This window comes from Nocardiopsis sp. KDC1DS13DA1 (assembly GCF_055632325.1).
The window spans coordinates 1-57671 of record NZ_JBVMUY010000022.1 but is presented as its reverse complement, the minus strand read 5'-3'; the positions used below and the strand labels follow the sequence as shown (position 1 = coordinate 57671).

Here is a 57671-nt window from a genome sequence, read left to right as displayed (position 1 = left end):
GATCGGCGAGCTGCACGGTGAGCGGAGCGGTGGCGCTGTCGCCCCCGGTGAAGATGAGCGCGACGAGCAGGTCGTTCCACACCCACAGGAACTGGAAGATCCCCAGTGACACCAGGGCCGGGGTGAGCAGTGGCAGGACGATCCGCAGGAAGATCCTGCCGTGTCCGGCTCCGTCCACCCGGGCCGCGTCGAACAGGGAGCGCGGCAGCTGCGCGATGAAGTTGTGCAGCAGGAAGATCCCCAGCGGCAGACCGAAGATCGTGTGCGCCACCCACACGTTGGTGAACGCCATCGCCCCGGTGAGTTCCCAGGCGGGCAGGATCTGCACCCCTGCCACGCTCACGCCCTGGGAGAAGAACCGCAGGAGCGGTACCAGGGACATCTGGAGCGGGACGATCTGGAGGGCGAAGATCCCCAGGTACACCCAGTCGCGGCCGCGGAAGTCGATCCAGGCGAGCGCGTAGGCGGCGAGCGCGGCCAGGCCCAGGACGAACACCGTCGAGGGCAGGGTGATGACGACGGAGTTGACCAGGTGGCTGGCGAGCCGTCCGTCACCGGCGGAACCGAACAGGACGTCCCGGTAGTTGTCCAGGGTCACCTCCGGGGAGGCCGGGAACGTCCACCATCCGGTGGTCCGGATCTGTTCGGCGGGCCGGAACGAGGAGACGAACAGCCCGGCGGTCGGTACGGTCCAGAGCACGGCGATCACCACCGCCGCGGCGCTGGCCGCCGTTCCGCTCAGTCGGGCGCGTACGCGGGCGGCGGGGCCCTCGCCCCGCGGGGAGGCGGTGCGCTCGGGGGCTTGGTCCGTCGCGCTCCGGGCGGTGGGGGTCGTGGCCTGGGTCATGCGAGCTCCCTCGCCTTGCGCGTGCGTCGGATCTGCACGATCACCAGCGGGATGACCAGGAGGAAGAGGAACACCGCCAGAGCGGAGCCCTGACCGACCTGCCCCTGCTGGAAGGCCTGGCTGTACATCTCGTTGGCGATCACGCTGGTGCCGTAGTTGCCGCCCGTCATGGTGCGGACGATGTCGAAGATCTTCAGGGTCTGCACCGTGATGGTGACGAGCACGACCAGCAGTGTCGGCCACACGCTCGGCAGGGTGATCCGGGTGAACAGCTGCCAGGGGCCCGCGCCGTCGATCCGGGCCGCCTCGACCATCTCCGCCGGGATCGCCTTGATGGCGGCGGACAGGACCACCATGGCGAAGCCCGCCTGGACCCAGATCAGGACCATGATGAGGAGGAAGGTGTTGACCGGCTGTTCCAGCAGCCACAGGCGCGGCTCTCCGCCGAACCACACGATGATCTGGTTGAACAGCCCGTACTGTTCCTGGTCGGCGGGACGGTAGGCGAAGACGAACCGCCAGATGATGCTGGCGCCCACGAAGGAGATCGCCATCGGCATGAAGACGAGGGACTTGGCGACGGGCTCGAACCGTGAGCGGTCGACCAGGACCGCGTAGACGAGACCGATGCCGGTGGCCAGGACGGGGGCGAACAGCACCCAGAGCAGGGTGTTGCGCAGGACGAGCAGGATCTCCGGACGCTGGAACATCCAGACGTAGTTGGCCAGCCCGACGAACTCCGTCCCGGAGCGGTCGTGGAGGGACAGCACGGTGGTGCGCAGCACCGGGTAGACCAGTCCGCCGATGAGCAGGATCAGCGCAGGGGCGAGGAAGGCGGCGGCCTGCCAGCGGTCGCGTCTGGTGCGGGGTACGTCGAGGAGGACGAGCGCCAGGCCGATGACGCCGAGGAAGGCGGCGATCCCGATGAGCATCCACACGATCTTGGGTAGCTCGTCGAGGAACGAGAACTCCATGAAGCCTCTTGTCGGTGCCGGGGCCCGGGATCCGGGCGGCGCCGGATCCCGGGTGGGGGCGGGGAAGTACGGGGGAAACGGCCGGGAGGGCCGTGCCGAGGCGTTCTACCAGGCGGACTCCACGGACTCCAGGACGTCGGTGGTGGGGGTCCCGGTGACCCAGTCGACCATGCCGCTCCAGAACACGTCGGTGCCGACGGCCGAGGGCATGGAGTCGCTCGCGTCGAAGTAGAACACCGTGTCGGGGTCGGTCAGCACCTCCTGGGTGAACTGGTCGGTCGGATCGGTCAGGGTGGAGGGGTCCAGGTCGCGGTGGGCGGACACCCAGGCACCCTCGGAGGCCCGGCTGTCGGCGTAACCGGCCGTGGACAGGTACTCGTGGACGGCGTTGACCTCGGGGCGGTCGCTGAAGGGGACGGCGAACTCGCCGCCTCCCATGACGGGCACCTCGGCGCCCTCCTCGATCGGGGGCAGCACGAACCCGTAGACGTCCCCGTCCTCGGCGATCTCCACGTCCTCGGGGAAGTTGGCGGCGTAGAAGGAGCCCATCAGGTAGAGGCCGCAGCCCTCGTCGAGCAGCGGAAGCCCGGCCTCCTGGAAGGAGGTGACCGCGATGCTGTCCGGTCCGCCGAAGGTGGCGTTGACGTACTCCTCGTTGAGGAGGATGTCGCCGGTCAGGTCGAAGGCCTCCTCGATCTCGGAGGCGTCGAACGGGATGTCGTGGGAGATCCAGTCCTCGTAGACGTCGCCGCCGGAGGTGCGCAGCAGCACGTTCTCGATCCAGTCGGTGCCGGGCCAGCCGGTGGCGTCGCCGGACTCGAAGCCCGCACACCACGGCCTGGTGCCGGAGGCGGAGATGTCCTCGGTGAGGTCCATCATCTCGTCCCAGGTCCGGGGGACCTCGTAGCCGTTCTCGCTGAAGAAGGCGGGGGAGTACCAGACCATCGACTTCATGTTGGCGCCGTAGGGCGAGCCGTACAGCTCTCCGTCGACCGTGGCGTAGCCCCGCCAGTCCTCGCCCCAGCCGTCCTCGACGTTGGCGCGGACGCCGTCGGAGACGGGGAGGGCGTGACCGTCCTCGACGACGCGCTGGAGCAGGCCGGGCTGGGGGATGAGCGCGAGGTCGGGGGCGTTGCCGCCGTCCAGGCGGATGGGCAGCTGGGCCTCGAACTCGCCGCTGCCCTCGTAGTCGATGGCGATCCCGGTGCAGGCGGAGAACTCCTCCCAGGAGCGCCTCATGCGCTCGGCCTCCTCGTCCCTGATGGAGGCGTAGATGGTGACCGTGCCGCCGATGTCGGTCCACTCCTCGTAGGGAGCACAGTCCATACCCGAGGTGTCGGCGGTCCCGTCGCCGCCGCCCTCGCCGCTCAGGTAGCCGCAACCCGAGGCCAGAAGGACCGCGCAGCCCGCCGCCGCGAGCGCGTGGTGCCTCGGTGTTCTGCTCCGTGTGTGTCGCATGGCAGCCCTTCCGTCGTCCGTCCAGGGGATCCGGTGGCGGACGACCGCATCGGTGTGGCGTAGGTCATCTCATGACGATGAAAGTCCTGTCCTTCTGACATGTCCATACCTGTCGCAATTAGTTGCGTAACAATACGAAAACTTGCGACCTGGTCTTGCTGGATTCGGCGTGGTGGCCAGGCCGTAGATTGGGCGCATGTCTGACGCATCCCACCGCCCTGAGCTGGGCACACACGGCGAACCCGACCTGCACGTCGCGCTGGTCGGTTACGGGAAGGGCGGCGAGGTCTTCCACGCGCCGATCATCGACGCGGTTCCGGGGCTGCGCCTGTCCGCCGTGGTCACCAAGGACCCCGAACGCCGTGCGGCGGCCGAGGCCCGCTACCCGGGCGTCACCGTCTACCCGACCGCCGCCGACCTGTGGGCGGACGCGGGCCGGTACGAGGTCGCGGTCGTGACCACCCCCAACCACACCCACGCCCGGCTGGCGAGGGCGGCCCTGGAGGCGGGGCTGGCGGTGGTCGTCGACAAGCCGTTCGCGCTCACCGCGGGCGAGGCACGGGACCTGACCGATCTGGCGGAGCGGCTCGGTCAGGTGCTCACCGTGTACCAGAACCGGCGTTGGGACGCGGACTTCCTGACGCTCTGGCACCTGGTGGAGGAGGGCGCGCTGGGGCGGGTGCACCGGTTCGAGTCGAGGTTCGAGCGCTGGCGTCCCGAAGCCAGGGGGACGTGGCGCGACAGCGGGTCGGTCGCCGACGGAGCCGGGATCCTGTACGACCTCGGGCCGCACCTGATCGACCAGGCGGTCAACCTGTTCGGCCCGGTCGCCTCGGTCTACGCGGAGGTCGACGCCCTGCGTGGCGGGAGCGGGGCGGACGACGACGTGTTCCTCGCCCTCACGCACGGTCGGGGTACCCGTTCCCATCTGTGGATGAGCGCGCTCGCCGCCCAGAACGGGCCGCGCTTCCGGGTGCTCGGTGACGAGGCGGCGTTCACCAGCCACGGTATGGACCGCCAGGAGGAGCGGCTGGGGGCGGGCGAGCGCCCGGACGCGCCGGACTGGGGTGTGCTGCCCGAGGAGGCGTGGGGGATCCTCGGAGCGGGCGGGTGGTCCCGGCGGGTGCCCAGCGCGAAGGGTGCCTACCCGGAGTTCTACGCGGCGGTGCGGGACGCGGTCGGCGAGGGCGAGCCGCTCCCGGTCGACCCGCACGAGGTGATCCACGGCCTGGAGGTCATCGAGGCGGCCCGGCGCAGCGCCGAGACGGGATCGGTCGTGCCGCTGCGGACGCGGTGAGCCGCGGGACGTTCCGGGCGGGGTGCCGTGCACCGGGGTGGCGGGGCGGGGACGGGGGCGGCGGTCGCGGCCTCCGCCGCGCTCGGGGTCAGGTGTCGGCGGGGGTGGTGCCGAGGGCGGTGCGCGTGAAGTCGACGAGGAACTCGCGCAGGCGCTCCTGTTCGGTGTCGCCGGCCGCGTCGGCCCCCAGGACGAGCCGGGCGATCTGCGGCGCGATCTGCGGCCAGACCGCCAGGCCGATCAAGGTGAGCAGCAGTTGGCGGGTGTCGGACACCTCCGTGTCGGCGCTCAGGGCCTCGGAGAGGGAGGCGGCCTTGGCGTCGTAGAGTTCGGCCCGCTCCTCCTCGGCGGGTAGCCGGGCGTTTCCGTAGTGCAGGGACTCCCACAGGAGGAGCCGTAGCAGGTCGGGACGGGCGCGGTGGTAGTCGAAGATACGGGCGACGTAGGCGGCGGGGTCCTGGTCGTCGGTGACGGTCACGGCCTTGGAGAGTTCGTTGAGGGCCTCCACGACCACGTAGCGGAAGAGCTGTTCCTTGTCGCCGAAGTGGGCGTAGATGCGCTGCTTGTTGACCCCGGCGCGTTCGGCGATGCGATCCACGCGCGCACCGGCGATGCCGTGCTCGGCGAACTCGTGCCGCGCGGCCTGGAGGAGGAGGGCGCGGGTGGTCTCGGTGCGTGTGGCGTTGCGCATGGTGACAGGTTAGGCCAACCGGTCGGTTGCCGGAATCGGGGATCGGCGCGTGCGCGGCAGCGGACTCCTGGCGCTGTACGCCTTCGCGCCGTTCCCGGGCGCCGGGCCCGGACCCCGGATCGCCGCGCTCCTGGCGGGTGCGGGGTTCACGGTCGTCGCGCTGGGCGCGGGAGCGCTCCTGGCACGCGGCGCCCCGCCGGCGGCCGACGCCCGAGGTGAGGCCCCGAACGGCGGTCTTTGGCCCTATGTTGGAGGGAAGGTTACCCCAGCGTTTCGTGCGAAGGAGCAGTGCCGTGGCCCAGGTCCTCGTGGTGGCGGACGACCTCACCGGAGCCAACGCCACCGGTGCCCGCTTCGCGCGTACCGGGATGCGCGTGGCCACGGTGACACCCGAGCACGTGAGCCGGGTGGAGGGCGACTACGACGTGGTCGTGGCCAACCTGGACAGCCGTCACGTGCCCGCCGAGCAGTCCGCGGACCTGGTGACCGACGTGGTCGAGGCGGTGTGGCCGGTGGGGCTGGTGGTCAAGCGGACCGACAGCACGCTGCGCGGCAACGTCGGTGCCGAACTGGAGGCCACCTACGACGCCGTGCGTGAGCGGGTGCCCGCCGGAACCCGGGTGCGGGTCCTGTTCACCCCGGCCTTCCCCGGCTCCGGCCGGATCACGGAGGACGGTGTCCAGCTGCTCAACGGCCAACCGCTGGAGCGCACCGACCTCGCCCTGGACCCGCTCAACCCGATGACCACCAGTGTGGTGTCCGACATCCTCGCCGCCCAGACCGACCTGGCGGTGCGGCACGTGCCCGTCCGGCAGATCACGCAGACGATGCTCACCGCCGAGCTCCTCGCGGGCGACGAACCCGTGGTGGTCTGCGACGCGAGCACCGAACAGCACCTGACCGACATCGCCGAGGCCGCCGCCGAGGCGCACCACAGCGAGGGCGTCGTGTGGGTGTCGGCCGACCCGGGACCCACGGGGGCACTGCTGGCCTACGCGCTGCGGCTGCGCGGACAGGCGGGTTCGCGCGGGCCGCTGCTCGGGGTGGCGGGCAGCACGACCGACCTGACGCGCCGCCAGCTCGCCACGGTCGCCCGAACCGGTGCGGTGCGGTTCGTCGACCTGGACGCGGTCGCTCTCAGCGACCCCGAGGGCGACCACGCCGAGGCGGTCGCGGAGGAGCTGGCCGAGCAGCTGTCCTCCTCCGGTTTCCCCGAGCTGTGCGTGCTGCGCGTGGTGACGACCGCCGAGAGCGTACGGGAGCTGCCGATCCAGGACCGGGCGGAGCTGCCCGGGCGGGTCGCGCGGCTGGTGGCCGAGGTCATCCACGACATCGCGGACACCACGGGCGCCCAGGCCCTGCCCAGCGGGCTGTACCTGACCGGGGGCGACCTGACCGCCAGCCTGCTCGACGAGCTGGACGTGCACGCGGTGGACGTGGGCGGTGAGGTGGTTCCGCTGGCGGTGCACGGCCACCTCAGCGGCGGGCCGCTGGACGGGACGCCGCTGGTGGCCAAGGGGGGACTGGTGGGTGATGACATCACCCTGGTCGAGTGCCTGGCCAAGCTGCGCAGAGCCGTCCAGACGCGCCTGCACCAGGTGCACTCGGAGGTGTCGGAGCACGTCGTCCCGATGCTCACGAGGGACCCGGCCTGACGTGCCGGTGGGGTCCACGCCGTCCGCGTGGCTTCGGGTCCCGCCGCCGAGTTCTCCTTCGGTGAATCGTGACCGCGTCCGTCACGCGCGGAACGCCGGCGGACATGTTCCGGATCCTTTCTGCCTTTTCGGCCGCGTCTTTTTTCGGTTCACGGTTCCACATTGGTGCATGTTCCCGATGTGCGGTGGTGGAGTGCGGATCCGCTCCGGGCCCGGCCGCGGTGAAGGCGGTTCGCGCGGCGGCGTCGGCGTGCCGTGGGCGGGAGGGGAGGTTGTGAGGCGGTGCTAGGGTGATCCTCGCATGACAGCAGAAATCAGGCGTCAGGCGCAAAAAGAACTTTCATGTGTGGGGCCTCCGTGCTCTGCCCGCAACGGGGGCGCATCCCCGAAAAAAAGAAAACCAAAAAAGAAGAAAGAATTCCTATCGTGCATATTCCCCTCGCGCGTCTCGGTAGGCGCACGGCGGTCGCGCTCTCCCTCACCGCGGCCGCGTTGTTCGCGGCGATCACCCCCGCCTCGGCCCACAGCTCGTCCGACCTCGGCTCGATCGCCTACTCCAGTGACGGTTGCGGCTGGAGCAGCGGCGGATACACCGTGCTGGACTCCCAACCCGTCCGCACCGCCGCCGGAACCACCGTCGGCAGGGTGTACCTGCTGTGGAACGGCACGCCGGGCGAGAACTGCGTGGTCACCCTGAAGGGCTCCGGCACCCACGGATCCCCGCACTACACCCAGGCCATCCTCGACGTGCAGGGCCAGGGCACCTACACCGACGCGGGCTACTACTCGCACTTCGCCGCGGTGGCCGCCCCGGCTCGTGACAGGTGCGTGTCCTTCGTCGGCAGCATCCAGCACCCCACCGGTGGTTTCGCCGGCGGCGGACGCGAGGCCTACGGGTTCTGCGGCGGATGACCCGCGCACCACACCACCGGCACGCCTTGCGAGAACGAACGGGCACCTGCGTGAGGACCCCCCTCAAGCGAGGCGCCAGGCACATCGCCGTGGCTCTGCCCTGGCCCTCGCGGCCCTGACGGCCGCCGTCGCCCCCGCGTCGGCGCACACCTCGTCCGACCTGGGCGGCATCGCCGCCTCGTCGGCCGGGTGCAAGTGGTCCAGCGGCGGCTACAACGGCGCCAGGGTCGGCACGGTGTACCTGCTGCGGAGCGACACCCACGCCCAGAACCGCGTGGTGACCATCAAGAGCTCCGCCCACGTGACGCCCACGCGGACCGAGGCGATCCTCCGCGTCCGGACCTCCACCGGAGGGGTCGCCTACTACAACGACTACTCCCACGACGCGACCATCGCGCACAGCGCCGGCGGCAGGTGCCTCGCCTTCTACGGGACCGTGGTGACCACGGGCGGGGACCGGGGCCACGGCGGCCGGGACGCCTGGGGCGACTGCGGCTGATTCCGCATGCGGGCCCGGGGGCCGATCCCGGGCCCGACCGGTGGGCACGGTCCCGTCGGCGGGGCCCGGGAGGCTCGCACGCGCCCCCCGGGCCCGCCGTCCCGGAACTCGGGTTCACGCTCCGGGCAGTTCCGCGCCCAGGTGGTCCACCGCCAGCTTCTCCAGCAGTTCGGCGAGTACCTCCGGAGCCTCCAACGGCCCCATGTGCCCGATCCCGGGCACCTCCACCACGGGCCCCTCCGCGCCCGGGACGAGACCGACCATGTGGTGCGCGTGCCACGGCGGCGTGAACTTGTCCTCGCCCCCGGCCACGACGACGGTCGGCGCGGTGATCGCGCGGGCGGACTCCTCCAGCTCCAGGGTGGCCAGCACCGCGCCCCACCGGCCGCGCGCCACGGGCTCGCACGCGTGCACCATGCGGGCGGTGAGCCGCCTGGCCCGGCGGTCCGCCTTCCTCCCGAGGACCAGGTAGGCCAGCGCGGCCGCCGTGGCCGGGCTGGCCGGACCCATGGGCAGGGTGGTGCGCAGGAACGCCTGGGCACCCAGGTCGCTGAGCACACCGGGCAGCGGGAAGGCCGTGGAGTGCCTGACCAGCTCCGTGCACCCGGTGTTGGTGAGCAGGACGGCGGCCGCGCGGTCCGCGAACACCGGGCGCGGCCCGGCGGCCATGACGGTCATCCCGCCGATGCTGTGCCCGGCCACCACCGCCTTCCGCCCCTCGGGGACGGTCGCCTCCAGGACGGCGCACAGGTCGTCGGCGAGTTGGTCCGTGCCGTATCCGGCCTTCGTGAGGGGGGTCTGGCTGCGCCCGTGTCCGCGCTGGTCGTACAGCACCACGCGCAGACCGGAGTCGAGCGCGCGCACCACCGGCCCCCAGGACGCCACGGACGTGGCCCAGCAGTGGGCGAGGACCACGGTCGGGCCCTCCTCGGGGCCGCGCACCTCGACGTGCAGTCGGGTGTGGTCGGCGGAGCGCACGGTGAGTTCCCGGGCCTGGCCCAGGTGTCGGGTCGCCATCGGGGTACACCTCTCGGTCGGGGGTCGGGGGTCGGGGAGGGGAAAGGGGTATCGGGTCAGTCGTCGATGGTGACGTCCGGGACCGCGAAGGGCGGCCTGCCCGCTCCGCTGATCGGGTGCCCGCCCCACAGGTTGGGCCCGTCCAGGTCGCCGGTGCCCTCGAATCCGTCCGGGGTCCGGACCCGGACGGTGCGCACCCCGCTCTCGAAGGCCGCGGTCACGCCCGGGTGGGCGGCCAACCGCCCCTTCCACCGGTAGTCGCCGGTCAGCGGGGAGAAATGGCCCGCCAGGTGGGCGTCGACCTCGACGGCGGACCCACCGCTTCCGTCGCCGTCGTCCGGTAGGACGATGGACACCGGCCCCCGGTACTCCTCTTCCTCGTCACCGAAGCCGCTCATCCTCGCCTCCTCACGCCGGAACGGGGGCCGTGCGGGACCGGCGGGCGCGGTCCAGCCGCAGATCGTAGTTGTGCGGGTCGAACCACCGCGTCCGCAGCGCGTAGCTCCAGGTGAAGGACGGCCACAGGGTCGTGTTGCGGCCCTCCTCGTTGAGGTACCAGCTGTCACAGCCGCCGGACACCCACACGGTGCCCTCCATCGCCTTGGCGAGCATGTCGTTGTAGGCGCGCTGGGCCTCGGGGCGGGGCTCCAGCCGGTCGATCCGGTTGCGGCACACGTACTTGAGCGCCTGCATCGTGTACCGGATCTGGGCCTCGATCATGAACACCTGCGAGGTGTGCCCGAGGCCGGTGTTGGGCCCGGCGAGCACGAACGCGTTGGGGAACCCGGAGACGGTGGTGCCGCGGAACGCCTGGGCCGTGGTGCCCCAGCGCTCGGCGAGGGACACCCCGTCGGAGTCGAACATCCGCTGGGCGATCGGCGGGTCGGTGACGTGGAAACCCGTGCCGAGGATGATCGTGTCGACCTCGTGCTCGGTCTCGCGGCCGGACGCGTCGCGGGTGACGACCGCGTTCGACCTCACCTCGACGATCCCGTCGGTCACGACGTCCACGTTGGGCCGGGCCAGCGCGGGGTAGTAGTCGTTGGACATCAGGATGCGCTTGCAGCCCGCCCGGAAGTCCGGCGTGAGCTTGGCGCGCAGCCCCGGGTCCTTGACGGAGCGGTTGATGTTGGCCCGGCCGAGCCGTTCCACGACCCCGAGCAGCCGGGGGTTCTTGGCGAAGCCGAACACGTAGTTCTCCCGGCCCCAGTAGATGGCCTTGCGCGCGACCTGCTGGGTGACCGGGAGGTTGCGGTACAGCCAGCTCTCGACCTTGGTGATGTCGCGGTCGTGGCGGAACATCACCCACGGGGCGGTCCGCTGGAAGAGGGAGAGCGAACCGACCTTCGGCTGGATCCGCGGGACGAACTGGATCGCCGACGCCCCGGTGCCGATCACGGCCACCCGGCGGCCGGTCAGGTCGAGGTCGTGGTCCCACTCCGCCGAGTGGAAGAGGGCGCCCTCGAACGAGTCCAGGCCCTTGATGTCGGGGTAGGACGGGTCGGCGAGCGGTCCGGCGGCGCTGACGAGGAACTGCGCGGTCACGGTGCCGCCGGTCGTCTCGATCCGCCACCGGTTGCGCCGCGGCTCCCAGTGCGCGGCCGTCACGTCGTGCCCGTAGCGGACGTGGCGGTCGACGCCGTACTCGCCCGCGACCCGCTTCAGGTACTCCCAGATCTCCGGCTGCGGGGAGAACGAACGGCTCCACCCGGGGTTGGGCGCGAAGGAGAAGGAGTACAGGTGCGAGGGGACGTCGCAGGCGGCACCGGGATAGGAGTTGTCCCGCCACGTGCCGCCGACGTCGTCGGCGCGTTCCAGGACCACGAAGTCGGTCAGACCCGCCTGCCTGAGGCGGACGGCCATGCCGATCCCGGCGAAGCCGGTCCCGATGACGGCCACCCGGAAGTGCGGTGGTTCTTCGGTCACGTTCAGGTCCCTTCGTGCGAACCGGACCGGCCCTGCTGCCGGGTCGGGGAGTCGAGCCCCCCGGGAGCGTGGCGCGTTTCGCCCCCGGGGGAGTGCGGGCCCCGGGGACGCGGCGCGGTTCGCCCCCGGGGAGTGCGGCTCCCGGGGACGCGGCGCGGTTCGCCCCCGGGAGGTGGGAGCCGGAGCCGGAGGGCGTGGCGCGTTTCGCCCTCCGGCCCCGGCGTTCGTGGGCCCGGTCAGCGACCGAGCAGTCCGGCCTTCCTCCAGAAGTGCCTTCCGAGGCCGGAGATGGCGCCGGCGGTGGTCAGGGTCCCGACGACCTTCCGGGCCGCCCAGGTCTTGGTGTCGATCCAGTTCGGGTTGGCCCTGGCGACCCGGTAGGCCTCCTTGGGGTCCAGCCCGACCTGCTCGTAGACCTTCGGGTTGATCAGCCGCGTGGCGGAGTAGTAGGTGACCAGGCCGAGGATGAGGCGGCTGTAGGCCCTGTTGACGGGACCGCGCTGCGCCCAGTCGCGGGCGAACTCCTCGCGGGCGTAGCGCATGTGCCGCGCCTCCTCCACCACGTGGATCCGGGAGACGGAGCGCACCAGGGGCAGGACCTGCTCGTCCGGGACGGCCTCACGCTGGAGCTGGTCGAGGACCTCCTCGACGAACAGCGCGCCCGCGAAGATCAGCGGCCCGTGTGCGATCGCCTTGAACACCCTTCCCAGGTGGTAGGCGACCGGGTCGAGCCGGTGGGTGTGCCAGCCGAGCTTGCCCACCATCCTGGCGAACATGACGGTGTGGCGGCACTCGTCGGCGATCTCGGTGTAGGCGTACTGGACGTGGTTGGTGGTCGGGTCGTTGCGGTAGGCGTGCCGTACCAGCATCTGCATGAGGATGGTCTCGAACCAGATGCCGATGGTGGCGACGGAGGCGATCTCCAGCCGGCTGAGCTCCTTGCGCTTCTCGTCGCTGAGCTGGTCCCACAGCGGCGTCCCGTAGAGGGAGATGCGCTCGGGGCGGATGGCCCACATGTCGGGGTCGACGGGGGCGTCCCAGTCGATCTCGACGAGCGGGTCGAACGAGGCCTTGGCCGAACCGCGCAGCAGGCGCTTGGCGATGTCCTCGCGGTCGGTGAGCTTCGGCTTGACGGGTGTTGGTGTGGTCATCTCGTTCCTCCTCAGGACGCGTTCGGCCGGGGGCTGGCGCCGCGGTGCCGGGTGTGGATTCCCTGGGCGATCTCCGCGTCCGCGAAGGCGCCGTCCGCGAGGAGCAGGCCCAACTGGAGCGACACGACCTGTTCGGTCGTACCAGGGAAGTGCCGGGTCAGGTGCAGCGCGACCGTGCCGAGGCCGGTGGAGGCCACGTCTCGCGGGGCCCGCCTGGCTCCGGCGGCCCGGATCACCGACATGACGGTGTCCCGTTCCCGTTCGGCGGGGACGAGGCCGTCCAGTGCGACACCGGTGGACCGGGAGCTGTCGTGGATGGGTGTGTCGACGTAGCCGGGGTAGACGGTGCTGACCCCCACGTGGGTGCCGTACTCCGCCCGGAGGCAGTCGGCGTAGGCGGCGAGTGCCCGCTTGGAGACCGTGTAGGCCCCGGCGAAGGGCAGTTGGAGGTTGGCCAGCAGGGACGAGGTGAGCACGACCCGCCCCCTGTTCTCCACCAGGGCCGGCATGGCGGCGGAGGTGACCCGCCAGGCGCCGAGCAGGTTGACCTCCAGGGCCTGGTGCACGTGGACGTCGGGGGCCCCGCCGATGTCGACCGCCGGACCGACACCCGCGTAGTGGATCAGCAGGTCGAGCCGTCCGCCGAGCTGTTCGACGGCTTCGGCGACCGAGGAGCGGACCTGTTCGTCGTCGGTGATGTCGCAGCCGATGACTCCGGGGGCGGGCTTGCGGTCGAGGCCGACGACGTTCACCCCGAGGTGACGGAGGACGGCCACGGTGGCGCTGCCGAACGCTCCGGAGGCGCCGGTGACGATGGCGTTCTGTCCGGGGAGCCGTCGCAGATGGCGCGGCAGGGGGGTCGTCATGTGATCTCCTCCACAGTCATTGCCGGAACGTTACAACGGGCATTGTCACAATGCAATGGGGTGAGACGGGAAATTTACTTGCGAGTAGCTTCGGGGTGGAGCGGGAGGATCCACGGGGTCGGACGGGCTCCGGTCCGGTGGCGCGGGGGTGCCCGCCCCTCCGGGGCCGTCGTGTCCGGGCGGAACGAGGGCCCGGGACCACGCTGCTCGCCGGGGAACGGGATTTCTCGGATTCTCCGGACACGGACCCCTACCCTCGGTTACGGTTGCTGTCCGAGCGAGCCAACAGCACGGTCGGTGAAGGGGGTGGTCGCATGACGGCGCAGCGCACCAAGCGGAAGCGGGGGGAGGCCGACGCCGGACCCGACCGGGTCCACCACCGGGTGGTGGACCTGCGCACCGACGCCCTCCGCACGCCCACCAGCGGCCTGTGCCGCGGGCACGGGACCGCCGTGGTGGAGGATCCGGCCCCGGCCGGGACGGCCCGTGGCGGGGTGGCCGGAGACCGGGGCACGCGGGTGTCGAAGCCGCGGGGAGCCGGACGTGAGCCCCGCACCACCGGTCCCGGCCGCCGGGCCCGGGCGGGGCGGGCCGGTGGCGCGCGGTCGGGTCAGCGGAAGGGAACGGGAGACCGTCGTCAGGAGACCCGGCTCACGTTCTGGTGACGCCGTCACGGACCTTCCGGACGGAAACGTTCGTGATGCTGATATCCGGCTATGGAGTCAGCGACGGTCTCTACGCTTGACCCATGGCCGAATACCGCATTGACGAACTCGCCCGGCTCGCCGACACGACGGTGCGCAACGTCCGGGTCTACCAGGACCGGGGGTTGCTCGCACCACCCCGCAAACAGGGGCGCGTGGGTATCTACTCGGAGGCGCATCTGGCCCGCCTGCGGCTGATCGGCCAGCTGCTGCGGCGCGGGTACACGTTCGCCAACATCGGCGAGATGTTCGCGGTCTGGGAGCGCGGCGGCAGCCTCTCCGACATCCTCGGCTTCGAGTCGGCCGTCGGGGACGCCTGGAGCGACGAGATCGCCGACTACGTCACCGTGGGAGAGCTGCGCGACCTCTTCGGCAAGGGTGTGACGCCCAGAACGATAAAGCGGGCCGTCGACCTGCGGGTGATCGAGCGCGACGGCCTGCGCTTCCGGGCCCCGAGCCCGCGCCTGCTGCACGCCGGGGCCGAGCTGGTCCGGATGGGGATGAGCGTGGACTCGGTGCTTGACATAGCGGAGAACCTGCGTGCCAAGGTCGGCGACGTCGCCGACCACATGGTCCGCCTGGTCGCCGAGCACATACTGGCCGAGTACGCGCCGCTGACGGTGATACAGACCGGCAGCGAGGAGGTCACGGAGATCGCCGAGCTGATCCGCCGACTGCGCCCGCTCGCCCAGCAGGCCGTGGACGCGGTCCTGGCCCAGGAGATGGCGGAGAAGATGAACGACGTGATGGGCGAGCACTTCGCCCTGGCGATGGAACACCTGCGCGGCGAGCCGAGCACCCACCCCAAGGAGGACGGCCCCGCGGGGCCCGCCTGAGCGGGGCCCGCGGGGACGGCCGGAGGGCGGAGCCGCCCCTCAGGCGCCGCCCTCGCCCTCGGGGCCGACACCCTCCAGGGGAGCGCTCCGGTCGGGCGCCGAACCGCCGCCCCCGTCCGCCACCGACAGCGGCAGCGGGGTGGTGTAGCGCAGCTCGGCGAAGGCGCCGGCCGGGACCGCGGGCGCGTGCGGGAACACCGGCCGCAGCCGCCGGTACGTCGCCCCCTGCTCGGGCCGGGAGTCCTCCTCGCCCCGGTTCGGCCACAGCGACATGGCGCGCTCGGCCTGGGCGGTGATGGTCAGCGACGGGTTCACCCCGAGGTTGGCGGTGACCGCCGCGCCGTCCACGACGTGGATCCCCGGGTGGCCGTACAGCCGGTGGTAGGGGTCGATCACGCCGGTGTCCGGGCCGTCCCCGATCGGGCAGCCGCCCAGGAAGTGCGCGGTCATCGGGATGTTGGCCACGTCGCCGATGGTGCCGCCCGCGTAGCCGTCGATCCGCTCGGCGAGCCGGGAGGCCGCCTCCTCGCCCTCCGGGATCCAGGTCGGGTTCGGCTCCCCGTGGCCCTGCCGCGAGGTCAGCTTCTTCGCGCCGCCGAACAGGCCGCGCCTGACCGAGGTCGTGAGCGAGTTGTCCAGGGACTGCATGACCAGGCCGATGATGATCCGTTCCGACCAGCGCCGGTTGGAGAGGCTGCGCGCGAAGACGTAGGGGTGGCGCGCGGCCCGGCCCAGGAAGCGCAGCCAGCGCGGCAGCCGTCCGCCGCCCGGCACCTGGATCGTGGTGAGCAGGCCCATCGCGTTGGAGCCCCTGCCGTAGCGGACCGGTTCGATGTGGGTGTTCTCGTTGGGGTGGATGGAGGAGGTGATCGCCACCCCCCGGGTCAGGTCCTCGGGCGGCGGCACGTGGCGGCTCATCGCGCCCACGAGTGCCTCGGAGTTGGTCCGGGTCAGGGTTCCGAGCCTGGCGGACAGGCGGGGCAGCAGGCCGGAGTCGCGCATCCGGTGCAGGAGGGTCTGCGTGTTGTACGTCCCCGCGGCCACCACGACCTGTCCGGCGGTGAACGTGCGGGCGTTCTCCCTCCGGCGCGGGGCGTCGGTGCGGACGGTGTCGACGGCGAAGCCGCCGCCGGGCAGCTCCCGCAGGCGCTCGACGGTGGTCAGCGGGTGGACCTCGGCGCCCGCGCGTTCGGCGAAGTACAGGTAGTTCTCGGTGAGCGTGTTCTTCGCGCCGTGGCGGCAGCCGGTCATGCACTCGCCGCACTCCCTGCACGCCCGCCGTTCGGGGCCCGCGCCGCCGAAGTAGGGGTCGCCGACGGACTCGCCGGGCGCGGCCTTGTTGCCGTCGCCGTCCTCACCGTCGCCGAAGCACACGCCGACGGGGGTCAGCCGGAAGGTGTGGCCCACGCCCATCTCCTCGGCGACCGCCCTCAGGTGGACGTCGGAGGGGGTGACGGTGGGGTTGGTGCGCACCCCGAGCATGCGCCGGGCCTGGTCGTAGAAGGGTGCGAGCTCCGACTTCCAGTCGGTGATGTGCCGCCACTGCGGGTCCTCGAAGAACGCGTCCATCGGGTGGTAGAGCGTGTTCGCGTAGTTGAGCGAACCGCCGCCGACCCCGGCCCCGGCGAGGATCATGACGTCGCGCAGCAGGTGGATGCGCTGGATGCCGTACATGCCCAGCTGTGGTGCCCAGAGGAAGTTGCGCACGTCCCAGGAGGACGACGGCAGGGTCTTGGGGGTGAAACGGCGTCCGGCCTCCAGAACGCCGACGCGGTACCCCTTCTCGGTGAGGCGGAGGGCGCTCACCGAACCACCGAAACCGGAACCGACCACGACGACGTCGTAGTCGTGCTGGTCCGTGGTGTTCTCGGGGGGCTGTGCGGGCGGTGGTGCGTTGCGCTCTGCGGACACTGAGGCCTCTTTCGGTTCGGGTGTCGCGATCCCGTAGTGCGCCGGATACGAGTCTGCAACATCGAATACGCCATCTGGAAATGTGACATTTTCTATTGTAACGTTCGTCACTACCGCCGAGTAGGGTGTGTTCCATGTAACACGCGAGGCGCGCGTCGGCGCAACACACGTTCCCCCTCGCCGTCCCTCCGGGCGGCGAAAACCTGGAGGTTGCAGATGCCCAAGCCTTCCGATGAGGCGCTCCAGGCGTCTCAGGACGCGCCTGAGCAGCACGGAGGCGGCGGAGGTACGCGGTGGCGGAGGTTCGCCCTCATCGCCGTGCCCGGTCTGACGGCCGCCGCCGTCCTCGGCGGGATGACGACGCAGGGGCTCCTGGCGGCCTCGTTCGCCGTCTCCGGTGACAGCTTCAAGATGTCCGCGGACCAGCTCAACGGACAGGGCTTCGCCCAGTACGGTGACGTCGCCGAGTCCGTCGACGGCTCCGGCCGCGCCGTCGGCCTGTCCACGGTCAACACCGCCACGCTGGACAACCTGTGCATGTCCTCCCTGTGGGACCTGGGCATCGGCGAGGCCACCCTGGTGATCACCGCCGGTGAGACGGACCCGGTCGAGGGCACCGACCTGGTGCTGGACCTCGAACAGCTGCGCGGCGACGCCGAGTTCGACCAGATCGAGATCGGCCGCGACGCCAGCACGCTGGACAAGGCCGACGGCGGCCAGGGGCCGGCGGGCGGGTTCGGCCTCCAGGCGGACGAGATCCGGGTGGCGGACGTGGAGCTGACGACCTGGGCCGTCACCTCCGGCTCCCTGCGGCTGAGCGGCCTCAACCTGACGGTCCTCCCGGGCAACCACGAGTGCTTCTGATCCCATGGCCCACGCACTCGACGCGCTCGGCACGTTCCGGGGACGCTTCCGCTCGTGGCGGCGTACCCGGCCCTTCTGGGGCGGCCTGCTGCTCGTCGCCGCGGGTGTGGAGCTCCTGGTCGCACCCGCCGCGCAGAGCCTGATCCTGCCGATCGACCTGATCATCTACGCCGGTATCGCCGGTGTGTCGGGCACCCTCATCGGTGTCCTGCTGATCGCGATCGGGGTGCTCGGCTGGCTCCAGCCGGCGCAGCACACCTTCTTCGGGCTGGTCGGGCTCCTGCTGGCGCTCGTGTCCTTCGTGACGTCCAACTTCGGTGGGTTCGTCATCGGGATGCTGCTCGGCATCGTCGGCGCCTCGCTCGTCTTCGCGTGGGCCCCACGCGTGCGGCGGCGACCACGCGGTCGCCGCCGCACGCGGCCTCGCCGCGGTGCCGGCACGGTCGCCGGGGACACCGGCGAGGAGGAGGGCGGTGAGCAGAGCGGTGCCGACGGGGTCGGCTCACCGGACGGGACCCGGCCCCTGGCCGTCCTCGCGCTGCCGCTCGCGTTCGCCCTGACCGTCACGGCCGCCCAGGCGCCCGCCGACTGGCCCTGGGACTGGTTCTTCCCGCCGGGGGACGGGGAGGAGCAACCCTCCGACCCTCCCTCCGACGGGGCCTCTCCCACAGGCGACCCCTCCGACGACCCCTCCGACGACCCCTCGGCCGACCCGACGGCCGAACCCACCGACGGCGATCCCGACGGGACACCGCGTGAACCCGGCGACGGCGAGGATCCGGCCGACCCCGGGGCCGAGGACGGGGAGGGCGAGGACACGGAGGGCGGGGAGGACGCCGACCCGTCCGACTGCCCGATGGTGACCGGTGGGACCGGCGTGGCCGAGACCGAGGAGGAACTCCTGTCGGCCGTCCGCGCCTGCCAGGCGGCCGAGGAGGAGGGCGACCTGCCGCCCGTGGCGGTCGACCAGGCCTACGACTGCTTCTCCGGTGCGACCAGTACCGGCGGCCTGAACGCGGACCGCCTCACGATGAGCGGGGCCAGGTACGACGGTGTCGTGGAGTGCCCCACCGCGGACGGCCCCCGCCGCTACCTCCGACTCGCCATGAGCCGGGCGGACCTGCGCGGCGCCGAGCTGTGGTTCGAGGACGCCGGGTCCCGGATGAGCCTCGGACTGCCCACCCTGATCATGGACGGCGCTGTGGAGCTGCACGTCACCCGCATGCACGTGCGCATCCTGGGTATCCCGCTCACCTTCACCCCGGACTTCCCGCCCCCGCTGCTGCTCCCGTACATGATCGTCACCGACGTCGACGTCGCCAACCCGATGGCCAGTACCGACCTCATGACCATCCCCGGCTTCGACGGCCGCTACGGCGGGACCTGAGGACCCGACACGACGGGGGCGCCGCACCCGGCGCCCCCGTCACCCTGTCATCCCGTCACCAGGAGTCGGAGATCAGGCGGCTGGGCCGGCCCACGTGCGACACGTACAGCGCGTCCCGGGCCCGCGTCGCGGCGACGAACAGCAGCGTCCGCTCCCGCTGGAAGGTGTGCTCCAGAGCGACCTGGTCGCCGTCGGCCGCCTCGATGGCCGCCTTCGGGGGCAGCAGGTGGTCGCTCACCCCCACCAGGGCCACACAGCGGAACTCCTGTCCCTTGAGTCGGTGCATCGTGCCGACCCGCACCGCCTCCCCGCCGTCGGGACCCTCCAACGGCGCGGTGCGCACGTCGCGCGCCTCCAACTCCTTGGCGACGCCGCGCGCCACCCAGTGGTTGCGTCCGGCCACGGCGATCTCGCTCGGGTTGACCCCCGCCTCCAACCACACCCGGACCCACTCGCCGAGCGCGCTGAGCTCCTCGGCGCGGTCGGCGCACCCGCGCACCACCGGGGCCGGGCCGCGCAGGAGGGAACGGTAGCCCGCGAGGGTGTCGGCGTCGTCGTCCATCCCGAGGGCGGCGCGGCGCCCCAGGATCGGCATGCTCCAGTCGAGGATCTCCTGTGTCACCCGGTAGCTGACCCGGAGCCGGTGGCCGCGCCCGCGCACGTTGATGCCGAGGGAGGCCAGGGAGACCCGGTTGTCGGAGACCCGCTGGTGCGGGTCGGCGACGATGAACAGGTCGTCCGGGCCCTCGGGTACGGCGGCGCGGAGCATCCGCCACTGTGCGGGGTGCAGGTCCTGGGCCTCGTCGACCACGGCGTGCCGGAACATCGGTGCGCTCCGTTCCAGCAGCCGCGCCGCCTCGGCCGCCAGCTGGGGGTGGGACCACAGGCCCTCCACCCGCATGGCCCCGACGTAGCGGCGGACGGTCTCCCACACCTGGCGGCGGTGCTCGGGCGCCAGGTGCTGGACCCGTCCGCTGCGCTCACAGCGGATGTACTGCGGCAGCAGCTCCAGGTTCTGGGCGAGGATGACCTGCTCCCACTCGTCGACGAGGAAGCGGCCGGAGAAGGGCAGCCCGTCGGCGACCGCCACCGCGCGCCAGCGCTGGGCCAGCTCGTCCCCGCTGAGGAGCCGGGGCGCCACGCTGGAGTGCGCCTGGACCACGGACCGGGCGAGGCTGTCGATGGTGGCCACCCGAACGCGGGAGCGGGTGCCGGGGTCGGGCAGCAGCTGGTCGAGGCGCTCGGAGAGGGTCTGGGCGAGCGACCGGTTGTAGGTGGTGAGCAGGACCGACTCGCGGGGGTCCTCGGGGCGTGCGGCGGCGTCGCGCAGGGCCAGGTGGGCGGCCCGGTGCAGGGCAAGGACCGTCTTGCCGGTCCCGGGGCCGCCGGTGACCTGGGTGGACCCGTTGAAGTGCGCCTCGGCGAGCTGGTGCTGGTCGGGGTGCAGGGTGATCTGCCACTGGTCGAAGGGCGCACGCAGGGCCCCGGACAGTTCGGGCGGGCCCGCCGGTGTGGGGTCGACGCTCCCGGGAGCGGCGACGGTGGGGGTGCCGGGGCGCAGTCCGCGGGCGAGGCGGAGCGCCTCGTCGTGGGGGCGCACGGCGATGAGGCGGTACTGGGGAGTGTCGTCCTCCGGCTGGTCGGAGGGGCCGCTCTCCTCGGCCTCGGGGTTGGGCAGGACGACGCCGGACCAGTCGGGGGCGATGCTGACGACCCGGACGCGCGGGTCGGCGGCGCCCTCGACGGACTCCAGCGCCGGATGGTCACCTGCCTGGTAGGCACGCATCGCGGTCAGCGCGAGGAGCTGGACGTCGGGCGTGAGGCGGGAGAAGTCGCTGAGGAACGTCGGGGCGATCGCAAGGGCGGACACGTCGTGGTTTCCTCCGGTCTTCGACCAGGTGGTGTCGGGCGGTACTGGGTGGTCGGAGCGGATGGTGTCGGGTGGGCGCCGGCGTCCGGACCGCCGTCGCTCTACGTGAATGATGCTCGCGGCCGAATTCCGGCAAACGCCGCTCGGAAGGCGATTCTCGGCATGTTCACGGTGTCGGTGCTCTGTCATGTTCGTGCAGGTCACAGTGGTTTTTGCGGAAGCCAGTTCGATCTGTTCGAGAAGCTTTCTCCGGGGCTGCCGCGGCCGGTGTCCTGACCTGCGGTTCTTCGTGTGCTCTGTGGGTCCGTAACCGCCTTATTGTGCTGTCCGAAATTCGGTCTCGGATGGATCGAGTCCTGTTCCGGGCGGGATGGGTGGGGAGGATGACGTGTTCCCGGTCAGGGGTCGAGGGACGACCGAAAACGGGAACCCGCTGTGACGGTCCGCGGGTCCGACGGCGTCCGGGGCGCACGGCGGGGGAGGAGCCCAGCGGCGGGGCGCACCGGCCGACGGGGTGGCCGGATCCGGACACCCCCTGTCCGCGCACGCCCCCACGCGGGATCGTGTACGGCACGGAGCACGCGGACCACGCGTGGTTCAGGACCCTGCCGGGGTCCGTCCTACCCCGGCAGGGTCCTCAACCACCCTGGAGAACCGGTTCCCGGTTCCTGCCGGGCGCACCCATGATGGCCCACAGGAACGACAAAGCGACCTTCGGTGCCCGGACCCGTACCGCCCGACGGTTCCGGTGCCGGCACTCCGCCGGTACGCCATGATGGGGTGCGCACACGCGTCGGAAGAGGAAGGCGGCCGGGGTGGCTGTGTGGATCGTGGCGATCGGGGCCGGCCTGCCCGCCCTGGCACTGGCGCCGTTCGCGTGGACGTACCTGGCCAGCGCAGGTCGGCGCAGGAGCCCGCAGACCGTGCCGTACCGGCCCGTCGCCGTCGTCCTGGGCGCCGCCGTCTGGAACGACGGCCCCTCGCCCCTGCTCGCTCGCAGGCTCGACATCGCCGTGCGCCTGTTCGAGGAGGGCCGGGTCGGGCGGATCGTCGTCTCCGGTGACAACCGCGAGGTCTCCCGCCGCGAGACCGACGCCATGACCGGGTACCTGGTCGCCCACGGCGTCCCGGCCGACCGGATCGACGCCGACCGCTACGGGTACCGGACCTGGGACACCTGTGTGCGGGTGCGCGACCTGTTCGGGGTCGAGGCGGCCACGATGGTCACCCAGGCCTTCCACCTGCCCCGCACCGTCGCGCTCGCCCGCGCGGCGGGGATCGACGCCGTCGGCGTCGGCGACCCCAGCCTGGGAGCCCGCCGGCGATCCACGGTCGTCGGCTACGCGCGGGAGGTCGGTGCGGCGGTCAAGGCCCTGCGCGACGCCGTCCGCCGCCCCGCCCCGGCACACGCGCAGCCCTGACGGTCGTCCGTCGGCCGCGGCCCTTCCGGTCCGCGCGGCGGCCGCTCCGCGTTTCCCACCTTCCAACTGGTTGTTTGTAGGCTCCTGGGCAGGAAGGAGGTGGGTGCCGCCTCCCCGCCGAGGACAGGCGGTCCACACCCACGAACACCATGAACGCGACCACGGGTAACAGCTCACACGACGGAGCTCGGGAGGTGGACTGGGCCGCCCTGGCCCCCGAGGGGGGCGAGCGCGTCCCCGAACTCCTGGCGGCCCTCGCGGGCAGCGACACGGCGCTCTCGGAGCTCCACGACATCATCCGCTTCCCCGCGCCCGGCCACCGCGCCGCTCCCCGGGCCGTCGACTTCCTGGTCGACGTCGCCTGCTCACCGGAGACCGCGATCACCGACCGCTGGCGTCCGCTCAGCCTCCTCCTGGAGCTGGTGAGCGCACACGCGGAGGACCGCTTCCCGCAGCCCCGCGACCTCCAGCAGTGGCGGGACGAGGTCGCCTGGCTGACCTCCAATGACGCGGAGAAGGTGCGCGAGCAGTACCGGACCTGGATGGAGGAGGCGCCGGACGAACAGCAGTACCGGCGCATGCGCAACCGGCTGGCCGTCATGGAGGAGCCCGACGGAGCCGCGATCCTCCGGGCCGAACTGGACACCCACGAGGCGATCCGCGCGCGCGTCCCCGACCTGGTCACCCTCCTGCGGGGCGGCGGTAACCGGGGCGGCCTGGACCGGGCGGGGGAGTGGGTCAGCTACGTGCTCGCCTTCCTGCACGAGGACGCCGAGTTCATCTCGTCCGAGATCACCGGGGCCTCCCAGTTCCTGCTCGCCAAGGACCTGCGCGGCGCGCTCCCGACGCCCACCTCGTACAGCGAGCTCCGGAACGGCATCGACAACGGGGAGCCGTTGGCCGCCGAACTCTTCGCCCTCGGCCTGCTCGCCAGCCCCGAGGACATCGACACCACCATCGCGCTCGCCCACGAGATGGCCGGAGGCAACCTCTACAACGCCTTCGCCGCCTCGGTGGCGATGGTGCTCATCCACGGTGAGAACACCCCGCGTGAGGGACTGCGCCGGATCGGTCGCGGCGGCGGCACCCACATCGGCTACGAGGGACTGTTCAACGAGTCCTGGCCGCACTGCGGTACGCGGTCCCCGCAGGTCCTCGGGTTCCTGGCGCTCGGCCGTGCCGGTGACCGCGCCCGCCGGCTGCGACTGGACATGCTGCCGGGGCTGGTCAAGGGCGAGCCCGCCTCACGCGCCCTGGTCACCGGCGTCGGCCTGGAGACGGTGCTCGGCCCCCGGTCCCGGGAGTACTCGGTCGAGGAGCACGCCAGTGCCGACTACGACGAGGAGACGCTCAAGGTCCTGTGGGCGATCGCCGAACTGCCGGCCTCCGCCTGGGAGGACGCGGAGTTCACCGACACCCTGCGCGCCTGGGCGCTGCCGGAGGACCCCGCCGAGTTCCGCGAACTCGTCGGCGCGGAGCCCGAGCCCGCCGAGCCGCGGCCCGCCGAGACCCCCGAGGCGGGGCTCCGGAACCAGGCACCCGAACGCGGGGGGCTGCTGGGACGCCTCTTCGGGGGGCGTTAGGGCGGGTTCCGTGGATGCTGCCCGTCGCGCAGCAGGGCACGTGTCCGCGGGGCACGCGCTCAGGGGGCGGTGACGGCCAAGGCATCGTCCACTCCGGACTCGTACTCGCCCAGGAACACGGGATCGGGACGGAACACCATCGTGAGGAACGCGGCCGCGGTCGCGGGGACCTCCCGGACCCAGCCGTAGACGGTGGCGGTGGTCCGCTCGCGCAGGCTGGAGTCGGCCACCCCCACCGCGTCGATCCCCGCCGTCCGGCACAGGCCCAGGGCGCGCGGCAGGTGGAAGTCCTGGGTGACGACCGTGGCCTCCTCCACCCCGAACACCTCGCTGGCCCTGGCGCAGGAGTCCCAGGTGGAGAAGCCCGCGTAGTCGGTGACGACGCGGTCCCCGGGGACCCCGGCGGCCACCAGGTAGTCGCGCATGGTGTCGGGCTCGTTGTAGTGCTCGACGCTGTTGTCGCCGCTGACCAGGATCGCCCGGACACGGCCGTCGAAGTAGAGGTCGGCGGCGGTGTCCAGGCGGCGGGCGAGCAGCAGGGTCGGGTACCCGTCCGGACGCACCCCCGCGCCGAGCACGAGGGCCACCGGGCGGTCGGGCACGGTCGCGGCGGAGTGGCGGTCGTCCGCGGTGGACGCGAGCGACCACGCGAACGGCGCGCAGCCCACCAGCACGGCGGCCACGGCCAGCACCCCGAGGACCCGCCGCCAGGGGCGTCCGCCGGGCTCCTCGGCGTCGGCTCCGTCGCGGTCGTCCCGGCCCACGGGTCCCCCGTGGGCGTCGCGGTCGTCGGCGGGCTCGGCAGGTGTGGAGTCAGAGGTCGTCACACCCGGGAAGACGATCAGGCGGGCGGTCGGGTTCCGGATTCGCTCCGTGTTCACGTTCCCGCCCTTCGTGAGCGCGGACCGAACCGGCCACGGGCCCCGCACGGCGGTGGTTTAGGGTCGTCGGATGTCTGAGAAACCGCGACACGAACTCTCCCCGCGACTGCGGGCGCTGTCCGACCTCACCCCCGGCGCCATGCGCGAGGGCGCGGGCATGCACGAGTACGACGGCGTCGTCGCCGACCTCTCCCCCGAGGGCGTCCGCGCGGGCCTGGCCACACTCGGCGGAGCCCGTCTCGACGACCCCCACGACGAGGCCCACCTGGCCGCGTTCGAGGACGGGCTCCGCGTGGAGTTGGGCGAACTCGAACTGCACCGTGCCAACCCGATCCACCACCTCGGTGAACTCGACGTGTCCTGCTACGACCGGGACTACGCCCCGGAGGAGGAGCGCGACCGCGCCAGAACGGCCCACCTGGAGCAGTGGCCCAGCACCGTGGACCACGCGATCGAGGCCCTGGACCGCCTCTCCGCCCCCGTCGCCAGGTCGCTCCTGGGCGCGGTCAGGGGTGCGGCGGAGGGGCTGCCCGACAGCGTTCCGGACGAGGTCCGCCGGACCGCCCTGGCCGCCCACGCCCGCCTGGTCGCCCACGTGGAGGAGGCCGCCGCCTCGGGGCCCGCGAGCGCCGCGCTGGGCGCGGAGAACCTGAGCAGGCTGATGGGTGTCTCCGAGGCCGCCACCGTCGACCTCGCCGACCTGGCGGCCCGGGCCGACGCCGAACGCGACCGCCTGCGCGAGCGGCTGGCCGAGGCCACCGGGCGCCTGGCGCCCGGGCGCGACCCGATGGAGGCCAGCAGGGAACTGACGCGCCGACACCCGGACGCCGAGGGGGTCCTCGACGCCGCGCGGCGCTGGACCCGGCTCGCCCTGGACTTCACCGCGGAGCGCGGTCTGGCCCCGTACGGCGACGGAGAGTGCAGCGTGGACGTCTCCCCGCCGTCCCAGCGGTGGGCCACCGCGATGATGGCCTGGTCGGGGCCGTGGGAGGCGGACACCCCGTCCTTCTACTACATCACCCCGCCCGACGCCTCCTGGTCGCCGGAGGAGGCCGCGGAGTGGCTGGAGATGTTCAGCCACACCACGCTCCCCGCCGTCAGCGTCCACGAGGTGGCGCCCGGCCACTACTCCCACGGCCGTGCGCTGCGCCGGGCGCCCAGCGAGGTCCGCCGGGCCCTGCACTCGATGACCTTCGCGGAGGGCTGGGCGCACTACGCCGAGGAGATGTGCCTGGAGGAGGGCTTCGGCGCCTACGCGGCCGAGCGCCTCGGCGACCCGGAGTGGACCGCGACCCACTACGAGGCCGGTGTGTGGCTGGAGGCCCTGATCCGGGTGACCCGTCTCTCCGTCGCCATCGGCGTGCACACCGGAGGGATGACCGTGGAGGAGGCGGCCGCCCGCTTCTCCGCGGACACGCCGCTCCAGGGGCCCGCCGCCCTGTCCGAGGCCAACCGGGCCACCTTCGACCCCACCTACGGTCGCTACACCTGGGGCAAGCTGGAGATCCTCGCGCTCCGGGACAGGGCACGGGAGCGCTGGGGCGACGGCTTCTCCCCCGCCCGGTTCCACCGGGCCATGCTCGACCTGGGCTCGCCCCCGCTCGGCCTCCTCGACACGGCCCTGGAGGGCTAGGCTGTGTCCGCCCTGGTCCTGCGCTGCGCTTCGGACCGGGCTCGGGCGCTCCGGGAGGCGGTGTGCTTCCTCCTCGGCGTCGCCTGTCGCTCGTTCCTCGCTCGCGGCTCGCCGCGTCGTGCGGCACCCCGCCGACGCCCGAACGGTGACCCCCTGGGGTGACTGTTCGCAGGGCGGGACCTCGATGGCGTCACACGGCCTGGTCGGGTACCCCCAGCTCGGCCAGGGCGGCGCGGACACGGCCCCCGCCCGTCGACAGCGCCCGCGCCGCCCGCGCCGGATCCACGTCCGCCAGCAGCGACACCAGCGTCACGCGGGTGTCGCCGTCCGCGGAGGTCAACGCGTCCGCGCACACCCGCTCGTCCAGCCCGGTCGCCTGCGACAGGATGGTCACCACGCGTCCCCGCAGCTTGCTGTTGGTCGCGTCGACACCGACCATGAGGTTCGAGTAGGTCCGTCCCATCCGCACCATGACGGCGGTCGAGAACGCGTTCAGCGCCAGCTTCTGCGCCGTACCCGCCTTCATCCGGGTGGACCCGGCGATCACCTCGGCCCCGGTGTCCATCCCCACGTGCACGTCCACACGGACGGCCAGCGGCGCATCCGGGTTCGCGCTGATCAGCACCGTCGCCGCCGAGCGCTCCCGGGCCGCCTCCAGCGCGCCGCCCACGTACGGGGTGCGTCCGCTCGCCGTCAGGCCCACCGCGAGGGACCCGGGCGTCACACCGGCCGCGTCGATGCGCCCGGACTCCCAGTCGTCCTCGACCCCCTCCACCGCGTGCGCCAGCGCGCCGCCGCCCCCCGCGTGGTGGGCGATCACCCACTCGGCGGGAACGCCGTAGGTGGGCGGCAGTTCGGCGGCGTCCTGGGCCGCGATCCGCCCCGAGGTCCCGGCGCCGAAGTAGTGGACGGCCGCGCCGGACTCCAACGCCGCCACCCCCAGGTCGACGGCGCGCGCCAGTTCCGGCAGGGCCGCGGCGACCACGGACGGCACCGTCATGTCCTCCGCGTTGATCTGCCGCAGGACGTCCAGCGACGGAAGCAGGTCGATGTCGTGGGTTCCCGAGTTGCGGGCCTCGGTGGGCGACCGGACGATCACGGTGTCGCCGCCCTCCGGGGGGCGGACGGTGTGGTGCGCCCTGGGGTCGTCGTCCGTACCGCTGTACACAGCGCTCTCCTGTTCGGTCCGCACCGGCAGCCGTTCCCTTCCGTCGGTGGTCGCCCCCCGCGCCGTGACCGTGGTGCGGGGGCGGGTCGGATCACTCGTCGCCCGCGCCTGTGGCGTCGGGGGCCGCATCGCTCCTGCGGCGTCGGCGGTCGTCGTTGATGCGCAGTCCCCGGACGGCCTCGTAGGTCGTCTCCAGGGCGGTGCGGCTCTCCGTGTAGCGGCTCTGCGCCAGCCCCACGAAGAGGCAGTCCACGACCGTGAGCTGGGCGAGTCTGCTCGCGGTCGCCCCCGACCGGAACGTGGTCTCGCGCGCCGCGGTGGTGAGCACGTGGTCGGCGAAGCCGACGGGGGAACGGGGGAAGTTGGTGATGGCCACCGTCCGGGCTCCGCGCCGCCCGGCCTCGGCCAGGGCCTGCACGGTGTCGATCGTCGTGCCGCTGTGGGAGATGCCGATCGCCACGTCGCGCCCGTCCAGCAGCGCCGCGCTGGTCAGCATGACGTGCGCGTCCGCCCACGCGAAGGACGTCATCCCGATCCGGTGCAGCTTCTGCTGGAGGTCGGCGCCGACGAAGGCGCTCGCGCCGACCCCGTACACGTCGATCCGGCGGGCCGCGGCCATGGCGTCGATGACCGACCGCAGCACGTCGACGTCGAGGGCGGCGCCGGTCTCCTCGACGGCGCGCGCGTCGGTGTAGGCGATCTTCTGGACCACGGTGACCAGGGTGTCGTCCGGGTTGATGTCGCTGGCCATCTCGGGTGCCCCGGAACGGGCGCCGCGCGCCTGCCCGGCCTCCGTGGCCAGGGCCAGACGCAGCTCGCGGTAGCCGCTGAAGTCGATGGTCCGGCAGAAGCGGATCACGGTGGCCTCGGAGGTGGCGCAGTCCTTGGCCAGTTGGGTGATGGACGACGCCGCCGCCCGCTCGGGGTCGTCGATGATCCGTTGCGCGACCCGGCGCTCGGCCGGGGCGAGCGACGGGATCAGCGATCGGATCCGCAGGACCGTGGTGGGAACGGCGGAGGCGTTCCCGGCGGCCTGGTCGCCGGAAGACTTCGGGATTTGCGCCATGGAGGAAAGTTTCTTTCGGTCGTGGTGCAGAGTCAACGCGCGCGGGGGAAAAAGCGGGAGAATCAAGGATGACAAGGCCCGCCCCCGGCGGCAAGTGTCGGGGTGGAGATTGCGAAATCCCAGTTCAGGGGGCACTCTGGGGGCGGGGTGCCACGGTCTACCCGCTCACGTCGGCGCCGCCTGGCAGGGGGGATGGTGCTGTGTCGCCACGCGACCCGGCGGTACGCCGGTACGCCACGACCGTCGGCACCCGACCCGAGGAACCGCCTCCGGCCGAACCTCCGCCCGCGGGCCTGCGCGTCACGGTTCTCGGCCGCCTCGGCGTCGAGGTCGACGGGACCGCGCTCCCGCTGCGCGGCGGCAAGCGCCGGGCACTCCTGGCGGCCCTGTTCCTCGGCGCGGGGCGCACGCTGGCCGTCGGGGACCTCGTCGAACGCGTGTGGGGGGTGCCCCCGGACCAGGCCAACCGCAGTGCCCTCCAGGTGCACGTGGCGCGTGCCCGCGCCCTGTTCGACGCCCACTGCGGCAGCCCGCTCATCCTGGGTGGTGACGGCGGTTACCGGATCGAGTTCGACGAGGCCGAGTCGGACCTGCTCACCTTCCGCTCCCTGGTCCGCCGTGCCGACGCCGCCGACGACCGGGAGGCCCGTGCCGACCTGCTGGGCGACGCCTTGGGGTTGTGGCGCGGCCCCGTTCTGTACGACGTCGCCAGCCCCGTCCTGCACGCCCGCGACGTCGCGCCGCTGAACGAGGAACTGCTGCGCGTCGCCGAGGCGGGGTTCGGGGCCGCCCTGGACCGCGGTGACCACGAGGAGGCCGCGCGCCGGGCGGCCCCCGTCGTCGCCGACCACCCCGAGCGCGAACCCCTGGCCCGCATCCAGATGGTCGCCCTCTACCGGGCGGGGCGCTCCAGCGAGGCGCTGCGCGTGTACGCGCGTACCCGTGCCGTCCTCGCCGAGCGCCTCGGGGCGGATCCGGGCCGGGAGCTCCGGGAAACCTTCCACGGCATTCTGCGGGGCGACCTCGACCGGGTGCCGCGCGTCCCGCGCCCCCGCGCCCTGGACGGGTCGGACGCGGTGGGGCGGGAGGGCTCCGCCCGGCCGGGGAGGGGAGCCGATCCCTCCGAACCCGGGATCGTCCCCGCCGAACTGCCTGCTGCGGTCACGCCCCTGGTGGGAAGGGACCGCGCGCTGGCCGAACTCGACCGCCTGGTCGACCCCTGCGGCCTGACCCCCGGAAGCGTGCTCGTGCGCGGACCGGCGGGAGCGGGGAGCAGTGCCCTCGCCGTGCGCTGGGCGCACGGCGCCGCGGCGCACTTCCCGGACGGCCAGCTCTACGTCGACCTGCGCGGTGAGGACGGGCGGCCGCGTGATCCGGTCGAGGTGCTGCGCCGTCTGCTGCGTTCCCTGACCGGGGGGGCTGAGGATCCGGCCGGCCTGGGCGCGGACGAGGTGGCGGCGCGGGCGCGGACGCTCACCGCCCGTCGGCGCGTGCTGTTCGTCCTGGACAACGCCGCCTCAGCACGGCAGGTGCGCCCGCTGCTGCCCGGGGGGACGGGGTGCGCGGCGGTGGTCGCCAGCAGGCACTGGCTGACCGACCTGCTGGTTCGGGACGGGTTGCGGGTGCTGCCCGTGGGGGGTCTGGAACAGGAGAAGGCGGTCGAGCTCCTGGAGTCCCTGGTGGCCCCCGGCCGTCGCTCCCGGGCGGGACTGGCGCGGCTCGCCCGCCTCGCCGGAGGTCTGCCGTTGCCGCTGCGCATGGCGGTCGCGTGGCTGGACATCCGGCCGGACCGGTCGGTGGACGACCTCGTACGGGTGGCGGAGGAGGTGGACCCGGCGCACGGCGGGACCCCCGCGGCCAGGATGGCCGCGGTGTTGCGCGCCGGGCCCGAGGAGGGCCGCCTCGGCCGCGGGGAAGTACCGGCCGGACCCGGCCCACCGCACACGAGTCTCGGGCCCTGGCCTTACGCTCCGCTTTCGTCCTGATGAGCACGGTCGAGCGTGCGGGAGAAGTGCATCTCCGTGAGGCGTGAGAAACCCAAGGGGTGGTTGTGATCTCGGTTTGATCCGTTCCCGGGGGTCCTCACGGGGCATGTGAGTCGCTAGTGTCAATCACATGACACAGAACAACGATCCCAACGTCGACCCGGCGGGGAACACACAGCACTTCCGCCGTTTCGTCGACGAGAACCCCGTGACCGACGAGCCCGCGCGCCGTCCGGTCGTTCCGCTCGTCCTGGCCGGTGTCGGCGTGGTCCTCGCCGTCGCCGTGGCCGTCGTCGTCTTCCTCGCCCTGACCTAGGCGCCCTGCTTCCGGGTCCGTCGTCCCGCCCGGTACCGGGCAGGGCCGGGGGCGCCCCGGGCGGCCGTTCCACCGGTTCGCGGTCGCCCTGAGGTCCTGCTAAGGTTGTCGTTGTCGCCAGGGAGCCCGGCCACCGGACGCCCTGGAGCGCGACGAGCGTCATTAGCTCAGTTGGCAGAGCAGCTGACTCTTAATCAGCGGGTCCGGGGTTCGAGTCCCTGATGACGCACGCCAGGACGGCCCCGTCCGTGAGGGTTCACCCCGCGGACGGGGCCGTTCGCTTTCTCCGCACTTCGCCCGGGTGGCGTGCCCCACATGAAACCGCTGGTGGTCCGGGGCGCTTCGGAGATCCGGTAGAGTTGAATCCGTTGCCGCGGAGGGCTGGGAGGCCCCCGGGACGACGAGCGTCGTTAGCTCAGTTGGCAGAGCAGCTGACTCTTAATCAGCGGGTCCGGGGTTCGAGTCCCTGACGACGCACCAGCAAGGCCCCGGTCGACCGACCGGGGCCTTCGTGCTGTTCAGGATGTGATTCCGCCCACGGCCGCCGTTCGCCCGGCCCGGTCCTCTCCGACGGCGCTCCAGAACACCAGCGGGCCCGGGAAGGGCCGACGGTTCAACGGTTTCCCGGTGCGCCGCCGCCTCGGCGAACGGCGTTGCGTGCCCCTCGGGCCGTGCCGCCGGGTTCTGTCGTGGGTGTGGTTTATCTTTGCCATACCTTCACCGCGTGGAAATTTCTCCATCACGACCTGCGATAACCACGAAGAGTAGTTGCTTTTTCGCTATTCGTTGTTTTCTTTAAGTCGGATTGACATCTCCCTGGTCGGTGGGGAACTCTTACGAATCCCGCCCCCCTTTCGCGGGACCATCCCTGAGTACATCCGGAGTACCCTCATGCCTTCCCTCACCCCCGCCGTCCGCGCCGCCCTGGTGTCCGCGACAGCCGTCGGCGCCGCGTTCGGCCTCAGCGGTTGCGGTGCGCTGATCTCCGCCCTCGCCGGAGGCAACACCCTGGAACTCGCCGTCGGCGACTGCTTCGTCGAGGATGAGATGTTCGGCGTGGGCACCGACTCCGAGGTGAGCGACGTCCCGCTGGTCGACTGCGCCGAGGAGCACGACGCCGAGATCTACCACCTGTACGACCTTCAGGGGGACAGCTTCCCTGGCGAGGACGCGGCCCAGACGGACGCCGAGGAGGTCTGCACGGGCCAGGCCTTCACCGACTTCGTCGGCGTCGAGTACATGGAGTCCGAGATCTACGTCAGTTACCTGGTCCCGACCCAGCAGTCCTGGGATGCCGCCGACGACCGCGAGATCGTCTGCTACGTCATCACCGACGAGCTGGTCACCGGCACCCTTCAGGGCGCCAACCGCTAGTCGTCCGGGGTACACCACCTCTCGCCCCCTGTCCTCGGGGAGGGGCCGTGGGCGTCCCATGGGCACGGGGCCCGGATCCGGCCCGTCCCTCCGGTTGACCGCTCCGCCGCGGCCCTCGTGTACCGCGTGTCACCTTCCGAGTGCTTTCCGGAATAGTCCGGACGAGCCGAAACCTTCCCCGCGTTGGGCGCATCTGCTCTAGGTGCGCCCATCCCGACCCGAAAGCGGTCGGGATGTGAACCACGAACTTCTGGAGTTTCAATGCTGCCCGAAAAGCGTCACACGATGCTTGGTCGAGTCGCCCTCGGGGCTCTGGCCACCGGTGCCGCCCTGGCGCTGTCGGCCTGTGCCCCCGTCGCCAACATTCTCGGCGGCGGGTCCGTCGAGGTCCCTGAGGCGCCGGAGGTCGACCTCGACCTGGAGACGGACGCCGCGACGGACACGAGCACCGCCGAGGGGCCCACGGACACCGACGTGTTCCAGCTCGCCGTCGGTGACTGCTTCATCAGGGACGACCTGAACACGGCCTTCATGAGCGAGAACATCTCCGAGGTGCCGATCCTCGACTGCTCCGAGCCGCACGACTCGGAGATCTTCCACACCTACGACCTGCCGGCGGGCCCCTACCCGGGTGAGGATGCGATCGGCGCCGACGTGGGCGAGACCTGCTTCGGTCAGGTCTTCACCGACTTCGTCGGCATGGACTACTCGACGTCGGCGATCTACGTCGACGCCTTCACCCCCACCGAGGACGGCTGGAACCAGATCGACGACCGTGAGGTCGTCTGCTACCTGGACACCCAGGGCGAGCTGGTCACCGGCACCCTTCAGGGCGCCAACCGCTAGTCGCGGCGTGTCACGACGGGGCGGGGGCCACACGGTCCCCGCCCCTCGTCGTCGGGGACCCCTCCGAGGCGGTGGGGATCGGTGGCCGCAAAAACCATCGATTCCATGGCGTATCCGAACGATTCACGTCTTCCGTGCGTCTGGACAGATGGAGCCGACCCCCGTCGGTGCGAGTACGACGATCCTGTGGAGTGACCGTGGTGTTCGATACACGCCGCCCGATACTCGGCCGAACCGCCCTGGGCCTCCTGGCCGTCGGCGCCGCCCTGGCGCTCTCGGCGTGCGGCCCCGTTCCCCTTCTCCCACCTGCCCTGAGCGGCGGCCGAACCGTCGAACCCGGTCCTGTCGACCCCACGGAACCGGAGCCGCGCCCCACCCCGACACCGGAACCCACCGACCCGCCGGCGCCCACCGACCCGCCCGGCCCCGAGGACGTCAACGTCTTCGACCTGGAGGAGGGCGACTGCATCGCGGAGTACGCCGTGGACGGGGGCGAGGGGGTCTCCACGGTCCCCGTCATCGGCTGCGGAGAACCGCACCTCTACGAGATCTACCACGCGGGCGACCTGGACGGGGACGAGTACCCCGGGCAGGAGGAGGTCATCGACGCGGCCTCCCAGATGTGCGAGGAGGAGTTCGACCGGTTCGTCGGTGTCCCGCTACCGGAGTCCGAACTGGACTACACCTCGCTCTTCCCGACCGAGGGCAGTTGGAACGACGCCGACGACCGCGAGGTCCTCTGCCTGGTCCACGAGCGGAACGGCGACCAGGTGTCCGGCGGACTGGAGGGCGCGCGCCGCTGACCCCGACCGCGCGAACGGCCCGCACCGGTTCGGTTCCGGTGCGGGCCGCGTCGTGCCCGGGGCGGTTCCCTACCGAAGCGGTGCCGGGACCGGGAGGCCGCCGCGCGAGGCCTCCCGCGCCTCGGAGACCAGTCCGGCGATCTCGGCCGCCTCCAGCGGTCCGTCATCGCCCGTCGCCGGCCGCGGAAGGCCCGCGCACGTGAGGTCCCCGGGGGCGGCACCGTCCACCAGGTAGGCGTCGACGGCGTCGGTCACACAGGACATGCCGGGCATGCCGTAGAAGCCGTGCCCGCCCTCGTCGGTGACGCTGATCAGACCGTGGCCCAGGCGCTCGGCCATGGCCACGCCGCCCGCGTAGGGGGTCTGGGCGTCGAACTCCCCGGAGACGACCAGGCCGGCGGGGTACCCGTCCCGTTCCAGCTCCACGAGCGGCTCGACCGGATCGTCCGACGCGAAGGAACACGGCGTCGGCGCGTGCCACCCCACACCGACGCCGAACGGGTGCTCCTCGCGGATCTCCCGCATGTCGGCGTAGTAACGGGAAAGGCGGTCGGGCCACTCGGCCTCACAGATCACGGCGACGGTCAGGCTCGGGTTGGCCGCCTGGTAGTCGGTTTCCTCCTCGGCGAGGACCGCCGGGGGGAAGGGGACGCCGTGGACCAGGTGGGCCAGCACGCCCGTGGCCACGTCCCACCGGCCCTGCATCCGGGCGTAGTGGCCGACGAGGAAGTCGAAGTTGTCATTGGTGAACGCGTACCCGTCGGGGTAGCCGGGCACGTCGGTGCGCGGTGTCCGCTCGAGGTCGCGGGAGGTCTCCTCGAAGGCGGCCAGGACCTCGGCGGAGGTCGACCCCAGGCCGTACACGTCGTCGCGCTCGGCGACCCAGGGCGTGTAGCGCTCGACGTTGCGGGTGAAGGCGGGGGCCATCTGGGTGAAGACTCCGCGCCAGGCGCCGTCCGGTCGCACCGCGGAGTCCAGGACGCTGCGGTCCAACCGGTCGGGGAAGAGGGCACCGTAGACCGCGCCGAGGTAGGTCCCGTAGGAGTAGCCGAGGTAGTTGAGCGTGTCCTCACCCAGGGCGGCTCGGATGACGTCCATGTCCCGGGCGGTGTTGGCCGTGGTCATGAACGGTCGGACGTCGCCGTCCGCCCGTTCGCAGGCGCGTTCCGCGTTGATCGCCGACCGGGTGATGTCGCCGAACTCCCCGTCGTCCGGGCGGGGCGGGCTCGACAGGCCGATGTCGTCGACGCCGCAGTCCAGCCTCGGAGTGGAGGCGCCGCTGCCGCGCGGGTCCATGCCGATGACGTCGTAGACCTCGGTGATCCGCTCGCCGCCGAGGCCGAAGCCGATCCCGCGGTCCGGATCGGGGGTCACCGGGAGGACGCGGCCCGTGCCGCCCGGGCCGCCCGGGTTGGTGAGCAGGATCCCGCGGCGCCGTTCGGGGGCGGTGGCGGCCTTGCGGCTGATCGCGACGGTGACGCGTGCGCCGTCGGGGTTCGCGTAGTCCAGGGGCGCCTCGACCTCGGCGCACTCCAGCCCGGCCAGGACCGGTTCCTCGCACGGCGCCCACACGACCTCCTGGTCGTGGAACGCGGCGAGGGGGCCGACGGGTTCGGTGGGGTCGGCGGCGGCGGCGGGGACGGCCGCCGCGAGGGTGAGGGTGAGGGCGCCCACGAGGACGCCCACGGTTGATGTGGTGATCGTGCGTGCTCCGCGCACGTGTCGCCTCCGCTCTTCGCCCGGGCCGTGGGGAGGCCCGGGTGGCTGTCGTCGGAACCGTCACCGTACGAAGCGCGCGGTACGGGGCGACACTGACAAAAGTTGTGGAGGACGCGTGGTGGCCGGATGCGGACAGCCTGAATTGTGGCTGAACGTCACCAGATGAGTCGTTTGTGGAACTGATCGGGTCGCGCTCCAGACGCCGTTTGGTCACAGAGGTGGCGCACGACACATCGGGCCGATTACGGTGATCTTCTATTAGGAAACTTTCCTAATAAATAAATGAAGACGCGCACGACCCCACCCCCCGCTCGAAGGAGCACCGTGACCACCGACATCGCGGCCTCCCCACCACCGTCGCCGCCCGCGAGACGCACCTCCGTCCGGAGGAGCGCCGCCCCCCTCTGGCGCCGGATCTGGCACCACTACGCCGTCGTCAAGGTCCGCAAGGCCGTGACCGTCGTGTTCGTGGTCGCCAACGTGACCTTCTTCCTCGGGCGGGCCATGCCCGGCGACCCCGTCGACGTCATGGCCGGGCGGCTCACCCAGGGCGGGATGAGCATGGAGGAGGCCCGCGCGATCGCCACCTACTCCCTGGCCTACGACGTGGACGCGCCCCTGTACGAGCAGTGGTGGGACTTCCTCGTCGGGCTGGTCACCCTCGACCTGGGCGACACGATCAACCGGCCCGGGGTCACCGTCATGGAGGCCATCGGCGCCTACCTGCCCTGGACGCTGTTCAGCATCGGCACCGGAACCCTCATCGCCATCGTCCTCGGCCTCGTCCTGGGCATGGTCATGGCCTACCGGCGCAACCGCGTCCTGGACCACGTCCTCAGCGTCGTGGCCTCCGTGCTCGGCGCCGTCCCCAACTACCTCATCGCCATGGTGCTCGTGGCCGGAGGGGGGATGTACCTGGGCTGGTTCAACCCGATCGCCCTGCGCGGGACGCTCAGCCCCGGGGTCGAACCCGGGTTCACCGCGGAGTTCGTCGGCGACGCGTTCCTCCACGCACTCCTGCCGATCCTCACCTACGTCCTGGCCATCGTCGGCGTCTGGATGCTCATCATGAAGGCCTCCACCACCGAGGTCCTGAGCGAGGACTACGTGACCGTCGCCCGCGCGCGCGGGCTGGGGGACACCCGCATCGCCTCCGCCTACGTCGGGCGCAACGCCGTCCTGCCGCTGGTGGCCCAGATCGCCATCTCCTTCGGCACCCTCGTCGGCGGGGCGATCTTCGTCGAGGAGGTCCTCGTCTACAAGGGGGTCGGCGGGCTCCTCCTGGACGCCGTCAACTACCGCGACTACCCGCTGCTCCAGGGGCTGCTCGTCATCATCACCTCGTGCGTGGTCCTCGCCAACCTCGTCGCCGACCTCCTCTACAGCCGCCTCGACCCGCGCATCCGGAACTAGGGCCGCCACCGCCATGCACCGATCCGCGCGCGACACGCACGCCACACGCCCCGGAGGAGCGCGACCATGACCACCGCCACCGCACCGACCCCCGCCGCCGGTGTCTGGGGGAGTATCTGGCGGGGCCTGACCCACAGCACGAGCGGGTTCGTCGGGCTCTGCCTCGTCGTGGGCGTCCTGCTGTTCTCCTTCGTGGGACCACTGCTCGTCGACACGGACAACCCCACCGACGTCACCCTCATCTGGGGGCCGGTCAACGCCGAGCACTGGCTCGGCACCAACCACGAGGGCAAGGACACCTTCGTCCAGCTCGTGCTGGGCGGCCGCGAACCCATCTGGGTCGGCGTCCTGGCCGCGCTCATCACCGTCGCCGTCGCCGTCGTCCTCGGCGGCCTGGCGGGATACGTGCGCGGCCGCGTCGACCACCTCCTGCTCCAGCTCTCCGACATCACGATGACCATCCCGTTCATCGTGCTGATGCTGGTCATCGCGTCCTTCTTCCGCACCGCCTCACCGGTGGTGGTCGCGCTCATCATCGGACTGGTCACCTGGCCCCACCTCATGCGCTCCATCCGCGCCCAGGTACTCACCCTGCGCGAGCGCGAGTTCGTCGAGGCCGCCCGCCTCCAGGACCTCGGTACGGCGCGCATCCTCTTCGTCGAGGTCATGCCCAACATGGCGGGCTACATCTTCATCAACTTCATCATCGCGATCACCAACGCGATCTACGCGGTGGTCGGCATGTACCTGCTCGGCCTGCTGCCCAGCACCGCCGACAACTGGGGCCTGATGATCCAGCAGGCCTGGAACAACAACGCGTTCCTGCTGCCCACCGCGATGCCGTTCCTCATCGCGCCCATGGTGATGATCATGCTCTTCCAGATCGGCCTGGTCACCATGACCCGGTCCCTGGAACAGGCGCTCAACCCGCGACTCCGGGACAGGTGACCCCAGTGAACGACCACCCCACCGAACCGGCCGCGGACGCCGGGGCCCTGCTCTCCGTCAGCGGCGTCGACATCGGTTACCGCACCGGTCGGCGCACCGGGACCACCATCGTCCGGGACGTCTCCTTCGACCTGTACCCCGGGCAGTCCCTGGCCCTGGTGGGGGAGTCGGGCTGCGGCAAGACCACCCTCGGGCTGGGACTGCTCCGCCTGCTCCCGCGCACGGGCCGGGTCTCCTCCGGGCGGATCCTCTTCCGGAGCAAGGACGGCGGCCGCGTGGACGTGCGCTCCCTGGGCAGGGAGGAGCTGCGCCGGTTCCGCTGGAACGAGGCGGCGATGGTCTTCCAGGGCGCGATGAACGCCTTCAACCCCGTCCTGCGGGTCGAGGACCACTTCCTCGACACCTTCCGCGCCCACGAGAACGGCCGCGGACGACGGCCGCGCGCGCGGATCCTGGAGCGCTCCGCCGAACTGCTGGAGATGCTCCAGCTCGACCCCGCGCGGGTCCTGCGCGCCCACCCGCACGAACTCTCCGGCGGCATGCGCCAGCGCGCCCTCATCGCGCTGGCCCTGGCCCTGGAACCGCAGCTGCTCATCCTCGACGAGCCCACCACCGCGCTGGACGTGCTCACCCAGCGCGCCATCGTCGAGCGCCTGGCGGAACTGCGCGAACGCCTGGGCTTCTCGATGGTCTTCATCACCCACGACCTCGGTCTGGCCGCGGAGCTGTCCGACCGCGTCGCCACCATGTACGCCGGCCGGTTGATCGAGACCGGCACCACGCGCGACATCTTCCACCGGCCGCGCCACCCCTACACCTCGGCGCTGATCAACTCGGTGCCTCCCGTCTCCGGCGACCGGACCGTTCCGGAGTCCCTGCCGGGCGGCCCGCCCAGCCTGGCCGCACTGCCGCCCGGGTGCTCGTTCGCGCCGCGCTGCGCCCACGCGCTCGACCAGTGCTCCCGCACGCGCCCCGAACCGGAGCTGCTCCGGGAACGCGCCCTGGGGCTGAGCCACACCGCGGCCTGCCTGCGTTCGACCGACACCGCACTCTTCGCCGAGGGGGCCACCCGTGACTGACGCCCGCCCGTCACCCACCACCGCCCGGGGGGCCGCTTCGCGGCGGGGCGGGCGCCCACCCGGCACCCGCCACCCCCAACCGGCGCCCGCGGCGCAGTCCCAGCCCCCTGCGGACGCCTCCGGCGCGGTTCCTCCCGTGCGGACCACCCCCTCACCCGAACCCGCGGCGGACGCCGCCCCCGCCGGCGGCCCGGTCCCCGCGCCGCCCGTGCTGAGCCTGCGCGGCGTCCGGCGGGAGTTCGACACCCCGCGCGGTCGGATCGCGGCCGTGTCCGGGATCGACCTGGACGTGCGTCCCGGGTCGGTGGTGTGCCTGGTCGGCGAGTCCGGCTGCGGGAAGACCACCACCGCCAGGATCGCCGCCGGACTGACCGCCCCCTCCGCCGGATCGGTGCTCTTCCGGGGGCGCGACGTCACCACGATGGACAGGCGTGAACGGGCCGGGTTCCGCCGCTCCGTCCAGTACATCCACCAGGACCCCTACGCCTCGCTCAACCCGGTGCGCACGGTGTGGTCGACGGTCACGGCCGGGCTCCGCCGCCACCGGATGGTCAGCGGCCGAGCCGAGGCGCGCCGGGCGGCGGCCCAACTCCTGGAACGGGTCGACCTCACACCGGCAGGGGACTACCTGGACAAGTACCCGCACCAGATGTCCGGCGGGCAGCGCCAGCGCGTCGCCGTCGCGCGGGCCCTGGCGATGAACCCGGAGGTGGTGATCGCCGACGAGTCCACGTCGATGCTGGACGTGTCGATCCGGGTCAGCATGCTCAACACCCTCGGACGGCTCCGGGACGAGCTCGGTGTGGGCTTCCTGTTCATCACCCACGACCTGGCCGTGGCCAAGTACTTCGCCTGGGAGGGCGAGATCGCCGTCATGTACCTGGGCCGGGTCGTCGAGCACGGCCCCACTCCGCGCGTGGTCGACGACCCGGTCCACCCCTACACCCGGGCCCTGGTCTCGGCGGTGTGCGAGCCCGACCCCGATCTGGCGCACGGAAAGGAACGGTTCCGGCTGCGTTCGGCCGACGTCCCCGACCTGACCGCCCTTCCGCCTGGCTGCGACTTCCACCCGCGGTGCCCGCTCCACGAGGCGGGCGACTGCGACAGCGTGCAGCCGCCGCTGGTCCGCCACAGGGACCGGCTGCTGTCCTGCCACGTCGTCACGAGGGGGTGAGCGGGTGCTGTTCGTCGGCCGCTTCGGCCTGGTCGTCGGTGCCTTCCTCGCCCTGGCCAGCACCCTCACGGCCTTCCTCAACCCCCCCGGTACAGCCGAGTTCGTGATCAGCGTCGTCACCGTCGGTATCGGCCTGGTCGTCACCGTCCTCGGTCTGTTCGCCGTCCTACTGGAAAGGAAGCGACAAGAATGAGCCGCACCCCCTCACCGGAGACCCTCACCCGGGACCTCAGCCGACGCCGACTGCTCAAGGCGGTCGGGTTCGGCGCGGCCGGGGCGGCGGGCGTCGGCGCCCTGACCGCCTGTTCCGGGGACGGTGAGGCGTCGGGCGCCACCCGGTTCACCGGGGTCTACGACTACGACCTGGACGCCAACACCCGCAACATGGCGGTCGAGGACGGCGCGCTCCTGCTCAACTCCGTCTACGAGGACCTGTTCCTGACCACCGGCGCCATGTACGACTGGCGCGAGCACACCTGGGAGTACCTGCTCCTGGAGGGCTCGGAGTGGGACGGGGACAACCTCGTCGTGACGCTGCGCCCGGACCTGAGGTGGAGTGACGGCAGCGACCTCAACGCCGAGGACGTGATCCAGACCTACGCGATGGCGATCCTGGAGACTCCGGCGTGGTCCGTGGGGTTCCCCCAGGTCACCGAGCTCGAACAGCTCGACGACCTCAGCGTCCGGCTGGCCTTCGACGCCCCCTTCGTCAACATCGAGCGCAGCATCCTCAAGCGCCGTTTCGTCAGCAAGGCGACCTACGCCGACTTCGGTCCGCGCGCGGTCGAGCTGGTCAACTCCGGTGTCCGTCAGGGCGACGACGAGCACGGCGCGTTCAACGCCGAGTTCATCGAGTTCAACCCCGAGGAGGTCGTGTGCAGCGGCCCCTACATGTTCGACCAGTCGCGGATGTCGGACGCGAGCATCACACTGGTGCGCAACGAGAACGGCTTCCGGGGCACGGAGGTGGGCTTCGACGAGGTCCTCATCCACCGGGGTGACAACCGGCAGGCCGCCCTGCTGTTCCAACAGGGCGAGGTCGACTACTCCTCGCTGGCGCCCACGGCCGCCGACCAGCAGGCCTTCCAGAGTGTGGAGGGGTTCCGCTGGGTCGAGCACACCGGCTACGACGGCTGCGGCATCATGTTCAACTACGCGGCCAAGCCCGAGCTCAGGGACGTCCGCGTCCGTCAGGCGCTCGCCCACGTTCTCGACAGCGACACCATCGGCAGGGTGGCGCGCGGTGAGGCCTACGAGGGGGTCCAGTACTACGCGGGGCTCGTGGACGTCCAGGCGGAGGAGATCTTCACCGAGGAGGAGCTGGGGCGGTTCACCCACTACGGGTACGACCCCGACCGCGCCACCGAGCTGCTGGAGGAGGCCGGGTGGACCCTGGAGGACGGGACCTGGCACCTGCCCAACGGCGACGAGGCCAGCTTCGAGGTGATCGGAGTGTCCGGCTGGACCGACTTCGAGCTGACCGCGGTACAGGTGGAGGAGGCATGGAACAGCTTCGGGATCCCGACCACGGCGACCAACGTGCCCTCGGACAACCCCTGGGGCATCTGGGGCGCGGGTGACTTCGAGGTGGCGGTCCGCCACTGGGGCAACCCCGAGATCCCGGACTACTGGGGCGCGTTCCAGATGAACTTCCTGCTGGAGAACGCCGGGACCGAGGACTCTCCGGGGCAGTCCTTCGACCTGGAGGTCGAGAGCCCGTCGATGGGTGAACTCGACCTGGCGGCGCTGGTCGAGGAGGCCAAGCAGGCCGAGTCCCCGGAGGCCCAGCGCGAGACCCTGCTGACGATGGCCACGGCCTTCAACGAGCTGCTGCCGCGGATCCCGATCTGGACCTTCCGGTACCTGGCTCCCGCGTTGAACGGGGTGCGGGTCGAGGGCTTCGACACCGAGCTTCCGTCGGACGGCAACCAGATGTACCAGGACAACCACATCATGCTGGCGCTGATCCAGGGGAACCTGGGGGCGGTGGGGGAGTGATCCGGACGCCGGCGCGGACCGGTGACCGGTGAGGGGCGGGGCCGCGCGGCCCCGCCCCTTCGCGTGTCGATGTCGGACACGAGTCGTGCGACCACGGCTGGTGGTGTGACTTGGGGCACACGTGCTGAGCTGGGTGACTAGTGTCTTGAAAGCGGCAAATCAGACAATTGGGATCTAAGGTATAAAGCAACTTTGGCGGTGTTATCCCACGTCAACCCTGGTGCGTTGCGGTCTTTTCGGGTGCTTCTCGGATTCCCCTGCCAAGCGGGATGGCCTTTGTTAGTCTGACGATCCGAACGACGGTTCTCGGTGGATGTACAGGAATTGTGCCGGACATGGATACTTGTCTCCGGATAGGGCGTTACTCTCCTTGTCCGGGCGTCCGTTCGTGCGCGCCGCTTCCATCGCGGAGTCCGTTCCGGCGTTCCCCCGGCGTACGGGACGCCCGTCGCCACGGGGTCCCCACGCGGTCCTCCCGGCGGCGCCTCCCTGGTCAGGGTGGTGATGCGGGGCCACCGCCGATCCGCCCACCTGATGCGAGGAGACGAGACTGTGGCGCAGGCCCCGTCACCGCACGAACGCGATGGCAACCCCCTGGCCGAGACGAAGTCGACGGAGGATGGCCGAGGAGGCAGGTTCCGCCGGGCCATCTCCCGGATGGTCAAGTCCCAGGACCCCCCGTCACCGGAGACCGAGCGAGGACATCCCGTGCATCAGCCCGTGCATCCGCACTCGCGGCCCGCCGAACCCCCCAAGGGCGACGGCGGCGACCAGCACTCCGCCGGTTCGGACAGGCCGGACGGCGGCGCTCCGTCCGACCGCCCCGTCGGACCGTTCTCCGCGTCGGCGGAGAAGGGCTACCGTCCGGCCACCCGCACGAGTGTCCCGAACCCCTACACCACCCGGCGACTGGAGGTCGAGGACGTCGACACCGGCGCGCGCTCGGTCGGCCAGTGGCGGGGCGTGGGCCTGGACGAGCCCGACCCGCGCGGCCGGCCCAGGACCCCTGACTCCCCGGCGCGCACGAGCGACAGCACCCCGGACACGGGCGCCACGGCGCGCCCCGCCACACAGCCCCGGGCGACCGCCGGCCCCGTTGGGAAGGACCAGCGGGAAGCGGCCGCTCCGGCATCCTCCGCGGACGACGCGGCGCACAACACCCACGCACCCCGGCACACCTCGGAACCCGCCACCCACAGGGCTCCCGCCCGACAGGGGGCCGGCGACACGCGTGCCACCCACACCCCGCGCACCGGTGCGGCCGACCCGGCCGGATCCGCCGTTCCCGAACCCTCGGGTGAACAGGACCGGCACACGTCGGAGACCGGGCAGCACGGGGCCGACCCCCTGGAGGGAGGTTCGCGCATGGACGACCAGCCGAACCCGTACGGGACAGCGGAACCCCGGACCACGGAGACGACCACCGGTCAGCACGCCGAACGGCGCGCGGCCGAGCCCTCCGGCCCGCGCGCGCAGGCGCCGGAGCCCGCCGGAGTGCCCGGACACGGTTCGGTCCCCCCGGGCCAGGGGTCCGCCCCGACCGCGCAGACGTGGCCGCAGCCCGTCCACCCGCTGCCCGCTCCGCAGGGCCACCCGGCCCAGCCCCAGCCCGGCTTCCACGGCCCCCGGGCCGAGTACGAGGGGTACCCGCCGCCCTCCGGTCCCCCCGGGCAGTACGCGCCCGCGGGGCAGGCGGCGCACCAGCCCCCTCCGTCCCACCAGGGGTGGCCCGGATACCAGCCCGAAGCGTTCCACCAGGCGCACCCCGGCCACCCGGGCCAGATCAGTCCGGCCCAGCCGGTGTACCCGGCCCACCCCGACCCCCGCGGCGGGTGGGGCGACGGCGGCCAGCCCGGTTACCCGCAGCCCGCGCAGGCCCCGCACCACCCGGTCCCCTACGCGCCGCCGCAGCCGATGATGGCCTACCCGAACGCCTACCCGGCCCCGTACCAGCCGCCGGGGTACGTGTTCCCCGGCCAACCGGTGATCCTCCCCGGCCAGTTCCCCGCCTACGGTCAGCCCGTCCAGCACGTCATCGTGCTCACCTCGGGTCAGGTGCCGCAGGTGATCACCGCCGAACCGGCCACGTACACCGACCGCGCCGAGCCGGAGCGGGGGGAACGCACGCGTGTCCGCTCCCCCCGGGAGGACCGGGCCGAGGACGGAACCGGGCGGGACACCGACGCGGAGATCCCCGGACCGCGGGAGACCGACGCCGGTGAGGCCGTCGCGGAGGAGGCCGGGGAGGCCGCGGACGACGCCTCCGCCCCCGCGGCGCGGACCCCCGGGGCCGAGCGGTCCGGCGACGACCGGGACGGCGGCGCACGGGACGGTGCCGAGAGCACCTCGGACCGCGAGGGCCTGCTCAACGAGGCGCTGGCCGGTCTGGCCATGCGCGACCTGTCGTTGGTCGACACCCTCCTGGAGACGGTCGAGGAGCTGGAGACCGACGCCCAGGACCCCGACCTGCTCGACAAGCTCTTCCAGATTGACAACCTCGCGACCCGCATGCGGCGCAACGGGGAGAACTTCCTGGTGCTGACCGGTCACGACGGCGGCGAGTCCGACGCCCACGACGAGATCGTCCCCCTGCTGGACGTCGCCCGCGCCGCGACCTCCGAGATCAAGGACTACCCGCGTGTGCGCCTGGGCAAGCTCCCGCAGACGTCCATCACCGGTATGGCGGCCGACGACATCAGCCACCTCCTCGCCGAGCTGCTGGACAACGCGACCGCCAACTCGCCCGAGCACTCCCAGGTCGTGGTCAGTGCCCGCGAACTCGACGACGGACGGCTGATGGTCATCGTCGAGGACGAGGGCGTGGGCATCCCCGAGGCCCAGCTCGGGGAACTCAACCTCAGGCTCGCGGGCGCCCCCGTGCTCGACGAGGAGGTGCCGCGCCACATGGGTCTGTACGTCGCCAGCCGGATCGCGCGCAGGCACGGCCTGGAGGCCCGTCTGGAGTCGCGCGCCTTCCGCGGGGTCAACGCCTACGCGATCATCCCCCAGGGACTCCTGCGCGTGGCCACCCCCCCGGTCCCCGGGCAGGCCCGCACCTCGGCGGTGCCCACGGTGACGGCTCCGACGACCCCCGTCGTCACCCCGGCCACGACCGGGACCAACGGTGTGAACGGCAGTTCGTCCACCAAGCCCCTCGGCGGCGGCAACTCCGCCGTCACCTCGGCCGGACTGCCCCGTCGCAGCGCCACCCCGCACGGTTCGCCCCTGCGGATGATGCCCCCGCCGGACCACGCCGCCGAACCGCCCGCCGACGCGCCGCCGAAGCTGACGGGCGAGGCGCGGGCGGAGCAGATCCGCGACGAGCTCGGAGACTTCCTCGACGGTGAACGGGAAGCCCTCGAGGAACGACCGGACGGAGAGGACACGTGATCCCCCTCTCTCCCCGGCGCGTCCCCCGGGTGCCGACACGCACCCCCCGAACCCCCGAACACGACCCTCGGCCCAGGCAGGTAGAGCGATGACCGAACCCGTTAACGACAGTGTTGAGAACTTCTCCTGGCTCATCGACCGGTTCGTCCGGGACGTCCGCGGAGTCGAGCACGCCGTGGTCGTCTCCTCCGACGGGCTGGTGCTGACCCACTCCAGCGACTTCCCCGAGGAGCACGCCGAGCAGCTGGCCGCGATCGCCAGCGGTCTGCACAGTCTGGCCGTCGGCGGTGCAGGGCTCTTCCAGCGCGGTGAGTGCGAGCAGCTCCTCGTCCGTTTCAACAAGGGCCACCTGTTCATCATGGCCATCAGTGACGGTTCGTGCATGGCCGTACTCACCTCCCCGGGCAGCGAGCTCAAGCTCATCGGCTTCCAGATGACCAAGCTCGTGGAGAACGTCGCGCACGTGCTCACACCCCAGCTGCGGTCGCAACTGCGCGAAGTCATCCAGAACTGAGCCGGCGACCCGTAGCGGTTCGGCAGGGATCACGAGAAGGTTGCCACTGACATGAGCTTCCGCAGGCGAAGGAGTAACCGCGTCCGCCCGTTCACCTTCACGGGCGGGCGGACGCGGTCGCGGCATCCGCTGATGGTGCAGACCCTGGTCTCGACGTCCGAGCCCGGGAAGGAACCTCCGAGCACCCTCATGCCGGAGTCGATCAACATCTACAGACTGTGCCGGGAGACGCGGTCACTCGCCGAGGTCTCGGCGGAGCTGAACATCCCCCTGGGCGTCACCCAGGTTTTGGTCAGCGACCTGGCCGAGCAGGACATGGTGTACATCCACCCGACCATCACCGGCAGCAGTCCATCGGAAAACCAGGTTCTGGAGAGGGCTCTTCGTGGTCTCGAACGACTTTTCCAGTGACAACAGGTCGAATCGCAAGAAGATGTCGAGCAAGATCGTCATCGCCGGCGGCTTCGGTGCCGGCAAGACGACCTTGGTGAGCTCGGTATCGGAGATTCCACCGGTCACGACAGAGGCGATCATGACCGAGGCGAGCATCGGTCATGACGACACCTCGATCACACCCGACAAGACGACGACCACCGTCGCGATGGACTTCGGTCGCATCACCGTCGACGACGAGCTGGTCATGTACATGTTCGGCACGCCGGGGCAGGCGCGCTTCTGGTTCATGTGGGACGATCTCGTACGCGGCGCGGTGGGTGCCGTCGTCGTGGTCGACTGCCGGAGGCTCGCGGACTCCTTCGACGCGGTGGACTACTTCGAGACGAACCGGCGCATCCCCTACATCGTGGCGCTGAACAAGTTCGAGGGGCGGCTCGACTACACCGCCGAGCAGGTCCGTGAGGCGTTGGAGGTCAGCCCGGAGGTGCCGATCATCGACTTCGACGCGCGCCAGCGCAACTCGGGCGGCGACGTCCTCAAGACGCTGCTCCGGTACGCGCTGCAGCACAACCGTGCCAGCGAGCCCGTCGGCTGACGGGCGGGGAGCCACCGAGTCCTCCCCACCGCCCCCGTAGACTCCCCAGGAAAGTTAGCGACAGATGCGCAAGATCCTTATCGTCGGAGCGGGCCACGCCGGTCTGCACCTGGCCCATGGGCTGCTGACCGAAGGCTACGACGTCACGGTGATCACGGGGCAGTCCTCCATGGAGATCCGGACCGGCAAGCCCGCGATCACCCAGTTGACCTTCCCGACGGCCCTGAACTACGAGCGCCAGCACAACCTCGACCTCTGGAGCGCTCTCTCGCCGCAGGTCAGGGAGGAGCGGATTCATCTGTATCCGGGGCAGGGCCGCCCCGTGGTGACCTTCAAGGGCAGGACGGGTCAGGGGAACGACTACATCGTCTCGGTCGATCGCCGGGTCAAGATGGCGGACTGGCTGGAGTACTTCGAGGACCGCGGCGGCAAGGTGGTCATCCACGGGGTCACCGTCACCGATCTCGACTACTTCTCCCGGATGTTCGACCTGATCGTCGTCGCGGTGGGCCACGGCGAGCTCGGGCAGCTCTTCGACTACGACGATTCCAGGTTCAGCGGTGCCCGTCCGCGCTCGACCGCCCAGGCGTACGTGTATGACGTCTGGCCGCACGAAGGCGATGACGAGAACGTCGGCTGGGGAGCCTCCGCAGCGGAGGCGGGCACCATCAACCTGGTGCCAATCCTCACCCAGGACGGTCCCTGCCACGCTCTCGTCATGGTGGACAAGCGCGGTGGCCCCATGGACGCCTGGCCGGACCGGCCGGGCTCGGAGGAGCAGCTTCGACGGATGAAGGATCTGCTCCGCCAGTACGCCCCGGACTACTTCGAGCGGGTCAAGGACGCCGTCCTCGTGGACGGGCGCAGCACCCTGATCGAGGAACTGACCCCCCAGGTCCGCAACCCCGTGGGTGTGCTGCCGTCCGGAGGTCTGACACTCGGGATGGCCGACGTGGTCGTGACGATGGACCCGTTCGTCGCACAGAGCTGGAACAACTCCACCCGGTGCGCGAAGGCGTACCTGGAGGCCATCCTCGAACACGGCGACCGTCCGTTCGACGAGGAATTCCTGGTCGGCGCCTTCGACCGCTTCTGGGAATTCGGACTGCACAACCAGACGTGGGCGGAGATGAATTCCACATTGTGGGACGCGGGTGACCTCGCCCCCTTCTTCTACGACCTGATCGAAGGCGCCAAGGCGTACCCGGAGGTGGCGGACCGGTGGATCCGGGGTTGGGACTACCCGCCGGATTACGCGAACTGGCTCCTGGACCCGGATCTGGCCGGGGAGTACCTCGCCGAGGTTCGGGCGAAGCACGGGGACTGAGTCGCGGCGAAAGCGAGGGGGAGCCCGATGTCCGTCGGACATCGGGCTCCCTGGTGTCCAGAAGGTGAGATGAATGTCCGATTAAGTCGCTGACCGAATGAGGTCAAAGAAGGACCGAAACGGGGGAAGCCGTTGTCATGCATCGTGAGCGGCGGTTACGATCCTTCGTGTTGATGTCTGTAAGTGATACATAGCCAAGAGTGAGACTTCTGTACCGCTTGAGTGCTAAGTGTCTGTCGTCAGCGGATCCGACCCTCCTCCCCCGGGGGGTGCGCTGGAAAGGTGTTCCATGTCCCCCTGCGTGTGTTCCTTTCGTTTTTCCCGGAGCGTCGCCGCCACCGGTAGCGCGGACTGACACATCTCGGCCACGAATGTCGGCGCACCTGTCTCTCATCCGTTCTGACCTGGGACAAAGGTTTGCTGGGCGCGTGCATATGCACGGGACGGGACGACCGTCGCCGTGTGCCGTAGAAGTCCTCGTCCACGCGTGACGTGAACGTGGAACGCGATCGGAGGGAACGCGATGATCAGTGACGGTTCGAACACCGAATCCGGCGGTTCCGGTACCCCGGTCGCCGTGGTGGGGATCGCCTGCCGCCTTCCCGGAGCCTCCACCCCGGAGGCGTTCTGGCGGTTGCTCTGCGAGGGCCGCGAGGCCATCACGGCGCCTCCCGAACGACTCGGTGCCCCCTCCGTCGAGCGCGACCACCGCTGGGGCGGTTACCTGGACCGAGCTGAGGACTTCGACGCCGCCTTCTTCGGGATCTCCCCGCGCGAGGCGCTGGCCATGGATCCCCAACAGCGGCTCATGCTCGAACTGAGCTGGGAGGCGGTGGAGAACTCCCGCACCGCCCCCGACACCCTGCGCGGCTCCGACACGGGCGTGTTCACCGGGGCCATCGCCTCCGACTACGCGCTCGTCCAACACAGCGGAGGCCACACGGAGATCGGCCACCACACCCTGACCGGCACCCAACGCGGCATGATCGCCAACCGGGTCTCCTACGCGCTGGGCCTGTCCGGACCCAGCCTGACGGTGGACAGTGGACAGTCCTCGTCCCTGGTCTGCGTGCACATGGCCATGGAGAGCCTGCGCCGTGGCGAGTGCGGTACCGCACTCGCGGGCGGCGTGAACCTCGTCCTGGCGCCCGAGAGCACCGAGAGTGTCGCGCGGTTCGGCGGGCTCTCCCCGAACGCCCGCTGCCACACCTTCGACGCGCGCGCCAACGGTTACGCACGGGGCGAGGGCGGGGCCGTCGTCGTGCTCAAGACCCTGGACCGGGCCCTGGCCGACGGCGACCGGGTCCACGCGGTCCTGCGCGGAGGGGCCGTCAACAACTCCGGGGACACCGCCTACCTGGCCCGGCCCGACATCGAGGGGCAGGAGGCCGTTCTGCGCGCGGCACTGCGGCGTGCCTCGGCCGAACCCTCTCAGGTCGGCTACGTCGAACTGCACGGAACGGGCACCCCCGCGGGCGACCCGGTCGAGGCCGCCGCGCTCGGCGCGGTCTACTCGACCGGCCGCGACACGGCGCTGCGGGTCGGGTCGGCCAAGACCAACGTTGGCCACCTGGAGGGCGCCGCGGGCATCGTCGGCCTGGTCAAGACCGTGCTGAGCGTGGCCCACGGCCAACTGCCGCCCACCCTCAACTTCGAGACCCCGCACCCCGAGATCGACCTGGAGCGTCTGCGGCTGTCCCCGCAGACGCGACGGGAGCCCTGGCCCACCGAGGCGCCGCTGGCCGGTGTCTCCTCCTTCGGCATGGGCGGAACCAACTGCCACGTGGTCGTCGGACCTCCGCCGCCGCGCCAGCCCGAGTCGTCGGGTGGCGGCACCGGCGAGAGCGCTCTCGATCCGGTTCCATGGGTGCTCTCCGCCCGCTCCGAGGCGGCCCTGCGCGCCCAGGCCTCCGCCCTGCACGCGCACGTGTCGGCGCGACCGGGCCTGCGGGCCGAGGACGTGGGCCTGTCCCTGGCCACCACCCGCACCATGTTCGAGCACCGGGCCGTGATCCTCGCCTCCGGCGGCAGTGGGGCACGTGAGCTGGAGTCGGTGCGTCCGGAGCGGACCCCCGAGAACGCCGGTGAGGACGCCGCTCCAGTCCTGATCTTCCCGGGGCAGGGCGGCCAGTGGCCGGGTATGGCCCGTGACCTCCTCGACGGCGACGGCCCGCTCGCCCAGGTGTTCACCAGGCGGGTGCTGGAGTGCGAGCGCGCCCTGGACCCGTACGTGGACTGGTCGCTCCTCCAGGTCCTGCGCGGCGACCCGCACGCTCCCCCGTACGTCGGTTCCGGGGCCCGGGTGGACGTCGTGCAGCCGGTGCTGTGGGCCGTCATGGTCGCGCTGTCCGAGGTGTGGGCCGCGCTGGGTGTGCGCCCCGCCGCGGTGATCGGCCACTCCCAGGGGGAGATCGCCGCGGCCTGCGTGGCCGGTGCGCTGTCCCTGGAGGACGCCGCACGGGTCGTGGCGCTGCGCAGCCGGGCACTGACCGCGCTCGCCGGGACCGGCGGCATGGCCTCGCTCGGACTGACACCGGAGCGGGCCGAGGAAATGGTCGCCGGGACGGACGACCTGTACCTGGCGGCCGTCAACGGCCCCGACTCCGTGGTGGTCTCCGGAAGCCCCGCCGCGGTGCGCCACGCCGTGGAGACCTGCCTGGACAACGGCGTGCACGGAGCGCTGGTCGACGTCGACTACGCCTCCCACTCCGCGCACGTGGAGCGGATCCGCGACGTACTGGCCGAGGCGTTGGCCGGGATCGCGCCGTCCTCCCCCCGGGTGCCCTTCCTCTCGACCCTGACCGGGGACCGCCTGCCCGAGGACGGGCCCGGACTCGACGCCGGGTACTGGTACCGCAACCTGAGCCGGACGGTCCGTTTCGCGGAGGCGACCGAGGCGGCCGTCGCCAGGGGGTACCGCACCTTCATCGAGGTCGGGCCGCACCCGGTGCTCTCCTACGCGGTCGAACGGACGCTCCGGGCCCGGGACGTCGAGGGCACCGTGCTCAAGACCCTGCGCCGCGACCAGGGCGACCAGGCCCGGCTGCTCACCGCGGCGGCCCGGGCCTTCGCCTGCGGACTGGACGTGGACTGGGGCGGCCTGTTCGCGCGGACGAACGCGCGCCCGGTCGACCTGCCCACGTACCCCTTCCAGCGGGTCCGGTTCTGGCCGGGGGCCGTGTCGCCGGAGGCGCCCTCCGGTGGGGGCACGCCCGCTCCGTCGCCGCCTCCGGTGACCGCCGACGCCCGGGACACCCGCGCCCTGGTCGCGTCCCTGTGCGCGGGGGTCCTGGACCAGGGGTCCCTCAGCGGGGCCGACGAGGGCAGGGCTTTCCGCGACCTGGGGTTCGACTCGATCATGCTGCGCGAACTCGCCGCGAGGGTGGGGGAGGCGACCGGGGTCCACCTGGACAACACCGTCCTCTTCGACCAGCCCACCCCCGCCGCGCTCGCCGACCACCTGGCCGCCGCGCTGCGGGAGCGAGCCCGCGAGCAGGCCCCGCCCCCCGTGACCGAACCCGCGGTCCCGGCCGTCTCCCCGCCCACGGGGTCGTCGACCGACGACGACCCGATCGCCATCACCGCGACGGCGTGCCGCCTGCCGGGCGGGGCCGGGTCGCCGGAGCGGTTGTGGCGGCTCGTCGAGGACGGCGTGGACGCGATCGGGGAGTTCCCCGACAACCGGGGCTGGGACCTGGACGGGCTCTACGACCCCGAACCGGGCACCCCGGGGCGCACCTACACGCGCTTGGGCGGGTTCCTCCACGACGCCGACCTCTTCGACGCCGACTTCTTCGGGATCAGCCCCCGTGAGGCCGACGCCATGGACCCGCAGCAGCGTCTCCTGTTGGAGACCTCCTGGGAGGCGATCCACCGCGCGGGCCTGACCACCGACGACCTGCGCGACCAGCAGGTCGGGGTGTTCGTCGGCGCGATGCCCACCGAGTACGGGCCGCGTCTGGCCGACCCCGGTGCGGGCGGTGACGGCGGCTACCGGCTCACCGGCAGCACACTGAGCGTGGCCTCGGGGCGGATCGCCTACGTACTGGGTCTGCGCGGGCCCGCGCTGACCATCGACACCGCGTGTTCGAGTTCCCTCGTGGCGTTGCACCAGGCGGTCGGGGCCATCCAGCGCGGCGAGTGCGCGATGGCCCTGGCCGGGGGCGCCACGGTGATGGCCACGCCCGGCATGTTCCTGGAGTTCTCCGCGCAGCGCGGCCTGTCCCCCGACGGGCGCTGCCGCGCGTTCGGCTCCGGCGCCGACGGGACCGCGTGGGCCGAGGGGGCGGGCATGCTCCTCCTGGAGCGTGCCTCCCAGGCACGCCGCCACGGACGGCCCGTGCTGGCCCTGGTCAGGGGCAGCGCCGTCAACTCCGACGGGGCCAGCAACGGGTTGACCGCACCCAACCGCGAGGCCCAGGAGCGGGTGATCCGGCGAGCACTGGAGACGGCGGGTCTGGCGCCGGACGAGGTCGACGCCGTGGAGGCTCACGGGACCGGGACCCGGCTGGGTGATCCGATCGAGGCGCGCGCGCTGATGTCGGTGTACGGCCGGGGGCGTGAGCACGGCCGGGAGCTACGGCTCGGCTCCCTCAAGTCGAACATCGGCCACGCCCAGGCCGCCGCCGGGGTGGCCGGGGTGATCAAGACCGTGGAGGCGCTGCGGCACGGGCGGCTGCCCCGGACCCTGCACGCGGACGAGCCCACGGACGAGGTCGAGTGGAAGGACAGCGGCCTGCGCCTGCTCCGGGAGGCGGAGCCCTGGCCGGACACCGGTCGGCCGCGCCGGGCCGCCGTGTCCTCCTTCGGCATCAGCGGCACCAACGCGCACGTGGTGCTGGAGGGCGTCGCCGACGAGGGGGCTCCTGTGACCGTCCCAGAGGACCCGTTCCGGAAGTCCCGTCACTGGGTGGTCCCACAGCCGCCGGAACTCGTCGCGCCGTCCTCCGGTCCCGCCGTCCGGGCGGTACGCCCCACGCTCGACGACGGGCTGGCCCTCGCGGACGGGCGCACGGTGTTCACCGGTCGGATCGATCCCGTCGAGCACTCCTGGGTCCGTGACCACGGGCTGCTGGGCCGTACCGTCCTGCCCGGGACGGCGTACGTGGACCTGGTCGCCCACGCCGCCCACCGGGTCGGGGCGAGGACACTGGCCGAGCTGGTGTTGGAGGCGCCGCTGGTCCTGCCCCGAGGCAGGACCGTCCAGGTCCAGGTGGCCGTCGGCCCCCGCGACGGTGACGGTCACCGGACAGTGGAGGTCCACGCACGCCCCGACGGTGATCCGGACGCTCCCTGGACCCGCCACGCCTCGGCGGTCCTGGACCACGCGGAACCGGGGGCCGCGCCGCGGACACCGGTCGTCGACCCCGGACCCGCGGTGGGGACGGCCGACTACGAGCGGCTGGAACGACGCGGCCATACCTACGGCCCCGCCCTGCGCGGGCTGCGTTCGGCACGGCGGGACGGCGGCGAGATCCTCGCCGAGGTGGTCGCACCGGACGCCCTGGACACGACCGCCCCCAGCCACGGCCCCCACCCGGCCCTGACGGACGCCGCGCTGCACGCGCTGCTCCTGCACGGCGGTAGTGACGAGCACGCCCTCATGGTGCCCTTCACCTGGTCCGGGGTGCGCGTGGCCGCCACCGGGGCCGACGCCGCGCCCGGGACCCTCCGCGTGCGGGCGACGGAGCTCGGCCCGGGACGGTACCGGCTCACGCTGACCGACGAGCACGGCGCCGTGCTCGTCACGGTCGACGAGTTGGTCCTGCGGCCCCTGGCCGAGGACGCCCTGCCCGCACCGGAACCCGGTGAGCTGCCGGAGCTGTACGAACTCGGGTGGCGTCGGGTGGAGGTCCCCGACCCCGACGTGTCGGCCGCCACCGGGCTCCCCGACCTGGCCTCCCTCGGCCCGGACAAGCCGGTGCCGCCGGTGGTCTCCACCGAGCTGCCCGCGGCGGTCGTCTACACCGAGGGCGCGCCCGTGCCGGACGCGGTTCGCGAGGGGCTCGACTCCGTGCTCGGCACGGTCCGCGCCTGGCTGGCCGACGAACGGTTCGCCCACGCGCGCCTGGCCGTGGTGACCTGGCGCGCGGTGCCCGCCGACCCGGGGACCCGGCTCACCGGGCTGGCCGCCGCGCCCGTGTGGGGGCTGTTGCGCACCGCCCAGCGGGAGCACCCGGGCAGGCTCGTGCTCGTGGACTCCGACGGGTCGGAGGACTCCCACCGGATGCTGGCCACCGCGGTCGACCTCGGTGAACCCCAGGTGGCCCTGCGCTCGGGAATGGTGCTGGTGCCCCGCTTGGCCAGGATGGAGGCGAAGGCGGACCGCACTCCGGTCGGTCCGCTGTGGCGGCTCGACACCCGTACCTCCAGTTCCCTCGCGGACCTGGAGCCGGTGGCGGCCCGCGAGGCCGCTCGTGACCTGGGTTCTCACGAGGTGCGCCTGGCCGTGCGCGCGGCGGGGGTGAACTTCCACGATCTCGTGGTCGCTCTCGGTATGGTCGAGGGAGAGTCGGGGATCGGGCTCGAAGGTGCCGGCATCGTCCTGGAGGTCGGTTCCGAGGTGCCCGACCTGGCCCCCGGAGATCGGGTGTTCGGGATGTTCGACGGCGCGTTCGGGCCGATCGCGGTCGCCGACGCCCGCAGGCTCGCCCGGATGCACGAGGAGTGGACGTTCGAGCAGGCCGCGGCGGTTCCCGTCGCCTTCCTCACCGCCTATCACGGACTGGTGGACCTCGCCGCGGTGCGCCCCGGGGAGAGCGTCCTGGTGCACGCCGCCGCCGGGGGCGTCGGTACGGCCGCCGTCCAGTTGGCGCGCCACATGGGTGCGCGCGTGTTCGGTACGGCCAGCCCGTACAAGTGGCCGGTGCTGGAGGGGTACGGGCTCACCCCGGACCGGTTGGCGTCCTCCCGGACCCTGGAGTTCGAGGAACGGTTACGCGCCGCCAACGACGGACGCGGTATGGACGTGGTGCTCAACTCGCTCAGCGGCGAGTTCGTCGACGCGTCCCTTCGCCTCCTCCGTTCTCCTGGTGACGGAGAGGGACCGGGCGGGCGCTTCGTCGAGATGGGGTTGACCGACGTCCGTTCCCAGGAGGAGGTCACCGCCGTCCACCCCGGGCGCGGCTACCAGTCCTTCAGGTTGCCGGACGTGGCACCGGAACGGATCGGGCAGATGCTCGCCCGGGTGGTCGAGCTGTTCGAGGGCGGTGTCCTGAAGCCGCCGCCGACCAGTGCCTACGACCTTCGGCAGGCGGGGGAGGCCCTGCGCGTCCTGCAACGCGGTGAGAACGTCGGAAAGCTGGTCCTGACCGTCCCGACGCCCTTCCCGCAGGACCGCACGGTCCTGGTCACGGGTGGCACCGGCGTCCTGGGCCACCGACTGGCCCGCCATCTGGTCACCGGGTACGGAGTGCGCGATCTGCTGCTGGTCAGCCGGAGTGGACCCGCCGCCGAGGGGCAGGACGCCCGCACCGCCGAGCTGGCCGCCCTGGGCGCCCGCGTGCACGTCGTGGCCTGTGACGTCGCCGACCGCGACGCCCTCGCCTCCGTCCTCGCGGACCCGGACCGCCCCCTCGGGGCGGTGGTGCACGCCACGGGGGTGCTCGACGACGGTCCCGTCACCGGCCTCACCCCGGAACGGGTCGACCGCGTGCTGCGCCCCAAGGTGGACGGGGCGTGGAACCTGCACGAACTCACGGCCGACGCGGACCTGGGCGCGTTCGTCCTGTTCTCCTCCGCCACCGGAGTGCTGGGCAACCCCGGACAGGCCGGCTACGGGGCGGGCAACGTCTTCTGCGACGCCCTGGCCCGGCACCGGCGCGAGCGCGGGCTGCCCGCGACCTCCCTCGCGTGGGGGCTGTGGGACGGCCCGACCGGTATGACCGGGCACCTGACCACGGCGCAGATCGGGGCGATGGGCAGGTCGGGCCTGCTGCCGATGCCGTCGGAGGCGGCCTTGCGCCTGTTCGACGCGGCGCTGTCGAGGGACGTGCCGCACGCCGTTCCCGCCTGGATCGACACCACCACGGACGCCGACATCGCCCCCCTTCGGGACCTGGTCACCCGTCACCCGGGAGACCGGGAGACTCCGGACCCCCCCGGTGTCGCGCATGCCCCCGGAACCGAGCGCGGGAGGACGTTCGCCGGTGCCGCCGAACGCGTCGCGGCACTGCCGGAGGCCGAGCGCGAGCGCGCCCTCCTGGTCGAGGTCCGCGGCCAACTCGCCGTCGTCCTGGGCCATGGGTCGGGTGGGATCCGCGTGGACGCGGACCGTCCCTTCACCGAGTTCGGCCTGGACTCCCTGACCGGACTGGAACTGCGCAACCGGCTCGGCTCGGCGCTCGGGGTACGCGTTCCGGGCACCGCCGTCTTCGACCACCCCACCCCGCGCGCGCTCGCGCGGTTGCTGGCGAACCTCGTGGCCCCCGAGCCGCCGGAGGTACCCCAGCCCAGGGCCACCGACGCGGAGGGCCCCTTAGCCGACGACGCGCCGGAGGAGGGGATCGACGCGATGGACGTCGACGACCTCGTGAATCTCGCCATGCAAGGAGAGGCCCACCGATCCCCACGTGGACAGGAGACAGCAGATGACGTCCGATAACCACCGGCTGGTGGCGGCGCTCAGGTCCGCACTCAAGGAGAACGTCCGGCTGCGTGAGCAGCTCGACGACGCCGCGTTCGGCGAGCCGGTCGCCGTCGTGGGCATGGGGTGCCGCCTGCCGGGCGGTATCGACTCACCGGAGGATCTGTGGGACCTGCTCGCGCACGGGCGTGAGACCGTCGGCCCGCTGCCCGACGACCGCGGGTGGGACCTGGCGTCGCTCCTCGGTGAGGGCGGCCGAGAGCCCCGGTCCGCGATGACCCGGGGTTCCTTCCTCGACGCCGCCGGAGATTTCGACCCCGGCCTGTTCGGGATCTCCCCCCGTGAGGCCGAGGCGATGGATCCGCAGCAGCGCCTGCTGCTGGAGGTGGCCTGGACGTCCCTGGAGCGGTCCGGGATCGCGCCCTCCTCGCTCGCGGGCTCGGACACCGGTGTCTACGTCGGGACCCTCACCCCCGAGTACGGACCGCGGTTGACTGAGGCGCCGCGGGACGGGCTGGCGCTGACCGGGACGTCGCTCAGCGTGGCCTCGGGTCGGTTGTCGTACACGTTGGGGTTGACGGGGCCGGCGTTGA

The 57671-nt window shown here is 71.9% G+C and carries 44 protein-coding genes and 2 tRNA genes (1 of these 46 running past the window's edge); 31 read left to right on the top strand and 15 right to left on the bottom strand.

Going from position 1 to position 57671, the window contains the following annotated elements:
• The 3 genes from ACTVAJ_RS15265 to ACTVAJ_RS15255 form a co-directional block, all read right to left on the bottom strand.
• Positions 1–847, bottom strand: partial view of a carbohydrate ABC transporter permease gene (locus ACTVAJ_RS15265; RefSeq protein WP_470388814.1) — the 5' portion only. Its footprint begins 137 nt before the window's first position; 847 of the gene's 984 nt are visible here — the first part of the coding sequence; the start codon lies at positions 845–847; its stop codon lies beyond the left edge, outside the window.
• Positions 844–1821 (bottom strand): carbohydrate ABC transporter permease, encoded by a 978-nt coding sequence (locus ACTVAJ_RS15260; protein ID WP_470388813.1) that lies wholly within the window; start codon positions 1819–1821, stop codon positions 844–846. Before ACTVAJ_RS15260 ends, ACTVAJ_RS15265 begins: the two co-directional genes overlap by 4 nt.
• A gap of 105 nt (positions 1822–1926) precedes the next feature.
• Positions 1927–3279 (bottom strand): ABC transporter substrate-binding protein, encoded by a 1353-nt coding sequence (locus tag ACTVAJ_RS15255; RefSeq protein ID WP_470388812.1) that lies wholly within the window; start codon positions 3277–3279, stop codon positions 1927–1929.
• Positions 3280–3475: 196 nt separating this feature from the next.
• On the opposite strand from ACTVAJ_RS15255, the gene ACTVAJ_RS15250 reads away from it, so the two are divergent.
• Entirely contained in the window at positions 3476–4576 is a 1101-nt protein-coding gene (locus ACTVAJ_RS15250) for a Gfo/Idh/MocA family oxidoreductase (protein ID WP_470388811.1), read from the top strand.
• An 88-nt stretch (positions 4577–4664) separates the two neighbouring features.
• Here ACTVAJ_RS15250 and ACTVAJ_RS15245 read toward each other — a convergent pair whose 3' ends face one another.
• A complete protein-coding gene (locus ACTVAJ_RS15245; protein WP_470388810.1) occupies positions 4665–5267 on the bottom strand; it encodes a TetR/AcrR family transcriptional regulator in 603 nt (200 codons plus the stop codon).
• Positions 5268–5560: 293 nt separating this feature from the next.
• On the opposite strand from ACTVAJ_RS15245, the gene ACTVAJ_RS15240 reads away from it, so the two are divergent.
• The 3 genes from ACTVAJ_RS15240 to ACTVAJ_RS15230 all read left to right on the top strand — a co-directional run bounded on the left by ACTVAJ_RS15240 (position 5561) and on the right by ACTVAJ_RS15230 (position 8333).
• The gene (locus tag ACTVAJ_RS15240; protein WP_470388809.1) at positions 5561–6922 is read left to right on the top strand and encodes a four-carbon acid sugar kinase family protein; all 1362 of its coding nucleotides are present in this window, start codon (positions 5561–5563) and stop codon (positions 6920–6922) included.
• Positions 6923–7348: 426 nt separating this feature from the next.
• Positions 7349–7834 carry a hypothetical protein gene (locus ACTVAJ_RS15235; protein WP_470388808.1) on the top strand — a complete coding sequence of 162 codons (486 nt, stop codon included), beginning with the start codon at positions 7349–7351 and terminating at the stop codon, positions 7832–7834.
• A gap of 235 nt (positions 7835–8069) precedes the next feature.
• Positions 8070–8333, top strand: coding sequence for a hypothetical protein (locus ACTVAJ_RS15230; protein ID WP_470388807.1), 264 nt, complete (start codon positions 8070–8072; stop codon positions 8331–8333).
• Between the two features lie 114 nt (positions 8334–8447).
• On the opposite strand, the gene ACTVAJ_RS15225 is transcribed toward ACTVAJ_RS15230, so the two are convergent.
• The 5 genes from ACTVAJ_RS15225 to ACTVAJ_RS15205 form a co-directional block, all read right to left on the bottom strand.
• Entirely contained in the window at positions 8448–9350 is a 903-nt protein-coding gene (locus tag ACTVAJ_RS15225; protein ID WP_470388806.1) for an alpha/beta fold hydrolase, read from the bottom strand.
• 56 nt (positions 9351–9406) lie between these two features.
• The gene (locus ACTVAJ_RS15220; RefSeq protein ID WP_470388805.1) at positions 9407–9748 is read right to left on the bottom strand and encodes a DUF4873 domain-containing protein; all 342 of its coding nucleotides are present in this window, start codon (positions 9746–9748) and stop codon (positions 9407–9409) included.
• 10 nt (positions 9749–9758) lie between these two features.
• A complete protein-coding gene (locus ACTVAJ_RS15215) occupies positions 9759–11276 on the bottom strand; it encodes a flavin-containing monooxygenase (protein WP_470388804.1) in 1518 nt (505 codons plus the stop codon).
• A gap of 236 nt (positions 11277–11512) precedes the next feature.
• Positions 11513–12427: an AurF N-oxygenase family protein gene (locus ACTVAJ_RS15210; RefSeq protein WP_470388803.1), complete on the bottom strand. Its 915-nt coding sequence runs from the start codon at positions 12425–12427 to the stop codon at positions 11513–11515.
• 11 nt (positions 12428–12438) lie between these two features.
• Complete coding sequence (locus ACTVAJ_RS15205) at positions 12439–13293, bottom strand: SDR family NAD(P)-dependent oxidoreductase (protein WP_470388802.1); 855 nt, start codon at positions 13291–13293, stop codon at positions 12439–12441.
• A gap of 314 nt (positions 13294–13607) precedes the next feature.
• On the opposite strand from ACTVAJ_RS15205, the gene ACTVAJ_RS15200 reads away from it, so the two are divergent.
• Both ACTVAJ_RS15200 and ACTVAJ_RS15195 read left to right on the top strand, forming a co-directional pair.
• Complete coding sequence (locus tag ACTVAJ_RS15200) at positions 13608–13958, top strand: hypothetical protein (protein ID WP_470388801.1); 351 nt, start codon at positions 13608–13610, stop codon at positions 13956–13958.
• Between the two features lie 83 nt (positions 13959–14041).
• Entirely contained in the window at positions 14042–14833 is a 792-nt protein-coding gene (locus ACTVAJ_RS15195; protein ID WP_470388800.1) for a MerR family transcriptional regulator, read from the top strand.
• A 39-nt stretch (positions 14834–14872) separates the two neighbouring features.
• Here the strand turns inward: ACTVAJ_RS15195 and ACTVAJ_RS15190 are convergent, their stop codons facing one another.
• Positions 14873–16744 carry a GMC oxidoreductase gene (locus ACTVAJ_RS15190; protein WP_470388799.1) on the bottom strand — a complete coding sequence of 624 codons (1872 nt, stop codon included), beginning with the start codon at positions 16742–16744 and terminating at the stop codon, positions 14873–14875.
• 216 nt (positions 16745–16960) lie between these two features.
• Between ACTVAJ_RS15190 and ACTVAJ_RS15185 the strand changes: the two genes are divergently transcribed.
• Positions 16961–17608, top strand: a complete 648-nt coding sequence (locus ACTVAJ_RS15185) for a DUF6230 family protein (protein ID WP_470388798.1) — start codon at positions 16961–16963, stop codon at positions 17606–17608.
• 4 nt (positions 17609–17612) lie between these two features.
• Complete coding sequence (locus tag ACTVAJ_RS15180) at positions 17613–18995, top strand: DUF6114 domain-containing protein (protein ID WP_470388797.1); 1383 nt, start codon at positions 17613–17615, stop codon at positions 18993–18995.
• 55 nt (positions 18996–19050) lie between these two features.
• Here ACTVAJ_RS15180 and ACTVAJ_RS15175 read toward each other — a convergent pair whose 3' ends face one another.
• Entirely contained in the window at positions 19051–20865 is a 1815-nt protein-coding gene (locus ACTVAJ_RS15175; RefSeq protein WP_470388796.1) for a UvrD-helicase domain-containing protein, read from the bottom strand.
• 815 nt (positions 20866–21680) lie between these two features.
• Between ACTVAJ_RS15175 and ACTVAJ_RS15170 the strand changes: the two genes are divergently transcribed.
• Together ACTVAJ_RS15170 and ACTVAJ_RS15165 are read left to right on the top strand one after the other, a co-directional pair.
• Positions 21681–22286, top strand: a complete 606-nt coding sequence (locus tag ACTVAJ_RS15170) for a SanA/YdcF family protein (RefSeq protein WP_470388795.1) — start codon at positions 21681–21683, stop codon at positions 22284–22286.
• Between the two features lie 149 nt (positions 22287–22435).
• Positions 22436–23869 (top strand): hypothetical protein, encoded by a 1434-nt coding sequence (locus ACTVAJ_RS15165; protein ID WP_470388794.1) that lies wholly within the window; start codon positions 22436–22438, stop codon positions 23867–23869.
• A gap of 59 nt (positions 23870–23928) precedes the next feature.
• Here the strand turns inward: ACTVAJ_RS15165 and ACTVAJ_RS15160 are convergent, their stop codons facing one another.
• The gene (locus tag ACTVAJ_RS15160) at positions 23929–24750 is read right to left on the bottom strand and encodes a SanA/YdcF family protein (RefSeq protein WP_470388793.1); all 822 of its coding nucleotides are present in this window, start codon (positions 24748–24750) and stop codon (positions 23929–23931) included.
• A 70-nt stretch (positions 24751–24820) separates the two neighbouring features.
• Here ACTVAJ_RS15160 and ACTVAJ_RS15155 point away from each other — a divergent pair, with 70 nt between their 5' ends.
• Entirely contained in the window at positions 24821–26383 is a 1563-nt protein-coding gene (locus ACTVAJ_RS15155) for a DUF885 family protein (protein WP_470388792.1), read from the top strand.
• Between the two features lie 190 nt (positions 26384–26573).
• On the opposite strand, the gene ACTVAJ_RS15150 is transcribed toward ACTVAJ_RS15155, so the two are convergent.
• Together ACTVAJ_RS15150 and ACTVAJ_RS15145 are read right to left on the bottom strand one after the other, a co-directional pair.
• Complete coding sequence (locus ACTVAJ_RS15150; protein ID WP_470388791.1) at positions 26574–27575, bottom strand: N-acetylmuramic acid 6-phosphate etherase; 1002 nt, start codon at positions 27573–27575, stop codon at positions 26574–26576.
• Positions 27576–27642: 67 nt separating this feature from the next.
• Positions 27643–28617, bottom strand: coding sequence for a MurR/RpiR family transcriptional regulator (locus ACTVAJ_RS15145; RefSeq protein ID WP_470388790.1), 975 nt, complete (start codon positions 28615–28617; stop codon positions 27643–27645).
• A 200-nt stretch (positions 28618–28817) separates the two neighbouring features.
• Here ACTVAJ_RS15145 and ACTVAJ_RS15140 point away from each other — a divergent pair, with 200 nt between their 5' ends.
• The 7 genes from ACTVAJ_RS15140 to ACTVAJ_RS15110 all read left to right on the top strand — a co-directional run bounded on the left by ACTVAJ_RS15140 (position 28818) and on the right by ACTVAJ_RS15110 (position 33941).
• Positions 28818–30602: an AfsR/SARP family transcriptional regulator gene (locus ACTVAJ_RS15140; RefSeq protein WP_470388789.1), complete on the top strand. Its 1785-nt coding sequence runs from the start codon at positions 28818–28820 to the stop codon at positions 30600–30602.
• Between the two features lie 130 nt (positions 30603–30732).
• On the top strand, positions 30733–30918 hold the full coding sequence (locus ACTVAJ_RS15135; protein ID WP_470388788.1) for a hypothetical protein: 186 nt from the start codon (positions 30733–30735) through the stop codon (positions 30916–30918).
• A gap of 156 nt (positions 30919–31074) precedes the next feature.
• Positions 31075–31147 (top strand) — tRNA-Lys (locus ACTVAJ_RS15130).
• A gap of 175 nt (positions 31148–31322) precedes the next feature.
• Positions 31323–31398 (top strand) — tRNA-Lys (locus ACTVAJ_RS15125).
• Positions 31399–31809: 411 nt separating this feature from the next.
• Complete coding sequence (locus tag ACTVAJ_RS15120; protein WP_470388787.1) at positions 31810–32292, top strand: septum formation family protein; 483 nt, start codon at positions 31810–31812, stop codon at positions 32290–32292.
• 285 nt (positions 32293–32577) lie between these two features.
• Positions 32578–33138: a septum formation family protein gene (locus ACTVAJ_RS15115; protein WP_470388786.1), complete on the top strand. Its 561-nt coding sequence runs from the start codon at positions 32578–32580 to the stop codon at positions 33136–33138.
• Between the two features lie 197 nt (positions 33139–33335).
• Positions 33336–33941: a septum formation family protein gene (locus tag ACTVAJ_RS15110; protein WP_470388785.1), complete on the top strand. Its 606-nt coding sequence runs from the start codon at positions 33336–33338 to the stop codon at positions 33939–33941.
• Positions 33942–34010: 69 nt separating this feature from the next.
• Here ACTVAJ_RS15110 and ACTVAJ_RS15105 read toward each other — a convergent pair whose 3' ends face one another.
• Positions 34011–35660: an alpha/beta fold hydrolase gene (locus tag ACTVAJ_RS15105; protein WP_470388784.1), complete on the bottom strand. Its 1650-nt coding sequence runs from the start codon at positions 35658–35660 to the stop codon at positions 34011–34013.
• A 324-nt stretch (positions 35661–35984) separates the two neighbouring features.
• On the opposite strand from ACTVAJ_RS15105, the gene ACTVAJ_RS15100 reads away from it, so the two are divergent.
• The 13 genes from ACTVAJ_RS15100 to ACTVAJ_RS15040 form a co-directional block, all read left to right on the top strand.
• The gene (locus tag ACTVAJ_RS15100; RefSeq protein ID WP_470388783.1) at positions 35985–37073 is read left to right on the top strand and encodes an ABC transporter permease; all 1089 of its coding nucleotides are present in this window, start codon (positions 35985–35987) and stop codon (positions 37071–37073) included.
• Between the two features lie 66 nt (positions 37074–37139).
• Entirely contained in the window at positions 37140–38021 is an 882-nt protein-coding gene (locus tag ACTVAJ_RS15095; protein ID WP_470388782.1) for an ABC transporter permease, read from the top strand.
• Between the two features lie 5 nt (positions 38022–38026).
• Positions 38027–39100 (top strand): ABC transporter ATP-binding protein, encoded by a 1074-nt coding sequence (locus ACTVAJ_RS15090; RefSeq protein ID WP_470388781.1) that lies wholly within the window; start codon positions 38027–38029, stop codon positions 39098–39100.
• Between the two features lie 136 nt (positions 39101–39236).
• The gene (locus ACTVAJ_RS15085) at positions 39237–40274 is read left to right on the top strand and encodes an ABC transporter ATP-binding protein (RefSeq protein ID WP_470388780.1); all 1038 of its coding nucleotides are present in this window, start codon (positions 39237–39239) and stop codon (positions 40272–40274) included.
• Positions 40275–40278: 4 nt separating this feature from the next.
• Positions 40279–40467 (top strand): hypothetical protein, encoded by a 189-nt coding sequence (locus ACTVAJ_RS15080; RefSeq protein WP_470388779.1) that lies wholly within the window; start codon positions 40279–40281, stop codon positions 40465–40467.
• On the top strand, positions 40464–42272 hold the full coding sequence (locus ACTVAJ_RS15075) for an ABC transporter substrate-binding protein (RefSeq protein ID WP_470388778.1): 1809 nt from the start codon (positions 40464–40466) through the stop codon (positions 42270–42272). Before ACTVAJ_RS15080 ends, ACTVAJ_RS15075 begins: the two co-directional genes overlap by 4 nt.
• A 708-nt stretch (positions 42273–42980) precedes the next feature.
• A complete protein-coding gene (locus tag ACTVAJ_RS15070; protein WP_470388777.1) occupies positions 42981–45662 on the top strand; it encodes a sensor histidine kinase in 2682 nt (893 codons plus the stop codon).
• Positions 45663–45750: 88 nt separating this feature from the next.
• Entirely contained in the window at positions 45751–46176 is a 426-nt protein-coding gene (locus tag ACTVAJ_RS15065) for a roadblock/LC7 domain-containing protein (RefSeq protein ID WP_116244239.1), read from the top strand.
• A 51-nt stretch (positions 46177–46227) separates the two neighbouring features.
• Positions 46228–46587, top strand: a complete 360-nt coding sequence (locus ACTVAJ_RS15060; protein ID WP_017599750.1) for a DUF742 domain-containing protein — start codon at positions 46228–46230, stop codon at positions 46585–46587.
• Between the two features lie 22 nt (positions 46588–46609).
• Entirely contained in the window at positions 46610–47167 is a 558-nt protein-coding gene (locus ACTVAJ_RS15055) for a GTP-binding protein (protein ID WP_470388776.1), read from the top strand.
• Positions 47168–47231: 64 nt separating this feature from the next.
• On the top strand, positions 47232–48494 hold the full coding sequence (locus ACTVAJ_RS15050; RefSeq protein WP_470388775.1) for a styrene monooxygenase/indole monooxygenase family protein: 1263 nt from the start codon (positions 47232–47234) through the stop codon (positions 48492–48494).
• Positions 48495–49017: 523 nt separating this feature from the next.
• Positions 49018–57096: an SDR family NAD(P)-dependent oxidoreductase gene (locus ACTVAJ_RS15045; RefSeq protein ID WP_470388774.1), complete on the top strand. Its 8079-nt coding sequence runs from the start codon at positions 49018–49020 to the stop codon at positions 57094–57096.
• On the top strand, positions 57083–57671 hold a 589-nt coding region (locus ACTVAJ_RS15040; RefSeq protein ID WP_470388773.1), incomplete at its 3' end, for a beta-ketoacyl synthase N-terminal-like domain-containing protein. The genes ACTVAJ_RS15045 and ACTVAJ_RS15040, both read left to right, overlap by 14 nt.

What these genes read in the sequence shown, in the direction of transcription:
- ACTVAJ_RS15075 (WP_470388778.1), top strand. Translation starts at nt 40,464, where the DNA reads ATGAGCCGCACCCCCTCACCGGAGACCCTCACCCGGGACCTCAGCCGA.
- ACTVAJ_RS15180 (WP_470388797.1), top strand. Translation starts at nt 17,613, where the DNA reads ATGGCCCACGCACTCGACGCGCTCGGCACGTTCCGGGGACGCTTCCGC.
- ACTVAJ_RS15065 (WP_116244239.1), top strand. Translation starts at nt 45,751, where the DNA reads ATGACCGAACCCGTTAACGACAGTGTTGAGAACTTCTCCTGGCTCATC.
- ACTVAJ_RS15135 (WP_470388788.1), top strand. Translation starts at nt 30,733, where the DNA reads ATGACACAGAACAACGATCCCAACGTCGACCCGGCGGGGAACACACAG.
- ACTVAJ_RS15245 (WP_470388810.1), bottom strand. Translation starts at nt 5,267, where the DNA reads ATGCGCAACGCCACACGCACCGAGACCACCCGCGCCCTCCTCCTCCAG.
- ACTVAJ_RS15045 (WP_470388774.1), top strand. Translation starts at nt 49,018, where the DNA reads ATGATCAGTGACGGTTCGAACACCGAATCCGGCGGTTCCGGTACCCCG.
- ACTVAJ_RS15145 (WP_470388790.1), bottom strand. Translation starts at nt 28,617, where the DNA reads ATGGCGCAAATCCCGAAGTCTTCCGGCGACCAGGCCGCCGGGAACGCC.
- ACTVAJ_RS15165 (WP_470388794.1), top strand. Translation starts at nt 22,436, where the DNA reads ATGAACGCGACCACGGGTAACAGCTCACACGACGGAGCTCGGGAGGTG.
- ACTVAJ_RS15115 (WP_470388786.1), top strand. Translation starts at nt 32,578, where the DNA reads ATGCTTGGTCGAGTCGCCCTCGGGGCTCTGGCCACCGGTGCCGCCCTG.
- ACTVAJ_RS15200 (WP_470388801.1), top strand. Translation starts at nt 13,608, where the DNA reads ATGACGGCGCAGCGCACCAAGCGGAAGCGGGGGGAGGCCGACGCCGGA.
- ACTVAJ_RS15255 (WP_470388812.1), bottom strand. Translation starts at nt 3,279, where the DNA reads ATGCGACACACACGGAGCAGAACACCGAGGCACCACGCGCTCGCGGCG.
- ACTVAJ_RS15120 (WP_470388787.1), top strand. Translation starts at nt 31,810, where the DNA reads ATGCCTTCCCTCACCCCCGCCGTCCGCGCCGCCCTGGTGTCCGCGACA.
- ACTVAJ_RS15225 (WP_470388806.1), bottom strand. Translation starts at nt 9,350, where the DNA reads ATGGCGACCCGACACCTGGGCCAGGCCCGGGAACTCACCGTGCGCTCC.
- ACTVAJ_RS15060 (WP_017599750.1), top strand. Translation starts at nt 46,228, where the DNA reads ATGAGCTTCCGCAGGCGAAGGAGTAACCGCGTCCGCCCGTTCACCTTC.
- ACTVAJ_RS15250 (WP_470388811.1), top strand. Translation starts at nt 3,476, where the DNA reads ATGTCTGACGCATCCCACCGCCCTGAGCTGGGCACACACGGCGAACCC.
- ACTVAJ_RS15205 (WP_470388802.1), bottom strand. Translation starts at nt 13,293, where the DNA reads ATGACGACCCCCCTGCCGCGCCATCTGCGACGGCTCCCCGGACAGAAC.
- ACTVAJ_RS15185 (WP_470388798.1), top strand. Translation starts at nt 16,961, where the DNA reads ATGCCCAAGCCTTCCGATGAGGCGCTCCAGGCGTCTCAGGACGCGCCT.
- ACTVAJ_RS15050 (WP_470388775.1), top strand. Translation starts at nt 47,232, where the DNA reads ATGCGCAAGATCCTTATCGTCGGAGCGGGCCACGCCGGTCTGCACCTG.
- ACTVAJ_RS15220 (WP_470388805.1), bottom strand. Translation starts at nt 9,748, where the DNA reads ATGAGCGGCTTCGGTGACGAGGAAGAGGAGTACCGGGGGCCGGTGTCC.
- ACTVAJ_RS15210 (WP_470388803.1), bottom strand. Translation starts at nt 12,427, where the DNA reads ATGACCACACCAACACCCGTCAAGCCGAAGCTCACCGACCGCGAGGAC.
- ACTVAJ_RS15055 (WP_470388776.1), top strand. Translation starts at nt 46,610, where the DNA reads ATGTCGAGCAAGATCGTCATCGCCGGCGGCTTCGGTGCCGGCAAGACG.
- ACTVAJ_RS15195 (WP_470388800.1), top strand. Translation starts at nt 14,042, where the DNA reads ATGGCCGAATACCGCATTGACGAACTCGCCCGGCTCGCCGACACGACG.
- ACTVAJ_RS15260 (WP_470388813.1), bottom strand. Translation starts at nt 1,821, where the DNA reads ATGGAGTTCTCGTTCCTCGACGAGCTACCCAAGATCGTGTGGATGCTC.
- ACTVAJ_RS15095 (WP_470388782.1), top strand. Translation starts at nt 37,140, where the DNA reads ATGACCACCGCCACCGCACCGACCCCCGCCGCCGGTGTCTGGGGGAGT.
- ACTVAJ_RS15155 (WP_470388792.1), top strand. Translation starts at nt 24,821, where the DNA reads ATGTCTGAGAAACCGCGACACGAACTCTCCCCGCGACTGCGGGCGCTG.